Annotated in this window: 32 protein-coding genes and 1 tRNA gene (1 of these 33 cut by a window edge); 2 read left to right on the top strand and 31 right to left on the bottom strand. The window is 40.1% G+C overall.

What is annotated here, in order from left to right; translation table 11 throughout:
* From BACCELL_RS11645 to BACCELL_RS11515, 28 genes are all read right to left on the bottom strand, one after another.
* A protein-coding gene (locus BACCELL_RS11645) for a hypothetical protein (RefSeq protein ID WP_007211995.1) crosses the window boundary here: on the bottom strand, positions 1-1,019 show its beginning. 1,024 nt of this gene lie to the left of the window's left edge; only the first 1,019 of its 2,043 coding nucleotides appear in the window; its start codon is at positions 1,017-1,019; the stop codon falls past the left edge of the window.
* Positions 1,020-1,069: 50 nt separating this feature from the next.
* Entirely contained in the window at positions 1,070-2,752 is a 1,683-nt protein-coding gene (locus BACCELL_RS11640; protein WP_044153619.1) for a RagB/SusD family nutrient uptake outer membrane protein, read from the bottom strand.
* A 21-nt stretch (positions 2,753-2,773) separates the two neighbouring features.
* On the bottom strand, positions 2,774-5,959 hold the full coding sequence (locus BACCELL_RS11635) for a SusC/RagA family TonB-linked outer membrane protein (RefSeq protein WP_007211993.1): 3,186 nt from the start codon (positions 5,957-5,959) through the stop codon (positions 2,774-2,776).
* A 216-nt stretch (positions 5,960-6,175) separates the two neighbouring features.
* Positions 6,176-8,683, bottom strand: coding sequence for an alpha/beta fold hydrolase (locus BACCELL_RS11630; protein ID WP_044153618.1), 2,508 nt, complete (start codon positions 8,681-8,683; stop codon positions 6,176-6,178).
* A gap of 83 nt (positions 8,684-8,766) precedes the next feature.
* Entirely contained in the window at positions 8,767-10,098 is a 1,332-nt protein-coding gene (locus BACCELL_RS11625; protein ID WP_029426628.1) for a sensor histidine kinase, read from the bottom strand.
* Between the two features lie 13 nt (positions 10,099-10,111).
* Positions 10,112-10,789: a response regulator transcription factor gene (locus BACCELL_RS11620; RefSeq protein ID WP_007211990.1), complete on the bottom strand. Its 678-nt coding sequence runs from the start codon at positions 10,787-10,789 to the stop codon at positions 10,112-10,114.
* A gap of 36 nt (positions 10,790-10,825) precedes the next feature.
* The gene (locus BACCELL_RS11615) at positions 10,826-13,951 is read right to left on the bottom strand and encodes an efflux RND transporter permease subunit (RefSeq protein ID WP_007211989.1); all 3,126 of its coding nucleotides are present in this window, start codon (positions 13,949-13,951) and stop codon (positions 10,826-10,828) included.
* Between the two features lie 17 nt (positions 13,952-13,968).
* Entirely contained in the window at positions 13,969-15,066 is a 1,098-nt protein-coding gene (locus BACCELL_RS11610) for an efflux RND transporter periplasmic adaptor subunit (protein WP_007211988.1), read from the bottom strand.
* Positions 15,067-15,069: 3 nt separating this feature from the next.
* Complete coding sequence (locus BACCELL_RS11605; RefSeq protein ID WP_007211987.1) at positions 15,070-16,332, bottom strand: TolC family protein; 1,263 nt, start codon at positions 16,330-16,332, stop codon at positions 15,070-15,072.
* Positions 16,333-16,435: 103 nt separating this feature from the next.
* Positions 16,436-18,670 (bottom strand): ATP-binding protein, encoded by a 2,235-nt coding sequence (locus BACCELL_RS11600; protein ID WP_242577612.1) that lies wholly within the window; start codon positions 18,668-18,670, stop codon positions 16,436-16,438.
* A 301-nt stretch (positions 18,671-18,971) separates the two neighbouring features.
* The gene (locus BACCELL_RS11595) at positions 18,972-20,417 is read right to left on the bottom strand and encodes a hypothetical protein (protein WP_044153616.1); all 1,446 of its coding nucleotides are present in this window, start codon (positions 20,415-20,417) and stop codon (positions 18,972-18,974) included.
* A gap of 976 nt (positions 20,418-21,393) precedes the next feature.
* Positions 21,394-22,947: an ADP-ribosylglycohydrolase family protein gene (locus tag BACCELL_RS11585; protein ID WP_007211982.1), complete on the bottom strand. Its 1,554-nt coding sequence runs from the start codon at positions 22,945-22,947 to the stop codon at positions 21,394-21,396.
* 51 nt (positions 22,948-22,998) lie between these two features.
* Positions 22,999-25,257: a GH92 family glycosyl hydrolase gene (locus tag BACCELL_RS11580; protein WP_044153615.1), complete on the bottom strand. Its 2,259-nt coding sequence runs from the start codon at positions 25,255-25,257 to the stop codon at positions 22,999-23,001.
* 31 nt (positions 25,258-25,288) lie between these two features.
* On the bottom strand, positions 25,289-27,490 hold the full coding sequence (locus BACCELL_RS11575) for a GH92 family glycosyl hydrolase (RefSeq protein ID WP_007211980.1): 2,202 nt from the start codon (positions 27,488-27,490) through the stop codon (positions 25,289-25,291).
* The gene (locus BACCELL_RS11570) at positions 27,487-31,044 is read right to left on the bottom strand and encodes a glycoside hydrolase family 2 TIM barrel-domain containing protein (protein ID WP_345917008.1); all 3,558 of its coding nucleotides are present in this window, start codon (positions 31,042-31,044) and stop codon (positions 27,487-27,489) included. The genes BACCELL_RS11575 and BACCELL_RS11570 overlap by 4 nt, the downstream gene beginning before the upstream one ends.
* 27 nt (positions 31,045-31,071) lie before the next feature.
* A complete protein-coding gene (locus BACCELL_RS26315; protein ID WP_007211978.1) occupies positions 31,072-31,446 on the bottom strand; it encodes a fibronectin type III-like domain-contianing protein in 375 nt (124 codons plus the stop codon).
* A 3-nt stretch (positions 31,447-31,449) separates the two neighbouring features.
* Positions 31,450-33,393, bottom strand: a complete 1,944-nt coding sequence (locus tag BACCELL_RS11565; RefSeq protein WP_169309600.1) for a glycoside hydrolase family 3 protein — start codon at positions 33,391-33,393, stop codon at positions 31,450-31,452.
* Between the two features lie 239 nt (positions 33,394-33,632).
* Positions 33,633-35,450, bottom strand: a complete 1,818-nt coding sequence (locus BACCELL_RS11560; protein WP_157133900.1) for a T9SS type A sorting domain-containing protein — start codon at positions 35,448-35,450, stop codon at positions 33,633-33,635.
* 58 nt (positions 35,451-35,508) lie between these two features.
* Positions 35,509-36,819, bottom strand: coding sequence for a glycoside hydrolase family 16 protein (locus BACCELL_RS11555; RefSeq protein WP_007211975.1), 1,311 nt, complete (start codon positions 36,817-36,819; stop codon positions 35,509-35,511).
* 16 nt (positions 36,820-36,835) lie between these two features.
* Positions 36,836-38,758 carry a sialate O-acetylesterase gene (locus BACCELL_RS11550; protein ID WP_007211974.1) on the bottom strand — a complete coding sequence of 641 codons (1,923 nt, stop codon included), beginning with the start codon at positions 38,756-38,758 and terminating at the stop codon, positions 36,836-36,838.
* Between the two features lie 33 nt (positions 38,759-38,791).
* Complete coding sequence (locus tag BACCELL_RS11545; protein WP_226810542.1) at positions 38,792-41,461, bottom strand: alpha-L-rhamnosidase; 2,670 nt, start codon at positions 41,459-41,461, stop codon at positions 38,792-38,794.
* 120 nt (positions 41,462-41,581) lie between these two features.
* Complete coding sequence (locus BACCELL_RS11540; protein ID WP_007211972.1) at positions 41,582-42,772, bottom strand: DUF4998 domain-containing protein; 1,191 nt, start codon at positions 42,770-42,772, stop codon at positions 41,582-41,584.
* A 23-nt stretch (positions 42,773-42,795) separates the two neighbouring features.
* Positions 42,796-43,983: a DUF5000 domain-containing lipoprotein gene (locus BACCELL_RS11535; protein WP_007211971.1), complete on the bottom strand. Its 1,188-nt coding sequence runs from the start codon at positions 43,981-43,983 to the stop codon at positions 42,796-42,798.
* 36 nt (positions 43,984-44,019) lie between these two features.
* Entirely contained in the window at positions 44,020-45,960 is a 1,941-nt protein-coding gene (locus tag BACCELL_RS11530; RefSeq protein WP_007211970.1) for a RagB/SusD family nutrient uptake outer membrane protein, read from the bottom strand.
* 11 nt (positions 45,961-45,971) lie between these two features.
* Positions 45,972-49,139 carry a SusC/RagA family TonB-linked outer membrane protein gene (locus BACCELL_RS11525; protein WP_007211969.1) on the bottom strand — a complete coding sequence of 1,056 codons (3,168 nt, stop codon included), beginning with the start codon at positions 49,137-49,139 and terminating at the stop codon, positions 45,972-45,974.
* A gap of 383 nt (positions 49,140-49,522) precedes the next feature.
* Positions 49,523-51,535: a Kelch repeat-containing protein gene (locus tag BACCELL_RS11520; protein WP_169309599.1), complete on the bottom strand. Its 2,013-nt coding sequence runs from the start codon at positions 51,533-51,535 to the stop codon at positions 49,523-49,525.
* 55 nt (positions 51,536-51,590) lie between these two features.
* Positions 51,591-52,073 (bottom strand): hypothetical protein, encoded by a 483-nt coding sequence (locus BACCELL_RS25730; RefSeq protein WP_007211967.1) that lies wholly within the window; start codon positions 52,071-52,073, stop codon positions 51,591-51,593.
* A gap of 311 nt (positions 52,074-52,384) precedes the next feature.
* Positions 52,385-52,468 (bottom strand) — tRNA-Leu (locus tag BACCELL_RS11515).
* A 157-nt stretch (positions 52,469-52,625) separates the two neighbouring features.
* On the opposite strand from BACCELL_RS11515, the gene BACCELL_RS11510 reads away from it, so the two are divergent.
* Positions 52,626-53,711, top strand: a complete 1,086-nt coding sequence (locus BACCELL_RS11510) for a mannose-1-phosphate guanylyltransferase (RefSeq protein ID WP_007211966.1) — start codon at positions 52,626-52,628, stop codon at positions 53,709-53,711.
* A 107-nt stretch (positions 53,712-53,818) separates the two neighbouring features.
* On the opposite strand, the gene BACCELL_RS11505 is transcribed toward BACCELL_RS11510, so the two are convergent.
* The 3 genes from BACCELL_RS11505 to BACCELL_RS11495 form a co-directional block, all read right to left on the bottom strand.
* Positions 53,819-54,211: an HIT family protein gene (locus BACCELL_RS11505; protein WP_044153614.1), complete on the bottom strand. Its 393-nt coding sequence runs from the start codon at positions 54,209-54,211 to the stop codon at positions 53,819-53,821.
* A gap of 53 nt (positions 54,212-54,264) precedes the next feature.
* On the bottom strand, positions 54,265-54,729 hold the full coding sequence (greA, locus tag BACCELL_RS11500; RefSeq protein WP_007211964.1) for a transcription elongation factor GreA: 465 nt from the start codon (positions 54,727-54,729) through the stop codon (positions 54,265-54,267).
* A gap of 184 nt (positions 54,730-54,913) precedes the next feature.
* The gene (locus BACCELL_RS11495; protein WP_007219494.1) at positions 54,914-56,065 is read right to left on the bottom strand and encodes a TlpA disulfide reductase family protein; all 1,152 of its coding nucleotides are present in this window, start codon (positions 56,063-56,065) and stop codon (positions 54,914-54,916) included.
* A gap of 204 nt (positions 56,066-56,269) precedes the next feature.
* Between BACCELL_RS11495 and BACCELL_RS11490 the strand changes: the two genes are divergently transcribed.
* On the top strand, positions 56,270-57,671 hold a 1,402-nt coding region (locus BACCELL_RS11490; RefSeq protein WP_007211962.1), incomplete at its 3' end, for a polyribonucleotide nucleotidyltransferase.

The raw sequence follows: 57,671 nt of genomic DNA, 5'->3' as shown, positions 1-57,671 counted from the left end.
TTGGGAATGCATTCACCCTTGGTTTCAATCACTTCTTCAGAAACAAAGTTCCATACAATATACCAGTTACCTTCGGAATTGGTACGTTTAGTTACTAATTGCAATATATACGGAGTAAGTTCTATTATCTGTATATCTTGCGTGTAGTTAGCACACATATCATCGGCATTCACGTTGTGCATGGAGTAGCAATCGGTGAACGAGATGGTAGGTTTAGTCTTTTCAGTAAGGTTCATATTGAACTTGCCTTTCATGTTTGCACCTGTGCTTGAGCCTTTTTCTCCGGATTCACCACGATACATAGTAGCCACACAGCCGTTGACGGCATCCATGCTGAAAGTCATATATGAGTCCATGTAAGGATCTGTTGCAGGGATAAGCCAGCTTTGAAAACCCGGATCCCAGTTGGGTTTCCAATTTCCGGTGCCGAAGACGATGTCTTTGTAAACTCCGTTATCCACATCATCCTGAGTATAGCCGGCACCGTCACCATCAGGATCGTAAGGAGACAAATACATCACAGGTCCCGAACACTGACCGATACCATAGTTTGCATCGCAAGGATACCATTTCTTACTAACCCCTTCAGCCAATGTCTCAGCATCAGGCAGAGCATCACCCGACTTAAAGTTCTTATCGGACAGCAGGAACCATTTCTCATCTTCCAGCAACGAGAAATCGTTTTGTGCTAAACTGAAAGTATAGGGTTCACCATACACGACACCACCGGGCGTCTCTACGCCGAAAGTCAGCTCATACGAACCTGCGAAAGGCAATTCAATGGCAAGTTCACTTTCTTGCGAACGTCCCTGAGGAGTAACCCACAACGGAGTACAACCAGTGATATTTGATTTGAGGCGTACTTGATTTCCTGCGATAGTCACAGTGTAGGCAATACCTTCCGCCAAGTCATCGGATACATAGGTCTTCTTACCCATATCATACTCATCGGGTGAACAGGCCGACAACATCAGCACCAAGCCTGCAATGAGCGAATATATATAATGATTCAATTTCATATCTTATTATTTTTAATGTTTTTCCTTGATAAACCTAAGCCTTCATGGATTTACCAACCGGCATTTTGAGTAAGCACATTACCCGAAAGGGTGATTTGTGTATTAGGAATCTGCATCAAACCTTTCTTCGAAGTGAAGTTACTTTCGGAGAACGAAGTGGTTGCTTCATTTCCGCCATTTGTCACCTTGGCACCATTTTGTGCAGCAGTAATGATACGTGCAGCGTATGCACCATCCTTCTCATAACGCATCAGGTCCCAATAGTGAATACCCTCGAAAGCCAGTTCAATAGCACGTTCTTTACGGATGTTTTCAATACTGTAAGCCAGTGTTTCACCGGGATATACACGCTGGTGAACCTGATTCAATCCGTCGGCATTGCCATTGAGCTCGGAATGCATCAGCAATACATCAGCATAGCGCATGATAGTGTAATCTTGATAGTAAGTAACATTCTGATGCTGTTCACCCAACTTAAATCCTACTTCCTGACGTGTACCATCGGCAAAACACATCGGCGCATACTTGCGGGTATAATAACCGGTATATTCATACGAATCGGTAATGTCAGCATCAAAACCGGCCTCACTACAACTCCATACACAAGCGCTGAAACGGGGATCATTCTTATATTGCTCCACGAAAGTGGGAGTCACCGGACAAGCACCCCAGCCGCTGGCAATGCATACGCTCGTAGCATTCCTGTTACGTGGTCCCAAATAGACCGAGAACGTATTACCATCACCATTACCGTTATAGTCATGAGTAGTATTCATCTTCAAGTTGAGCACTATTTCCCTTGAGAGTTTGCCTTGTCCGGCTTTCCAAGCGGAGCCGTCATACCACTTGCCGGCGTATGTCGTATTCCAGGCATAAGTGTCGCCACTCGAAGCATCAGTAGTACAAGCAGGCATCCAGAAGTCGGCATAGTTTTTCTCCAGTTCATATTTTCCATTCTGCACCACATCGTTGATAGCAGCCACTGCCTCAGCCTTGGTGCATGAAGGATGTTCGGCACCGTAGTAACCGGTATGGTAAAGATAGGCACGAGCCATCAATGCCTCTGCCGCATATTTGGTGATGCGACCATCGTTAGTATCGTTATTATCCAAGGGATAAGCATCGGCAGGAATATGTTCGATGGCATATTTAAAGTCTTCGAAAATGAGCTGATAAACATCACTTGCCGGAGAACGGGGAATATTCTCTTCGGAAGGAGCGGTAAGCAAAGGAACATCTCCAAACATACGTACAAGATCGAAGTAAAGAATACCGCGAATGGCATGTGCTTCTCCCATCACTCGTCCTTGTGCCTTGATGTCCCCTGCCCAGTCGATATTTTCTTCCTGGACAATGAGCTGATTACAACGAAATATAGCTTTATAATAGTTCTGCCAATCCACATTAAAGATATCATTGTATGAAGGAGCGATCCCCAGATTGAACTGGTCAATCACATTGTTGTTTTTAGCATCAGAAAGGCCAAGACCTGCAAAAGCCTGTTCGGAAGCAAACTCCGCCAGCAAATACATACCTACTCCTTCATCTGAAATAGTACGTTGCCATCCATCATAACAACCCACTAAAGCCATTTCTGCGGATTCCAAATTACTGTAAGCCGTTTCAGTGTTCAAATCCTTTTTTGATGAAGTGTCAAAGAAGTCTTCACACGACGTGAAAGCTAAAGCTGACACAACGAGCGCGCTCGTTAATAATATATGTTTTGTATTCATATTACTTTTCTTTTTCATGATTTAAAACGCAAGATTAATACCTACAATGAAGGTACGGGGGTGTGGATAGTAACCCATATCTACTCCCGACACCCATGTCTGGTTGGTCGTACCGTCTGAGTTCTGCTTGTTACCGTCTGTACCGTTGTATGAACCGATTTCAGGATCCATACCATCATACTTAGTCAGTGTGAAGAGATTCTGAGCCTGCACATAGAGGCGCAATTTAGACAGCCCCTTCCAGGAGATGAGACGTTTGAAGTCATAACCCAGAGTAATATTCTGCAAACGGATGTAGTCACCATCCTGCAAATAGAGATCAGAGAATTGCCAGTTACCTACATCACCATAGGTTACACGGGGAATCCGATTACTGGTACCTTCACCCGTCCAGCGATTCAGTATCTGACGACTGTAATTGGACTGTGAGGAGTTTGGGTCACGATAAGATTGAGCTATCTGGAAACCAGCGGCACCGGTAGCGTTCAGACTAAGATCGAAACCTTTATAACCCAAGTTAATATTGAAACCGAATGTGTATTTAGGAAGTCCGTTACCCAAGTCTACTTTATCCTTGGCATCGATGACACCATCATGATTCACATCTACATACTTCACATCGCCGGGTTGTACACTGCTTTGGTACACACCGTTTCCGGCAGCGATCCAATCATTAATTTCCTGTTTGTTCTGAAAAATACCGGCTGTTTTGAAGCCCCAGAAGTAACCTATAGCATGACCATTCTCAGCACGGTAGAACTCTTCCGCATTACTATAGATTTGATTGGTAGCACCATGAATAATACCATCTTCGGTAGGGATACTTCCCACTTCGTTGTGGTTGTATGCAAAGTTGGCACCTACGCTATAAGTGAAATCCTTCCCTATTTGGTCATTCCAGGAGAGCCCCAGTTCGACACCTTGGTTTTTCACATCACCACCGTTGATAATAGGGCCACTGGTACCTGCCGTTGCCAATACGGGAGCTTGTACCAACCAGTCCTTGGTATTCTTGATATAACCATCGGCAGTAAGTGCGAGATGCCCATTCAGGAAACGGGCATCGATACCCACATTATATTGTTCAGAGGTCTCCCATTTCACTTTTTCATTGGCCAAACGGCTGGTATAAGAACCCGTAACCCAGGCATCCTGACCTCCACCGGAACCAAAGTTATAATTGGTATTCGTGGTGGACACAGGAGCAAGATATTGATAGCAGTTGATATTGGCATTACCTACCTGCCCCCAACTGACACGTATCTTTAAGAAATCGAACCAGGATTTCACCGATTCCATGAACTTCTCTTCGGAGATAGTCCATCCGGCAGATACTGAAGGAAAATATCCCCAGCGGTTACCTTTGGCAAACTTCGATGAGCCATCGGCACGCATGGTGGCATTCACCATATAACGTTCTTTCCATGTCCAACCCAAACGAGCGAAATATGACATACCACGGGTAGAGTCGTAAGGAGAACCTTTCACAGTCTTATTTTCCGTACCGTTGGTATTTACCAGATAAGCATGATCCCAATCATCGAATCCGGGGATAAGGCCAGTATTGGAGCCTTCGGTATTACTACCATCATAGGTAGATAATTCACTACCTATCAAGGCATTGATATGATGTTCAGTAGCAATATTGAAATCGTAAGAGAGAGTATTGGTCCACACCATCGACAGACCGTGACCATGACTTTGATTCACTTTGCTCACGGTGTTGGCCGTTTGCGGGGTAAACTGATACTTCGGTGTATAGGCACGGTATTCGGAAGCGCCGTAGCTGATACCGTAGACCGTTTTAAATCTCAAGTTTTTGATGGGTTCAATCTGCACATATACGTTGGCATCGAGTGAACCATTCTTACTGTTGTTATAGCGATTCACCATCATGTTTCCATAAGGATTACCATCGTTTACATTCCAGTCGGAGTTTACCGTAGAATTGTAGTTGCCATCAGCATCATAAACGGGAATAATAGGAGATGCGGAGAAAGCACTGCGCAGGTTGTTATTCCAGATGTTTCCCGTACCCATGCCTCGTGTGTCTTTCCAGACAAAACCCACATGTTCGCCCACAGTCACCAGTCCGTTCCACATCTTATGTTCAGAGTTGACGCGGAAGTTATACCTTTTATAATAAGAGACATCTGAGCCACCAATCAGGCCATCCTGACCAGTGTAGCCACCTGAAATAGCATAAGTAGAAGTTTTGGAACCACCTGTGAACGAGAGGTTGTGGCTGGTAGTTAATCCGCCATCTTCAATAGCTTGGTCAATCCAGTCAGTATCATATATATTCCCCCTGGCATCATGTATGGAGCTAAGCGAAGCCCAATCCACCGGCGACATGCCTGAATTGAGACGGGCTTCATCCATAATACTCATATACTCTGAAGCATTGAGCATACTGTATTTGCGACCTATCGTCTGCCAACCGGCAAAACCATCATAGCTGATTCTGCAAGTACCTTCCTTACCACTTTTAGTAGTAACCAACACTACACCATTGGCAGCCTGCGCACCATAAATAGCAGCCGAAGCTGCATCTTTCAATACATCGATACTTTCAATATCAGCAGGATTCAAAGTAGAAATATCACCACCCACACCATCGATAAGATAGAGAGGCTGAGAATTACCCACCGTACCCAATCCACGAATGGTTACACTCATGCTGGCACCCGGCTGTCCGGAAGTAGAGACAATGTTCACACCGGGTGTTTGTCCCTGCAAAGCAGAGAGAGGGTTCGTCGTGTTCAGTTTAGCAATGTTTTCACCCTTCACCTGAACCGTAGCACCGGTTACCAGCTTCTTCTTCTGAACGCCATAACCTACCACGACTACTTCATCCAGCATTTCGGTATCTTCTTTTAATGAAACATTGATAACCGAAGAATCACCTACTTTAAATTCCTGAGATTTGTAGCCGATATAAGAGAATACCAGCGTTTGCCCGGTTTGGGCTGTTACGGAATATTTACCGTCCATATCGGTTATTCCACCGGTGGAAGTCTCTTTCACCTGGACGCTGACACCAATCAACAGCTCATTGTCCGTGGCAGATGTCACAACTCCCGAAATGGTTTTGCTTTGAGAAGGGATAGCCTGAAGACTACTGATTGCAGGTACCAGAAGTAGTAGTACCAATGCAACACGGCATAAATGCAAATTTATGCACTTTTCAAAGAATGTCTTTCTCATTGTACATTGTTTAATGGTTAATATCAAAGATTTTATTGTGTTCTTTTTCGTTTACAAAAGAAACCACGACAAATGTATGGAATGAAGTTGAAAGACTTTGAAAAGAATGTTATGAAGAGGAGACAAATTGGTTAATCCTCGCTCCTGAAATGTTACTAATAAAGGTACAATTTGTTTTTATCCCCCTCACAGAGGTACTGTGAAGGGGATAATGACTTACAGATTCACCACGAAATTACGTATCTGACACCCGGTTCTCTCACCTTTGGCTATACGCAAACGCAAGGTATGCCGACCGGAAACCAGTTCTGTTTCCAGCATATACACCCATGGAATATATAAGTTCCGGCTCCAATCAGTAAATGTATCCAGCTTCTTGAACGGAGCGCTATCCACACTGTATTCCAGCACACAGGCTTGCGGACCGGCTGCGCAGAAGATACCTACAGCGCGTCCTTCAAAAGAGAATGAAAGACTGGCTCCGGCACGATCAGCCACCAACATGGGAACATGTACGAAACCTTTACGGGTATTCCCTTTCACTGTAGGCGTCCAGTCATCCACCACTTTCCAACCATTCAGTTGCTTGGCAGAACGGATATCCGCAAATACACCTTTATCATAAGAATAGGAAGCTATCGGTTTTTCCGGCACCTCATGTGCCCGGACGGTTTTCTTTACCACGTCGCCACTCCATTCAAGGTCGAAGAGACGGTTAATAGCGGCAGCATAATATGTATGACCATTCCAAGCAGGATGTGTGCCACCAAATTCTTTCCAATCAAACTCACCATCGCGCATACGCTGCGCCACTTCTTCCGCCAGATTGATAGAGGAAACATAATAATGATTGGCTACACTTTCATGATTCATAATAACCTGGGGTTGTATACCCTTGTCCAACAAAGGTATGAATGGATCGTAAATAAAGTGAAGCATGACAATATCCATTTCCGGACTGACAGTACGGGCATGACGAATAATACCCTCCATACCGCGCGTCTGCCGGATATAATCGAATCCGTTTGTATCATCATTTACCGCTGCCTCAACAAATAATAGATCAGGCATTCCTTTCTGCAACACATCATTTTCAAAACGGAAAGCATGAGGAGTGCTTCCGGTAGAAGGTATTCCGGCATCAATGAACGTAAATTCAGTTTCCGGGAAACGCTGTTTCAAATCTTCCTGTATCATATTCCGCCAACCACGCATTTCGGTAATGGAACCACCCAGAAAAGCGACACAACCTTTTTTCTCTTTTGCAAACTTCAGATAAGAGTTAGTAAGGCTACCACGTTGATGGATCACTTGTTTCTTCTGATAATCCGGTTGGTTACGGATTATAAAATCAACAACCGGTTCAGCATTATCTAAACTATGGGGATGATGATCGCAACCGGGTTTCAATATGATTTCGACATTACCTCCCAAAGCACGATAACGTTCAGCAGCAATCTTCATGTGCTTTTCATACGGCACAATCTTGTCACTATCACCACAAACGCCCATCACTGGAATACCGGCAGCCGCTAATGGAGCCAGGTTATCAATCGGATTTCCTTTGAAATCTTTGGCATTTTCTTCAGTCAATCCCCATTCTGCAAAGAAGCCTTTCCAGAAATCACGTTCCCAGTTCTCGGAGAAATAGAGCATATCGCATACAGGAGCGTCCACATAGATACAGGCCACTTTATCAGGATTATTTGCCGCCCAGTTAAATGCGAATAATCCGCCACGACTGAAGCCTTCTAACGTCACTTTGGGAGAAAGACGATAATATCTGCGCATGACTTCATAGAAATCAGTGCCCAGACGTTGCGCACGCGGACTTCCATAAAGATGAGTCAAATCATAATACACCACATGAAAACCTTTTTCCAACAAAGCCTTATCTACCGAAGGGAAAGCTCCGAAAAATGCAGGACGCCATATCCAGGGACGCCCTTCCGCTACCTTGCGGGGGGCAACAACGATAGCGCGGCGTGCATTACAAATAAAATCATAACGATCGAACCCTTCCCATTGCGACTTCTTACCGGGGAAAGGTTGATCAGTGACAATTGCAGGCGCCTCATTACCGGTCAGTGTACGATAAAGTTCACCGGCAATCAATGCAGCTCCTTGTTCATTGGGGTGGATACCATCTGTATAGTAATCAGGATATGGCTTCAGCAGTGCATAAAGATCCACAACGGGCAGATGACGTTTCTTCGCTACACTGCGTATTACAGGAATAATACCGTTTGTAATTACGCTATCGTTAATACCAAAATTCCGTTTTACGGCAGGAACAGGCAGACAAAGATATATCTTAGGTTTGGAAGGCAATTCCTGAAGAATATCCAGCATTTCCGTCAAATCCTTCTTAAAATCTTTTCCATAACGCCAATTCCAGGGTTTACTGTCATTCGTTCCCAATTTAATGGTAACGATATCCGGCTGAAATGCCAAAAGATCACGAAACTTCTGTTCGTGCATATAAGGATGATCTCCCTTATTCAACAATACACGGGCACTAATTCCGAAATTGCGGACATCGTACCCTTCACCCAAAAGCTGGGAAAGCAACCCCGGATAACTGTTCTGAAACTGATTTTTAATTCCTGAGCCATAAGTGATACTGTTTCCAACACAGGCAATCTTTACAGGTTTCTTTTCTTGTGCCACTGCCCACAGACTGAACAAGCACAAAAAAAGTAAAAGAGTGTTTTTCTTTTTCATAATATCTATATTAAATATACTCCATAGCATTTTTGACCGACACAAAGATACATTTTATTTTAAAACCAAAGTCTAATGATTAGTCACTTAAAGGTTATCAACACTCTCGTATACGTATTTAGTTTGGATAAAATCTCCATCCTCGCTCCATAAATAGATAATATCTTCAAAGAAAGTCCCAGCCCAATACCATGACCTGAATATTCCCTTGTATTGGTTGCACGATAGAATGCCTGGAAAATAAGCTGTATTTCATCTTCGGGAATGCCAATACCTTTGTCTTCTATTTCCAAAATAGTGCTCCCTTCCTTAGGATACAGCCGCACAGCTACAGGTTGTTCACCGGAATATTTACAGGCATTGTTCAGTATATTACGGATTGCTATTTTCAGCAAATGCAGATTAGCCCTTACCACTGGCAGGCTCTCTTTCTGAAATGTATTACTGAACTGCATCCGCTCATTCTCGGCACACAGTATGATCAGAAGTTCTGCCAGGTCCACATCTTCCATATTATTCTTCAGAAGTTCTTCATCCTGATGCGAAAGGAAAAGGAGGGATTTTATCAACAAGCTGATTCTTTTGCTTTCATCCGAAATACGGTTCAAAGCCTTGATATATTCTTGTGGCGAACGTTCTTTCAGCAAGCTGATTTCACACTCTCCCTGAATGGCCGTCAGCGGATTATTAAGTTCATGGGAAGCACTGCTTACGAAAGATTTCTCGGACTTGAAAGCCGCGTCTATGCGGTCGAGCATACCATTGATAGAAGTGATCAGATCGTCCAGTTCGTCATGGTTACCGGCTGTCTTAATCCTGATATTCAGATTATTCCCCCGGATGCGCCGCAGCTCTTTCAAAATACGCTTCACCGGTGCCAACATTCGATTGGCATAAAACCTTCCAATGAAATAAACCGATATGGAACTGAAAATGAACAAAAGAAGTATCAGGATAAGCACATGATTCTGTATCTCTGTTCCATAGTTGTTCCGGGCAAGTATCAGAACTATAAAATTACCTTCATTATCCGGGTAATACAATGCCGCACCCACCTCTTTTTTATAACGAAATGAAACCGGCTCTTCCATGAATAGTCGCTTCTGCTGCTCTTTGTTCAGATACTTATCAAGTGTATCTTTCACAGTCTCCATGCTATCGGTATTCAGTAAAATTTCCTTAGCCTGGGGAAGAAGCCCTTCGTATTCCTGACGGATAATTTCATAACTGCTCTCGTCTACTTCATCCTTTTCCCAATGTTTCTGGGCAGTAAGATAGGCTTTATCTGCCAGGTAAGAATCGTACAGCCTATTGATATAGTTATAAATGAAAAAATAGAAAACAACCATGATACAGGTAAGCATACATATCGTGATACCCGTATAGAACAACGCTATTTTACTTCCTATCTTCACTACGATTCTCCGTTTAATGAGATTCCATAATATAGCCCAAACCTACCACCGTATGGATAAGTTTGTTTTCATAATCTTTATCAATCTTAGTACGCAGGTAGTTCACATACACATCTACTACATTGGTATTCGTATCAAAATTCTTATCCCATACATGTTTCAGGAGATTCACCCGAGAGAGCACAACACCCTGGTTATTCATGAAGTGCTCTAAAAGTCGGTATTCTTTTACCGTCAGTTCCATTTCATGGTCACCACGACGGGCACGCCTGGTATTGCAATCGAGGATAAGGTCACCACAAACAAGCTCCGAAGTTCTTTTCTCCTTGCTCCTGCGCAGCAAAGCGGTGATACGCGCTTCCAACTCCTGAAAGCTGAAAGGCTTCACCAAATAATCATCGGCACCTGCGTAGAGTCCTTTTACAATATCATCTGTTGTACCCAAGGCCGTAAGCATAATGACGGGGGAATCGTATCCATAGAGTTGGCGGTACTGCCTGCATAGGTCCAGTCCGTTCATCTTGGGCATGATTATATCCAGAACAAGTAAGTCAAAAGGTTCGTCCTGAGCCAGCTGCCAACCATCCGCACCATTATAAGCTACAGAAACCGTATGCCCGAATTCCTGCAATCCCCGTTCTATGAAAGAGGCTATATTGACTTCATCTTCTACCAACAGTATCTTTGCCATAGTTTTTAAAACTTAAAGAAAGCACAAATATACGTTTTATAGTTTTTTCTGCTTCAATCTACCGTCTTTATCATATAACATTTTACCATAAACGATCTCGACAATCAACGGGAAAACAAACAAAGCGAAGAAAGTAGCCCCGATCAGACCTCCGATAATAACAATGGCCAGCGGTCGCTGCGATTCGGAACCGATTCCATGACTCAGCGCCGCAGGCATCAGGCCGATAGCCGCCATTGCAGCCGTCATCAGCACGGGCCGAACCCTGGAACGCACACTGGTTTTTACAGCATCGGGCAACGCCAACCTCGCCTGCAGATTGTGTTTGATATCGGATATCATAATCACTCCATTTTGGATACAGATACCAAAAAGAGCAATGAACCCGATACCGGCAGAGATCGAAAAATTAAAGCGGGTTATGAGCAAGGCAGCAATACCACCCACAGCGGCAAAAGGTACATTCAGCAATACCAAACCTGCATCCCGTGCATTGGAAAACAGGATGAAAAGAATAATAAAGATGATGATAATGCTGACAGGAACCACCTGCGCCAAACGTTGAGTAGCACGTTGCTGGTTTTCAAAATCTCCGGTCCACTTCAAAGTATATCCCTCGGGCAAATGCACTGCCGCATTCACTTTCTTCTGAGCCTCAGCAACGGCAGTTCCCATATCTCTACCCCGGACCGAGAATTTCACGGCACAGAAACGGGCATGATTATCACGAAAGATAAGTAAGGGGCCGGTGATAGTCTTTATCTCCGACAGTTCCTTAATCGGCACCATCGTACCATCCATAGCGGGTACCAGTATTTTTCCTATCTCATCTTCGTTGCATCTGAATTCCTCTTTATAACGCACCATGATATTGAACTTCTTCTCATCTTCGTAAAGCAAGGAAGCCGACTTACCTCCAATCGCCATTTCGATAATGGACTGTACATCTTCCTTAGCCACTCCATAGCGTGCGAGCTTATTCTCATCCAGTTCTATGCGCAATTCCGGCTGTCCGATATTTCGTATTACCCCCAAATCTTCGATGCCATCCACGGTTCCCAATATTTTATAAATATCTACGGCTTTTTTCTCGGACTCATACAGATCTTTACCGAAGACTTTCACAGCTATAGAACCCTTTACACCGGAAGCTGCTTCTTCCACATTATCCGTAATCGGCTGGGAGAAGTTAAAGTCTATACCCGGGTAAATCTCCAGTTCATGTTGCATTTTGTCAATCAATTCCAGTTTGGTAAAGCCGCTTTCCCAGTCCTTTTCCGGATAAATATCTACGTGAAACTCGATATTATAAAATCCGGTGGCATCGGTTCCGTCATTGGGGCGTCCGGTCTGAGACATCACCTGTTTCACTTCAGAAAAGCTTCTTAACTTCGCCCGCATCTTGTTTGCCAGATTGACGGACTCATCCAAAGCTATACTTTGCGGTAAAGTGGCACGGATATAAATAGAGCCTTCATTCAACTGGGGAAGGAATTCCGTTCCGAGGAAAGAAAATGCATACAACCCCACCACTGCCACAAGCGTAGCAATCGTAATCGTCACCTTGCGATAAGCATAGCAGACATCAAACAAGGCGGATGATTTCTCATTAACAAAGCGGAGGAACCTGTTATTCTTTTCGCGCACATTCTTCTTTAACAGCATGGCTGAAAGTACGGGTACCAGAGTCAAGGTGAACACCAATGCCCCCAACAAAGCAAAGCCCAGCGTAAAAGCAAGCGGTGAAAACATCTTCCCCTCTACTTTCTGGAAAGAGAAAATAGGAATCAGCGCCGTAATGATAATCAGTTTGGAGAAAAAAACCGCTTTCGCCTTATCTTTGGCAGCATTACGGATCAATCCCATCTTTGACATGACATTGAATGCCGGCATTCCCACTTCACGCGCTTTCTTGTCAAGAACTACAAAGATACCCTCGACCATCACCACCGCACCGTCTATAATAATACCGAAATCAATGGCTCCCATGGACAACAAATTGGCGGACATACCCATTATACGCAGGCAAATGAAAGCAAATAATAATGCTAATGGAATGACCACTGCCACCACCACGGTAGTCCGCCAATCCGCCATAAATATCAACACAATGAAAGTCACAAACAGGATGCCTTCTATCAGGTTGCGTGTCACTGTGCTCACAGCCAGATCTACCAAGTTCTCACGATCATAGAAAGGTACGATCTGTACATCCGATGGCAGCACTTCTTTATTGATATAGGCTATTTTTTCTTTCAGGGCTTTAATCACTTCACCGGGATTCTCCCCCTTACGCATCACGACAATGCCTTGCACGACATCATCTTCATCCATTCGGCCTACTTGTCCGAGGCGGGGTAAACAGGACTCGTGCACATCTGCCAGGTGTTTCACCAGAATAGGAGTACCTTTCACATTTTTCACAACGATATTTCCAATTTCCTCCACATCGTTAATCAGTCCGATACCCCGGACAACATAGGCTTGGGAGCTTTTTGTGATCACATCACCACCGACATTGATATTACTTTTCTCTATGGCTTCAAACAACTCCAGAGAGGAAATATCGTAATTCCTCAATTGGTTGGGATTCACACTGACCTCAAAGGTTTTCACCTCTCCACCGAAACTTACAATATCGGCCACACCGGATACGGAACGTAAATTCCGCTCAATCACCCAGTCCTGAATGGTCTTCAGTTCACGAACCGATTTCTTCTCACTTCTCAACGTATAGCGGAAGATTTCTCCCGTAGGACCATACAAAGGCTGTACTTCCGGAGTAACGCCTTCCGGCAAATCAGCATCATTCAATAGATTATAGACCTGTTGACGGGCTGTAAAATCGTCTACATGATCTTCAAACATTACATTCACCACCGATAGTCCGAACAAGGTGGTAGAGCGTATGTCCGTCTTCTTTTGTACGGAGTTCATTGCTATTTCAATAGGGATAGTAATGAACTTCTCCATCTCCTCGGCGCTCCGCCCGGGCCATTGGGTAATAATAGTTACTTTGGTGTTGGTTACATCCGGAAAGGCATCTATCGGAGTATGCTTGAAAGAGACAATTCCTGCAATAACCGCAAGTACCGTAAAAAAGAATATGAAGAATTTATTCTTCAAAGAGAAAGCTATGATGTTGTCTATGAACTTATGCATATCAAATTCTTTATCTGTTAATCAGCATTCAATGCGTTATATACCAGCAATGTGTTTCTATTCAAGATACGGTCGCCCTCCTGCAAGCCGGACTGTATGTAGCACCGGTTCCTTAACTGTTTATACACTTCCACTTCCTTTACTTGCAGCTTGCCGTCTTCGCTTGCCGTCACTACATAATTTTTTCCATTCTCAAAGATCAAGGCATGTAAATCAATGCAGGGCATCGTATCATCCGTTGATTCGCATTGTACATATATATTGGTAAACATGCCGGGTTTCAACAGATAATCTTCATTACGAAGTTTAATTCTCACGCTCATGGTTTTACTTTCTTCATCGAGGATGTGGTAGACCTTATCAATACTCCCTGCAAACTCTCTGCCGGGATAGGCCAATGCCGTGATACGGACAGGAGCACCTTCTTTTACTTTGCGGATATCACTCTCATATACATCGCCCATAATCCAGACATTATCCAGACCGGATACCGTGAATAGTTCTTCACCCTGGTCGGAGCGTATCTGCATATCTTTATTCACATGCTTCTCCACCACAAAGCCCGTTATCGGTGATTTAATCTCATATCTGGATTCATCGGACAGATTATAGATGGAATAGACTTCCTTCAGGCGTCTTTCCTCCGTCACGGCACTCACCAATTCCTGACGGGCCTGCAATGTGTCGCGGGCCGAAGCCATGCCGGCATTGTACATATCTTGCGCAACATCCCAGTTACGGCGGGTTACGGCCACTTGTTGTTCCGCATCCTTCAGCTGTTTCTCATATTCCGCCACTTCACCACTCTTGACCACAGCAAGCACTTCCCCTTTATGTACGTAGTCTCCCACCTCGGCATTCACAGCAATCACCCGCCCACCGAACATTGGAAAAACCTGTACCACTTGCTCCTGATTAAACGTCACACGACCGTTCAGTGTCAACTCGTCGATTAAAATACGTGTATGTACGGTATCTATACTGACAACTTGCATCAAACTATCTGTCAGACACATCTCCGGAGATACTGAAGTTTCATTATTATCTTTTGTCGAGCAACTGCTCAAGAATAGTACTGCACCTATAAAAACCTGTAAAATCCTGTTCATATCCATTGCTTAGTAATTAAATATATTTCGTCCTACTACCGTATTCAAGTTCTCCATGGCCAGAAAAACATCTTTCCGGGTCTCATACAATTGCAAACTCGTTTCCTTATAACTCTCGTAATAATCGACCAATTCCAACATACTGATATTACGCTTACGGAAATTCTCGTTCACCCCTTCAATCAACCGGTTGAAGTTCTTTTCCAAGTCATCGTCTGCTGATTGATAAAGTTCCATAGCCTTTTCCAGACGGGAATACGCCACATACAGTTCCGAGTTTGCCCTGTTCTCTGTGTATTCTTTCTCTTTCAGGCTCTTTTCTATTTCCAGTTTGGCTGACTTGATATTACCCTGATTCCGATTGAAAATAGGAACGGAGAAGCTAAGACCTACTGCAAAATAATTGTTGATGAAGTTTCCTGCACGGTCGTAAATCCCCTGAATAGCAAACTCCGGAGCGGCCAATGAACGCTGTAACTTCAAATTCGCCTTGGAAGCCTCAAGTATAGAGAAGGCCAACCGTTGGTCGGGGCGGGAAGGTAACAAGGAATCCAGATCAGCAAGTGACAGACTGGACAAATCCAACCGGCTCAGCATCGTTTCATCCAGAAGTATTTCTATCTCCTGAGCGACCGGCAAGTTTAATAACATCTTCAGATTCCCCCTCTTCGATACCAATTCATTTACTGCATCATTCTTCTCCTTTTTCAGTGATAACAGTAATGCCTGCATACGGGATAATTCCAACAATGAAATATTCCCTTTCTCTGCCATATTCTTGTAGAATAGCAGCAGTTCCTCTAAAGAAGTGATCTCTTTATCATAAATCTGCACGGACTTGGTCAGGAAATACATTTCGACACAGGTTTCCTTCAACTCACTGTTTAAGGTGCGTGCTACTTCCTCAAATTGCAATAAAGCGGATTGGTGATTAATCTTTTCCAGACGTATTCGTTTGTTGCGTTGTCCGGCCAGATTGATGGCTTGTTCTATCTGCACTCCGGACTCTCCTTCTTTCCCCAAATCAAAATATTTACCGTTCAGGCGGTTATAAATATTCTGCTCCAATGTGATAACGGGGTTATCAAATAATTTGGCCTGCACCACTTGTGCCTGTGCCATGTCTACATTGTAATATTCGACAACCAGTAAAAGATTGTGGGTACGGAAAAGTTCCTCCGCCTCCTTCATCGTCAACTTTAACGGATTCGATTGCGCCCACAGGCTGCATGAAAAAATAAGAAAAAGGGTAAATGTAATCTGCCTCATCATTGTTTTATCAATTTTGAGGCAAAAGTACAACTCCTTAAAAATTAAGGCTTCCGGAACGGATTATAATAAACTTATACGAGATTAGAAAATGATTAGAAATCACTTATGGAAGGATAGAACGGTGTGCACCCATCTTTTCATAAGGCAGCGTAAACCAGAAAGTAGAACCTTTCCCCAACTCAGACAGTACTCCGATCTCGCCTTTGAGTTCCTTCACGATATTCTGTGAAATAGCCAGTCCAAGTCCGGTTCCTTGTTTGAAGGAATCGAGCTTTACAAAACGGTTGAATATATCCGCCACTTTTTCAGGAGGGATACCGGTACCGGTATCTGTCACAAAGAAGCGTATATAACCATCTTTGGGTTCTTCATACCCAAACGTGATACTCCCTGTATTTGTAAACTTCATGGCATTGCTGATGAAATTATTCAGTACCTGAGTAATTCTACGCTGGTCAGTATATAAAAGAAGATCCGGCATAGGCATCACTGCACATATAGCGACATTCGCATTCGGTTGTCTCATTCTGGCAGCCTGCTCTATTTCAGATAACATCTTATTTACGTCTATATTTGCATAGACATATTCCAGTGTACCGGCTTCTATCTTTGATAAATCCAGGATGTCATTGATCAGTTGCAATAATATATCATTGTTCTTACTAATGATACTGAGGTATTCTATCCGTTCTTCTTCCGATACATCTTCAGCCAGTATACTCGAGAAACCAACTATTGCATTGAGCGGAGTACGTATTTCATGGCTCATATTAGCCAGGAAAGCTGATTTTATACGATTGGACTCTTCAGCCTCTTCCTTAGCCAGGCGCAGTTTACGTTCCAGAATCTTCTGGTCTGTAATATCCCAAGCCGTATAGAGAATCCATTTACGTCCATCGGAGAATGAAACTATATTATTATTCTGGAAAGTAAACCGTTCCTCGTTCTTATTCGTAAAGAAACGCCTGGTACCAAATTGGGCAATTCCCGTTCTTACCAATTCTTCATCTTCTTTCCTGATCATCGTTGCAGCCTCAGGCATTATATCGAAATCAGTTCTTCCAATCGCCTCCTTAGCCGGATATTCAAAGAGTTCTTCAGCCTTTTTATTTATAAAAGTATAGCGCATATCATTATCGACATCTTTCACCTTGGCTGCAATAGGAAGGTTATCGAGAATATTTTCAAGCAAATGCAGATGCTCTTGCCACTCCGTTGCTCTCACTTTCTTGATACGCTTGTGCATAAAGTAAAATAGCAGCAGGACAATAGCAGTACCCAATACAATTACAACATAAATAATATTCTTCTGAATAAAACTGGGCGGAACATCACAATAAACCGCATTTTTAGGAAAGTTATCTAATGGAACTCCCTTGTCAAGCAATGTCTGGTAGTTAAGATAGGTATTGGGCGTACCGGCAACAACCGTTTTCGCCTCGTATGTACCATCCTTCTTCAGTGCACTTCTAATTTCACCGATAACAGTACTTTCCACATCGGAACTGCCTATATAATGCCCACCGGCAAATAAAGCATGAACCCTTGTGAACTGGTCAGACAACGAGAATACCGGCTTTTTAACTATACCGGAAATATAAGAATGCATTCTCTCATCAGGATAATATTTCTCAGACAGATTCTGACTGGCTACATTCACCCATGAACAGTAGATAATACCTGTCTCTTTACCACACTCACTAATAATGCGGAGCATTGTTTCTGTATTTGTCTGAGGATAAGTAATAAATTCCATATCTAAATCAGAAAAGTACTGCTGATGTATATCTTCTGCTTTTTTCCGAATTAGAGAACAGATAAATCTGTCATCCGATAACAAGACAACCTTTTTCATTTCAGGAGTAATCTCCTTCATCAATTCTATGGTTTCTTTAATGCAGACAGGAATATTTATGGCAGTCACATTATACCGTTCCAGCATTTCCGGTGTAGCGATAATCTGGTCTTCAGGTATATATTCACCATTATAATACTTATTTATATCAGCCGACGTATGCGGCATCGAGTGGCAAATAATTGTAGGTACCCCTTTCCAGATAGTATCAAAAAGCGGTTTGCAAACGTACCATCCCGGATCGCCTACAAATATGACGGCTTGGGGAGGAACAGAATATTTATCCTTTAGATAATCAACCTTCTGATTTATTTCCTGTTGATTATTGAAATGCCATGTTGTGAGAGTCTCCGAATATACCTTCACCGAATTTTCTTCATTGAATGCCTTTTCTACAGTTTCAAGCAGATCATAAGCCCATTTCTCACGAAAAGTGGAAGAACTGATAAGAACAATATACTCTTGATCTTTCGTATCAGCCATCGCCTTGGGCGCCAGAAATAAACAAGCGAAAATAGCAACCGCAAGTATTCGAAATGTCAAAGGGAGATACAGAAGTGTATTCTGATTTGGCATATTGGGTAAATATTAAAATATAAAATGGCAAAAGCTTCTCAACTATCCTTTGCAAAGTTAGGAAAAAATAAATGCCTAAGAAATATCCAATGACAAATTTGCATATTACGTTCATCTTTTTGCTATTTATATTCTTCTTAAGTAGTAATTTACAGTATAGATAGGATTACAGAACCGATATAATTAACTCAGAAAAAACAAATAACAACTATAATTCTATTGGAATTTCCACAACACGATATGGAAATCTTTCACGTATCACTTTTGCTTCATCCCATTCAAGATTCTCATAGATTCGCTGATAAACTTCAAACGAATAATTATTCCTTAATTCGTGAATTACTTGCATTATAGTACTTACAATAAAAATATATTCCGCATAGGTTGAATTACCATGAATATGATATTTAATGCAATAATCAGGCATAACCAGAATCTTGTGCAGGATAAAATCTTTAAAATCATCAAATTGTACTTTGGTACCATTAAAAAATATCTCACCGGTAGCAGTAGTATACAAATCATGAACATGTTTTGGTATATTTGATGTTTTTTGCAATTTCTGCCATCCCTCTGCTTCAGCGAAATAGCGACTGGTTACCAACGGAAATACCAAATACGTATAATACTTATCATCATACTCTCGTACGGACGGTAACACTGCATATTGTATTCGATAAGCTTGCAATTCTGCAAGACACTTTTTAATTCTGTTTACATAGTTCATTTTTATATCCCGATGAATATAAAGAATACAAGGCTCAGACTTTGTATCTTCCAATGTATTTTGATCCCATCTACGAAAATATTCCTTCAAGCTATCAAATGAAATTTGCTCGCCATTATAAGTCCCACACCTCCCAAAATGTTTAACAAAAACAACAGGGCCCGCATCGACAAGCTTATTCTTATTTTCAGCAATCCATAAAGTAGCCCTACGCCGATTTTCGCTATTCATCCGTTCGAAACATACTGCTTCAGGAAGTTGTAAGAGATGAGTATAGTTTATATTTCTACTGAGGATTATCTCATTTATACATTTATAATCAATCAGATTTATTCGAGACAGCCCTAAAGAGAAAACAGACAGGAATATTGCAGATACTAACATCCACCTGAAACTTATTCCATTAAACAAGCGCCTAATAGTAAGCCAGGTATGTAGGAAAAGTACAAAAATAACAAGAAGCAAAACATACTTATAATCCGAAAAAGTACGTATAACATAAATTCCTCCGCCCATCGTCCCCCCAATAAGTAATGCAAACACATATGCCAAACGCGAAAACCAACTAAGGAAATAAGAATTCATGCTACGTTGATCATTAATAACTGCCCGCATTTGCGATGCATATTTCCCCAGCTTTCGAAGAGGAATCTCAAACCAACAGACAAAACAAAGGGATTGCCCCAATACAGTAGCAATATATGCCAAAATAAAGTTACAGAAATGCACAGTGGCATTCGATAGTACCAAGACATCGTAATCTTCTGTCATGAAAAAAAGGATACGTAAAGCTTCACGACATACATATAGAAAAGCATAGAAACAACAGGCAAACAATAATCCGACAAAAATGCCCATTAAAAGCCTGCCACGCGATATGGCAGGTAAAAAAGAATAAGCATGCAGATATTTGTTCCTCAATGTCATATCACATAAATAACAATCACTATATTCTTTGGTTAGAAATATATGTTCATGACCAAAAAATTAGTAACTTTACAAAGTTAATGATTATCAATCATAATATCAGGATATTGCACTAAAATATTCACTTATAAAAGAAAACACATAAAACGTATCGAGAGATTATTATTCCTTTAGAGTACGATACTAATTCTTACTTAACCTATTTTCAGGAACCAGGGCTTGCTATTTTAATGAAGAATGCCCACAATGTGGTAAAACATATTCAGAACAAACCATCTCATGAGTTTTGATCACTATTTGCCCTATATCATCTATTACGAGGAACCTGTATCTATCATCTTGAACGTCGATCCAGTCGTTGATAAACATTTCGACATTTTGTTGTTCGCCATTCTCTGCAAGTATAGTTATTTGTGTAGGCAATTGTTCAGAATTAAGCAGCCGCTTTGCCTATCTGCTTCGATGGCCTTGCGCACAGCTTCTTTGTCCGAACAGTCTATTATTTGTTGCGTCCTTACCCAAGACGGGGATGTAAACCCTTAATGCCTGCCAACTCGAAACGTTTGATCCAATTGTTGACACTTTGGGCGGTCATGTCTGTCTGTTCCCCTACTACAACAGAACTCAAACTCTCTGATTTGAGTAATATTACACGGCAGCGCATTCGAAAACAATGGCTTTCACCAGTACGGAAGCACAGCAGTTGTTCGCCCTGTTCGGATTCGGTCAATTTGATCTACATTCGCTTCCACTTTTTGTCTAACGCGAAGATAACGCAATATAATTATAAATATCTACTTATAACATGGCAATAGCTTCTCAACTATCCTTTGCAAAGTTAGGAAAAAAAATCTGACCACCTCTCCTAAATGTACGGAGCAAGCGCGGTTCAGATACGGCTTATGTCATAGCATAGCTATCCGAAACAAATACTATATCAGTTCTATTATTCGAACATACAACTTAAAATACCAATTTATTTAATCAACTTATGTTTGTCCGGTTCATCAGAGTAGATTATAGCCTCCCCAAAATGAACTTCTGCATCCTGACGTGGGTTTAACCATTTGAAACTGATTTGATGAAATCCCTTCGGTAATTGATATCTATGAAATAAATCGGGACGACGTGCATTGAAGGATACAGGAAGATAAGCCTTCTCCATCATTTTACCATCCAAATACATTTCTACCTGAGCTACATAATTCACATCCTGGCAGCTTACATAACCTCTTTGTACAAATCCGACACCTTCAAACTGAAATGAAATAGGATCTTTCAGCACTGTATTGATTACTTTCTTCTCAACAGGAAAATGGTTTTCAAAGGATTTCTCATACCGTACAGCTACCGGATTTTGTGTCCGGATAATCACTACATCCTGCTCTATTTTACCTCCTTCCTGCTCTATTATTTTCAGAGCATGTTTTAGGCTCAAATCACACAATTTATTTAAAGAAACATCCGTGTATGCAAAAGGACGGTTTACTACCTCATAAAGGCTTTCACGCCAGATTTCAGGGATGTTGGAATATCCAATCATTGTACCCAAAACTCCTGCCGCAGTCGATGCATTACAATCAGCATCCTGTCCACAACGCGAAGCAATATCAATTGTCTGAAAAAAATCCTTTTTTCCATATAGTAAACCAATCGTTACATAGGCGCTATTAACTTTTGCATCAATATTGAACGGTGTGAACACCCCATCCGGACATCCAACTTCTGAAGTCCATTTCTTTTCACATTCAAACCATGTTTGTTTCCAGTCATCAGGATATTTTTTATGCCATTCTATCACATCCTTTATACATTGGTAAAAATCACTTTTAACAGGAACTGTTTTCAATGCTTTTTCCACGATTTGTTCTATATCATCTGAGACGAAAGCCATGGCAAAGAGAGCACCTACATAAACTCCGCCATACCATCCATCACCATAAGTAAAGATGTGACCTATCTTATCAGAAAATGCCGACGCACTATTAGGCATTCCGGGAGACATTAATCCAGCAAAATCAGCTTCAATCTGATAGTCAATATCATCAGCATGCGGATTATTGATCCAATGTCCTGACATAGGAGGCATAATACCTTGCTGAATATTATAACGGGCAACCTGATTGGCATGCCATAGCGGAAATTCCGCGTTAGCTAAAGTCACAGCAAAGGAATCAGCAGGTGCTTCAAAGCCCAATTGTTCCAAAACTTCTACAAACACGATATCCATATACAAATCATCATATAATCCGGGAAAATTGTCATAGTACCACTTCACCCGGTCCTTTGACCAAAGAATGGGAGTATAATCCTGAATCATTGTACCATTAAATAAGAATTCTATAGGACCTCCATAAGTACAACCAATAGTTTTACCAGCCCAACCACCTTTTATCTTATCTGCTAACTGTTCTTTAGCCAAACTAACTTGTTCAGCACCTCCTTTTTGAGCTTTCGCATAAGTAACAAGAGGCAGAGTTAGCGCAAAAGCAAAAAGTGAGAAGTAACATATTGCTACAATATTTTTCATAATATTAATTTATTATATTCTGAAATGTGAAAATCATCCCGATCTAATCTTTCAATTCTCTAATGAAGGAGGAGAATTTCTCAAAGATGCTCCCCAATTCCTATTAGCTTTTTCTCCCATAACTAAAATCAGTTTTGCACCATTAATGATATCGTTATGGTGAAACCATGGCTTGTTCCATTCTATTCCATTCAAGGATGCAGACTGAATATATTTATTCTTTTCTGAGAAATTCCGGACATCAATTTCAAAGATATTCCCATTGCTCAGTTTCATTTTTATATTTTCAAATAACGGACTTCCTATATTATAAACAGGCAATCCTGGAGTAACCGGATAAAAGCCCATGGCAGAAAAGACAACAAAAGCAGACATTCCGCCTCCATCTTCATCACCTGGCATCCCCATCAAGTCATTTCTGAACCACTGCCTCAGCAATTCACGTATCCTCTTCTGAGTTTTCCATGGTTGACCAGCATAATTATACAAATAAGGAATATGCAAAGCCGGTTCGTTAGCCATAGAAAACTGTCCGACATTACCTGTCTGATCGGGGAGCTGAGAATAAAAAGCATACTTGCTTTTACCCAAAGGTTCACGAAATGTCTGATCCAAATTAGCGACAAATCGATCTGCTCCTCCCATCAATGAAATTAAATCTGCCGGATTATGGGGGACATCCCATCTATAAATCCATGCATTATTCTCATCATAAAACTCTCTTGCTCCCAATCCCCCGGAAAAAGTATAATCAAAAGGATAGATAAAATTTCCATTTATATCTTTAGGATGGAAAAACATTGTCTCAGGATTATACAGATTCCGATAATTATAGGACTGCTTCAAGAAATAAGAATAATCCGCATCTTTTCCTAACTCTTTAGCAATCTGCGACAAGCACCAATCATCAAAACAAGTCCCTAAAGTTACTGCCACAGATTGCCGTTTTTCCCAAGAATCAACTTCTTCCACATATTCTTTTTCTCCGTGGCGCAATGCCGAATAATATCCATTAGTACGATAGAAGAGATCCAGTTCAGTATTAGGCGTCCTCTTCCAAGGTAACAATGATTTTTCCGTCAAAGCCTTTTTGCAAGCGTCATAAGCAACTTCAAGATCAAAACCACATAATCCTTTACAATAAGCATCCCACACAGAAGCAACGATATGATTACCATTCATCCGATGACTGTCTCCCGTTACCTCCGGAAAAGTCGGCATCCACCCTTCTTTAGTCTGTTGGGCCATACGCATATAGGATTGGATCATTTCTATTTCCATATCAGACTCTATCAATACACGCAACGGATGTGTTGCACGATAAGTATCCCACGCCCAATCATCGGTATAAAAAGAAATTCCTTGATCAGCATGAACCGTATTATCCATGGCACTATAATAAAATCCATCCTCCGAAATATTAATCATTCGCTCATAAGTTCTGTATAAAGAGGTATAAAAAAGAATTTTATTATCTTCATCAGGGCTATTTACTTCTATTTTACCTAAAACTTCATTCCATTTGCTTCTCCCAATCTCAGCTATTACATTCACATCATAAGTATCAATCTCTCTTCTAAGATTCCGTTTGGCCTGTTCAGTACTGATAAACGAGACTCCATATCTAAGATTCATTTGTCCGGTTGCAAACTCCAGAACCAAAGCTTGATCGATACCTTCCACCGAGTTTTTACTATAATCCACAGTCCTATCAATCAAAGCACCCAAACTTTTTACAGGAGACTGCGATTCCAAATAAAGATATACTTTAACTTCACTTTCACCAATACATTGATAACCCGATATCGTACTTTCGTCTACTTGTTCCAGTTTTCCTTTCCGGGTGTTCACCACTATATAATTCAGTTCATCATTAGCAGATGTCAAATTATAGATCCCGGACTGATGAGATAAAGAGTAATCAACATTTACATCCTCTTCATCCAGGAATACAGAATAACGATAAGGAGTAATACTTTCATTATCATAAGTATATTTTTTCACAGGAACTGATACTGGAGACTTCCCATTCACCGGACTAATATTAAAAGCTGAATTGCCTCTGTGACTGGTTACAATTACAGGTAATCCTTCTATCTGATCCGAGGTAAAATCATCTCGTTCCGGATATATCCGAAGCATACTGTTGGGTAAATGTACTGTCGGATACGTAGGTACCAGTATATGACTGATATTGCCCAAATACGGATTTACATAATCAACCGGAGTTTTACCAACATCGCTTTTTGTACAAGAGAAGCAAGATAATATGGTGCATAATATCAAACTTATAGTTATATGTAATTTCATGATAGTGCAGATTATTATTTAACAAAAAATTCTACTCCCGATCAGTCATCTCAAAAACTAACATTCCACCATTCATTATCTGCTGATAAGTGATAAAATTTTCATTTACTTCTTTATCATTGAACTTAATGGATTTTACGTACTTATTTTTATCAGATAACTTATCTGCCCGTACTGTAAAAGTCTTATCATCGGACAATTTTATATTGATTTCCAGAACCTGGGGCGCCCCCAAAATATATTCACCACTAACAGGATTTACAGGATAGAAGCCCATAGCACTGAAAATATACCACGCAGACATTTGTCCACAATCATCATTTCCACATAAACCGTCCGGATAAGGTTGATAAAAGCGCTCGAAGACATCTCTCACTAAAGCCTCTGTAGATCCTTTTTTACCAGCAAGCCGATATAAATATATGATGTGGTGGCTGGGTTCATTTCCCTGCGAATATTGTCCGATGAGTCCTGTTACATCTCCAACAAATCCTTTAACCTCGGCTGTGTGATCAAGGAAAAATAAAGAATCCAGTTTAGTCACGAAAGCTTCATTGCCTCCCACCCTATTGATAAGTTCTTCGACGTCATGCTGTACGTGCCAGGTATATTGCCAAGCATTTCCTTCAGTATAGTCTCCTCCTGCCGTACCAGCATGTGATAAGGCGAACCTATCAAAAGGAGTTCTCCATCGACCGTCAGAATCTTTTCCTCTCACCAACTTGTTTTCTTCATCAAAAAGATTTTTCCAATATCCGGAGCGTTTAATAAAAAAATTATAGTCTTCTGTCTTGCCTAATTTGGCAGCCAATTGTGCAGCACAATAATCATCGTAGCAATTTTCCAGAGTTCTCGATACCGATTCTTCGGATATTATATCAAACGGAAAATATCCATACTTATCATAGATATTCCACTCAGACTTATGGTGTGGTATTAATAATGATTTTTTCACTTCTGCATAAGCTTGTTCCTGATCAATACCTGGAAACCCTTTCAGACATGCCTCTACAACAGGAGGAATCCCATGATTACCAATCATACAGTGGTTTTCTTTTCCCCACAGAGCCCATATCGGCAAAAATCCATGAGCATTAGCATGCAATAACATTGTATTAACCATATCACTCACCAATTCCGGAGTCAAGATTGTATAAAGAGGATGGGCAGCCCGATAAGTATCCCAAAGAGAAAAAGTAGAATAGTATTTGCCAAAGGGAGAAATCGAAACACTATCCTCAGAATTTCTATATTGTCCGTCAACATCTGCTATGTTATTCGGTTGAATCATCAAATGATACATAGAGGTATAAAAACTAACTTTCTGATCAGTAGTTCCCTTGATCTGTACACGTGACAAATAATTCTCCCATTTCTTTCCTGCTTCCAACTTTACCTGATCAAAGTTCCAATGATCCAGTTCTGAACGAAGATTTTCCTCTGCTCCCTCGATACTAACTGTAGAGATACCCACTTTCACCAATAATTGACTTTGCTTTTTTCCGTTAGTTTCAAAACGATAAACACACGAAGGTGCCCTATGAGACTCTTTCACCAACTTCCGTTCTTCAGAAATAAAAGGCTTATCAAATTTGATTACGAAAAACAAACGGCGTTCCACCCAGTGTCTAACCTGCATTTCTCCTGTAATCGTATAATGATCCGGTGTTTTAATATCCGCATAAATAACTCTGTTGTCATATTGCTGTTCAGAACTGACACAACCACTCTGAAAGTCAATATATAGCCCGGGATTTTCTTCATTGAATAAGTAACGATGCATTGCTACATGAGGAGTACAGGTCAATTCTACTTTCACCTGATTATCGACCAGATCTACAGCATAATACCCAGGATAAGCCACTTCTGTTTTCTTATCAAAAAAACTTTTATAATTCTCTCTGCATTGTCCGGCAAAAGGCATCATCAATATATCACCGGAATCCGGTATTCCCGTACCATTCAGACGTGTTTGAGAAAATCCCCACATCAGAGAATCTTCATAATTATACCCACTGCAATACTCCCAGGCAAAATTTCCGGTCTGTGGCCCCGGTTGTACCATTCCAAAAGGACAGGTTGCATTGGGAAATGTGTGTCCGGTATATGCCGTACCAATAAAAGGATTTACATACTGTAAATATTCAAATGGATCATCTTCATTTTTACAAGAAAAAATAACCACAACAAGCCCAATAAGAGGTAATAAAAAACTAAAACTATTTCTTTTCATTTGACTGGTTCTATTTTAAATGAATAACTAATTTTTTCATCTTCAGGAATCATGTACTGCTCCAAAGGCATAGGACCGCAAGTAGCATTTCCAAGCCCCTGTTGCATACAATCTATGTTGAGATAAACTTCCGGCTTCCGAACTAATGGCAACCTAAAGTCATGAGTTGCCATCCACAATGTTTGATCCGTGAAATGAAGTGCGCTAAAACTCATTTTATCCAAAGAAATGACCTTTATACCTACCTTTTTCTCATTGGTTATCGTAACCCAACGAACATCTTCTCTGTTTCCCATACTTTGAGAACGTACATAATGCTCTTCCATACCGGTAACTGTGTTCTGATATATTCCGATGTAAGCAGAAGTTTTCCTATCTATATAATTTTCATGAGGCCCCCTGCCATACCATTGTACATATTCCATATCTTCCGGAAGAACCATTTGTAAACCAAGCCGCCGTATAATTTCTCCATCTTTGGGTTTTATAAACGTAGCCTGTACTCCTATTTTTCCATCTGCATAAATCGTGTAATCTATTTGGTAAGGAACTGAAATCTCTTTTTTAGTGGTATGAAGTAGAATTTCATGTCGGCTATGGACGAGAACACAGTTTCTCTTTTTATCAACATCAAATGAAAAAGATAACAACTTATGATCCGGTTCATAATAGTTTTGATCTGTAAACTTATCATTACTAACACTGCGATACCAATTAAAAGTCAGTCCTTGCCCTTTATCTATCAACTCCCGATCCTGATACAGCCAAGAGATCAAGAAACCTTGTTTCATATCAAATGTAACCTGAAAGTTCTGACCTTTTATTGATAAATCTCTCTCACTACTAACAGCCAATTCCGATGTATTTGAAAAAAGAGGCAACTGTTCATTAGGACATACATTCAATACAAATTGCTCAGAAGCTACTCTTTCCCCCTTTTCCGACCAGAGTGTCGCCTTCGATCGTTCAGCATAGATATTTAGAAAGTATTCATATCGAGCATCTATCTGAGTTTTAAACGGTATTCTTATCTGTATAGTCTCATCCGGAAGCAAATCCATTGACGCTATTTCTCCTACCTCTACGACCTGCCCCTCTCTCAAGACTTCCCAAGTAATATCAAATTCATTCAGATTTGTAAAGTCATACCCATTAGAAATTCTTATCTCTCCGGTTTCCGGATTATCGGAAATAAAATGAATATATTGGTAAACCTTTTTTGTCTCTAACAATTTTGGGGTGATCCCCCGATCCGGAGTAACCAAGCCATTACATGAAAAATCGGCATCATTGGGTTTATCCCCAAAATCTCCACCATAAAAATAATGATCCGAGGGATAACCGTATTTATTAATGCCCTGATCTACCCAATCCCAAATGCAGCCACCAATCATTCGTTCCGAATGATTTTCAATATAATCCCAGTATTCAATTAGATTTCCGGGAGCATTGCCCATCGCATGTGCATATTCACATAAAAAATAAGGTCTATCCGATTTATTCCGGTCATGCGCTTTCATCTTCTCAACATCCGGATACATATGAGAATCAATATCGGCATAGGTATTATTTCCTTCATAATGTACGGGGCGGGTTGTATCCAACTCTTTTGCCTTTTGATACATTGCATAAAAATTCTCGCCACTCCCTCCCTCATTACCAAGAGACCAAAAAATCACAGAAGGATGGTTTCTGTCTCGCTGTATTAACCTTTCCAAACGATCCACAAAAGCAGGTTCCCAATCTTTATTTTCACTGAGTCCTTGATTCCCATGATTTTCCATATCAGCCTCATCCATTACATACAACCCATAATAATCATACATTGCATACATTTTAGAGCTATTAGGATAATGACTGGTTCTGACAGTATTAATATTATGCCGCTTCATTAATACAATATCCAAAAGCATCGTTTCCAACGGAACAGCTTTACCATATTGGGGATGAATATCATGGCGATTTACGCCTTTAAAAAAGACTTGCTTATTATTTATGTAAACACGTTTATTACGTACCTCTACCTTGCGAAAACCAAATTTAGTGGACATGGCTTCAGTTACTCTTCCATCTTTATTCCTCAAAGCTATAATTGCTGTGTACAAATCAGGCTTCTCCGCACTCCATAACAGAGGATTTGTAACGCTACTATTCAGATCAATAACAACTTCTTCTCCAGGTTTCAACGGTTTCAATTCTTGAGACATACAAGTAGTTACATTTCCAAATTTATCTAACAATTGAATTTCAAGAATTTGTTTACCAGATTTCCTCCTGTCATAATTCCTGATCATAGCTTTCATCTGAAATTCAGAAGAAGTTAACTCTTCATTCAAAAAACGACATGATAAATGATAATCCCGAACATGTAATCGGGGAGTAGCATACAGATACACATCACGGTGAATGCCACTTAACCGAAACATATCTTGATCTTCCAAATAACTGCCATCTGTCCAACGATAAACTTCAACCGCCAAAACATTTTCTCCGGTACGTATATAGGGGGTGATATTAAACTCTGCATCATTATTAGCACCCTGACTGTATCCCACTTTCTCTCCATTTACCCATATATAAATACCACTATAAGCTCCATCAAAATGAAGAAATATTTCTTTATCTTTCCAATCCACAGGAACCACAAAATTTCTGCGATACGATCCAACCGGATTAACCTCTACTTCATTGGTAAATCCTTTTTGAGGACGGATTACTGAAGGTAAATTCCGAAATGGATAATTCACGTTAGTATATATGGGAGTACCATATCCATACATCTCCCAATTAGACGGAACCGGTAATTCATTCCAATGAGAAACATCATAGTCCACTTTATAAAATTCCAAAGGTCTTTCGGAAGGTTCCTTCACCCAATAAAATTTCCACATTCCATTCAACGACTGATAAAGATCGGAACTTGGTGTTTCCCATGGAAAATCAAATGATTTATCACCCTTCAAACTCTCGATAGAGGAAAATGGTATATATGTTACGTGACCTTTCTCTTTATTCACTGCAAATATCCGTTCATTTTCCCATTCAGATTCTCCCCGCAAATTCTCAGGAGGCACTTCTACATTAGTAACTTCCAGCTTCCATATAGTTGGATTGTTCGATACAACAGATACCGGTGAATCTTCATTTTCTCCCTCACACACTGTTACACATCGCTGAGTAGTACTATGACGAATATAAAAACCACCTTCTGTCGCTGCCATTTGCCAGTGCTGATTACTATTCTTACGATTAAAATCCCATAATTTCAGAAAATTCTTTCCCGGAATAGAATTATAAATATCCAGACTTTTATTGCAGAAAGGACTATAAATCAGAAAACAATTTTCATCAAATGCTACTATCCTCCAAAGCTGTCCTTCACTGCCATTATCGGCAGAAAGTACCACCTGGACGTCATTTTCCAAACTTTCTTTGTTGTCTAACAGTAAACCGGAGGGAGAAATGATTTTATATAAAACATCTCCTCTAATTTCCTGCCCATAGACAGCAATTATGCACCAAAGAAAAGCAATACTGAGTTTAATTCTTTTCATCATAGATGGTATATCAAAGCAATATTACTATTTATGTGTCAATTCCTTAATTTCCCTCTTAAGTGGTAGGACAGTATGACATCTTTCTACAAGAATATCATCTACCAGTTTAAATGTGGCTTTCTTTCTTATATCTAAGGAAGATGCTCCCATCTGAATAGTATACTTACCCTTCTCTGCAATCCATGAAGAAAGTGATGCATCATAAGAAGCCAAAGAAGAAGAATCTAATTCGAACTCCAAAACCTGTGATTCCCCCGATTGCAGGAGTTTTGTTTTAGCAAAACCTTTCAGTTCATTTACAGGTTTCTCAAGTCGGATAGCTGGTGCCTTTAAATAAAGCTGCACCACCTCTTTACCAGGATATTCTCCTTTATTTGTAATAGTAATTTGCACCTTCATTTTTTATTGAAATATATCTGAACTTATTTTCAGATCTGAATAAGCAAAATGAGAATATGATAGTCCATATCCAAATTCATATGCCGGTCTAATACCAAATGTGTTGTAATAACGGTATCCTAAATAAATCCCTTCTTCGTATAAAGAATATTCCGGATTAGAAGCATCCTTAGGAGTTCCAGGAAAGTTATTATATGACGGGACATCTCTATAAGTCATTGGAAAAGATGCTGTCAGTTTTCCTGAAGGATTAACGGCACCACATAAAATATCAGTTATTGAATTTCCCCCTTCTTGTCCCCCTTGCCATGCCAGTAATATAGCATCTGCATAGTTACGCCACGATGCTACCTCCATTACATTAGAAATATTCATCACAATGATTACTTTCTTTTTCATCGCATGAAACTCTCTGCTAACGTTCTCTATAAGTTTAGCTTCTTCAGGTATAAGACCAAAAGCTTTCTCTGAAAGGTCAGATCCTTCGCCAGAATTCCTTCCAATTGTGATAACAGCTACATCCATTTGCTTCGCTAACAGCTTAATCCACGATTCGCTGACTTCCATTTCTGGTATAGAAGGTGATATTTCCATCGGATTATCTATCTTCCATATTTTATTTTGTTCTTTCACATACTCATCATAGACCTTTACAAGTTTAGAATCAACTTCAAACCCCGCAGAAGTAAGCCCTTGGTTTAAAGAAATATTATATGCCTTATGTACTCCTCCACTACCAAAACCACCAGCCATATTATCATAGGATGTACATCCGAATAATGCTATTTTCTGATTCTTATCTAAAGGTAATGTCGACTTCTCATTCTTAAGTAACACCATACTCTCAGCCGCAGCTCTCCTCACAATCTTTCCATTAGCCTCAAAAGGTGGTTGATCTGAATATGCATATTTCTTTAAAGAAGGTGATTTAGCTATTACAGAAAGAATCCGTTCAATATTACGATCCAATATTTTTTCATCCAACCGACCTTCATTGACTGCATCATAAATAGCTTTCGTAAGCTCCCAATTTCCCGGCATTATCAAGTCATTGCCAGCTTTCATTTGTTCCACAGAATTGAGTCCAGCTCCCCAATCGCTCACAACACAACTACCATACCCCCATTCATTCCGCAAAATAGTAGTTAACAGTTCACTACTTTCCGAAGCAAAAATTCCATTAATCAAATTATAGGAACTCATTACAAGCCATGGATTGGATTCTTTGATGGCTATTTCAAAACCACGCAAATAGATTTCCCGTAAAGTTCTTTCCGTCAATTCACTACTATGTCTCAAGCGATTAGTCTCTTCACTATTAACAGCCAAATGTTTGATAGTAGCTCCTACTCCCTCACTTTGGATTCCATTGACCATAGCAGCAGCAATATGACCGGACAGATATGGATCTTCCGAATAATACTCAAAATTCCGTCCTCCGAGAGGATTCCGCTGAATATTCATTCCCGGTGCAAGTATAACATCAACCCCATATTCCAGAATTTCTTTCCCAAAGGCTGTTCCTACTTCTTTCACCAACTCTTTATCCCATGAAGAAGCTAACAAAGTCGCAACCGGGAAAGCTGTTGCATAATATTTCTTCTCACTGTTCTGCCGATGCGGATCGATACGTACTCCAGCCGGGCCATCGGATAGTATAATTGCGGGAATTCCCAAACGAGGAATAGGATAAGTCGTAGCTGCGGCTCCCGGTACCCCATACATCCTGATACCTGATACCTCTTGCGGAGCATCTCCCAATCTCCCCATTCCACCTACCAAATTAACTTTTTCAGCCAAAGTCATTGCCTCTATCACTTCTTTGACCGGATCCTTTCCCAGTTGAGGCAAATTCTTTAAGACCTGAGCCTGGAGACTTCCCCATGACAATGTCAATATAAAGATTTTAAATAATCCCGTTGTAATACACTTCATTCCTGATTTCATAATATTTATTTTTAATATAACAGACTTGTACTTCTCATCCAGTCGGTAAAAAGACATCATAAATAACCCGAACAAGTTCTGTATTCCAATCTTCCCACTCTTAATCTAACAAACCAACAAAATTGGGAAGGGCCCCGAAATACAAGAGAATTTTTGCTAGGCAGAACAGATTCCCACCCAACCCACATATAATATCAATATGATAAATTTCCGTTTCAATTTATTCGCTCTATAAATAGTTATTGTTTTATTACTTTCAAAGTCACTTGTTCTTTGCCATCATTAACACACAGCATATATATTCCGGCATTCAAATCCGAGATATTCATTTGAGTCTCCAAACCATAAGTTACCTTTCGCTGTAAAATCCGGCCATTAAGATCATTAATCGTAATAGTGCGATTCCCCTCGTGTCCCCAATTAACAATCAATAAGCCAGTTGAAGGATTTGGATATAGTTTTATTCCCGCTTTACCAACAGGAGATGTTATCCCAACCACCTCTTCTTTTACAACCAGATACTGAGGTAAAATACTAAGATTCAATACAAGATACCCATTATCAACAGTCAATGGCATTTCACATCCTTGCCAGTCTATTAATCGCAATTTATCCACATCCGTCGGAGCCTTCACACGTATTGTAGTCCCCTCTGCTTTTGTTGTCCAGGCTGTATAGAAAGTAGTCTCCCCATCTTGACCAAAAGCAAGAACTTTATTGACTCCATCAAGGAGTGTCTCTTGAAAAGTATAATTTTTCAATAAGGACGCCACAACAGCTGCTGCCTGATAAGATGGCTTAGGCGAAAAGTCCGAACGAAGCAAACCAAAATTATGCTCTATATTGTCCGGTGTGTCTCCATCATTCTGAAAATCATACCAAAATACTCCGGGAGACATATAATGTCTGCGAGACAACAAATAAGTGCGAGCCAGATATGCCGCCTGTTCTATATCTAAATTAGTAGTACTGTTCCAACCGATTTCCGTAACCCACACCGATAATTCCTTTTTATCCGAACGTAGATTCTCTTCTGATATCTTCTTTAAATAAGGCCATACAGTTGGAATATTCACAGCCGGAATAGGCCCCCCGGTTCCTGCATATCCAAAATCAGGGGTATTAGGGGCCATATAAGGATGAATGCTATATCCATCTTGAAAGTCAACTCCCCCTGCATCCAAAACCGGTATGATAAAAGCTCCTCCAGGACCACCACCTGCTCCGGAACCACCACCGGAAATTAAAGTAATATCAGGATTAACCTTCTTTACAGTCGGATACACGACCTTTAATAATGGCAAATAGTCTTTTACCGGATCGGCATAATTGGGCTCATTCCATAACTCCCATTCAGTAACACGGTTTCCCATTTCTTTTACTGCATAAGCAAGTGCATTGGCACACCCTAACCGAGACTCCTCAGTTGTAGGAAAAGGAATAGTCGGAAAGCCATTCGGATAAGCAATTGCATTAGCATAACCGAAAACAATCAAAGGTTTAATACCTTCCTTCTCTGAAGCACTTACAAACTGATACATATGTTCCGGCATAACATACTTTCCTTTGGCCGGCTCCACATGTTCCCATGCCAAATCCGTACGGATACGCGTAAATCCTGCCATTCTTATCAGCCTGAATGTCTTAGAGTAATCGTTATCTTTAGGAGGATGAACACAAACGCCCATATCCAAAGGACGCTCCTCATCTATTATCTCAGGAACTACAGCATAATTCACTACAGTTGTCTGAATAATATTCTCATTATCAGCTAAAGTGAGTTCCAAAGTATAATACCCCAGTTCCGTCACATCAATAACAAGTTCTTTTCCGGCATTGGCAACTCCTGAAAAAGTCAGATTATCACCATAGCGCACCAGTTTACCTGTCAATCGCATATTGCCTTCTCCCAGATTCTTCGCAACATTCTTCTTCTTGCCAATGTCAGTCGAAACCAACACAGGATTCAATTGAATTTTCCCTGTATTCTCAAAGTCTGTCGGAGCAGCTGACCGGACTTGTGCCATATCAGCGCCCAATAAAAGAAAGCTTATCATTATTATTTTAAAAATACCTTTACCCATAATTCTCTTTTTAAAAGATGATTCAATAATACTATTTATGCGCTTTTGTAGCAGGAGGAGGACTGGAGAAATCTTTCAATTCCTTTTCTGCATATACTCTGATATAGTCTATATACATATCTGAGCCATTACCATAGCGTTCCAGATCTACAGGAAAAGGATTTCCCCCTATTGCCAGATTTGCAAGAAAAATATGTGGATTATTGCGGGTATCGTCAGTAGTCGGATGACGGAAAACCTCAATATTATCAAAATAATAGATTGTTTCTTTATAACCAGCATAAACAGCGTAGGTATGGAAGGTAGTTGACCAATAAGATTTCCCTCCTAAGCCCATAATTGGCACACGAGTTCTGTCTCCGTTTTTCCCTTTTCCATTCTCATCCACCTGTCCCCAATAATGACTAAAAACAGAATATCCTTCATGGTTAGGTCTTCCCTTTCCTCTGCCTCCATATGCCTCTATTATATCCAGTTCATCCCCTCCGGGTACTCCCCAGTCAAGCTGATTCACTGTCCAGAAAGCAGGCCATGTTCCTGGTGCCGACTGAGCAATAAAACGACACTCCATATAAAATGGAACCTTTGCCCAAAAGCCCTCACCATCCATATTAACGGAAGCAATGAGTCCTGTACTGCCCTTTTTCCCTTCCTGTTTGCGAGCCTTTATTCTTAGATATCCATCATACTGTTCAAAAGGATTATCTTCTCCATCTACATCAGCAAAAGCCCAACTGCCAAAATCGCCAAATCGAGGTTTATGTGCGCAATAACGTGCATTCCGTCCATCATTGGAAATAGACATGGTTCCATCAAAATCATCTGCAAATACAAGTTTCAGACCTTTGGCACCAGGAGGATTATTAAGTGGAATGCCCTGCTTCCATTTCACTCCTCCCTTATTATACAATTGCAGTTCAAACTCATCCTTTTGTCCTTTGCCATCACTGGCGCAAATACGTACGGTCATTGGACCCGCAGGAAATTTTTCCGCATCAAATTTAAAACTTCCTGAACCATCTTTTCCCAATTTTATTCCTTTCGGAGTCAAGTTCACATCATGTCCCCAATGACTTGGATTAGCTTGATCCGGCACTCCCCAACAATAAGCTTCTGCATGAAACATTCCAGGAGCTATAAATTTTACATTAACCACCCCTTTGATATTACTACGGCATGCAGGTTCAATTATCCGGATAGCATCTATCCATTCTTCTCCCTTATCTATTCCCCATAAGAAATAGTCATCATCATTATTATTCTGAGCTTGGCATAAGGTATTTCCACCTAAACTCATTAAAAACAAAGCACTTAAGACATATATTGTTTTGTTGTTTTTCATGGCTAACGGATTTTAATTAATATTGTGTTCTTACTTTCCAAGTATCCGTACGGAATGGAGAAGCAGGAAGTCCAACACTATTATACAAATTAGCGTCAATCGGATTATCAGCCCATGCATAACGAACAGCTACAGGATTTTCGATTTCATCACTGCTTACTACGATTGTATTTCCTTTTATAGCAGCCTTAGCATACACAAATTTCTGATCAGCTCCAGCTATAGTAAATCCCTTTAGATATCCATACTTATCTTTTGCAACCAGTCCCTGTGCTATATGGTTAAAAGTGAGAATTATTCTATTCCCATCTATTTTCATACTTTGATATTCAGGTCCTGAAAATTCTACCTCTTTACCGTAAGTTTTGGCCAAAGCATTGAGGGCCAATCTATGGCCGACATCCTGTTTATTACGAGGATGAATATCTTCAGTTTCACCTATGTCAATAGCCAAAGCTTCACCTGTATATGGCAATTCCAAAGTAAGATGTTGCGATTCGCGTAATTCTGCCCAATCGCTCTGCCCCGGTTCTTCTGCCGGTTTCATAAAGTTAGCTAGTTGTACCCAGTAAAAAGGCATCTCAGCATATTTCCACTGCTTACGCCAATCCCTGATCATATTTGGAAATAAAGAACGATAACGATAAGCATCACCCGAATTTGATTCCCCCTGATACCATATGGTTCCCTTTATAGGGAATTTGGTAAGAGGTGCCAGCATGGCATTGTATAGTAATGAAGGATAACTGTTAGGTCCTAAGGTCTCTGTAGTTTCAATAATCTGCGAGACCCTATATTTCCAGTCACCGGCAAGAGGAATACGCTCATTGGCAGTCAGGCAATACATTTGCTTCATTTCACCGGTGAAACCTCCATCACCCGTATGATTGACAGCTTTTACGACTAAAACATTTCTACCAACTTTTAACCGTTCAGGAGAAACTATATATTCACGAGGGGTATTATAAGAATCCATCTTACCGATTTCTTGCCCATTAAGATAAGTAACATCCCAATCGTCAATAGCACCAAGGGATATGACTATCGGCTCTTTGGCCTGTTCAGCCGTTAAATCAAATTCTTTACGAAACCAGATCACTCCATCGCCATAAATTCTCATTCCGCCCCACATACCCGGAAGATGTGTTTCCTTCCATTTAGTTATATTCGTTTCAGGCAGATACCATTTTTCAGATAATCCTTTATCCGATTCTAAAACCTGATAAATATCCGGTTGATCTTTCTTCTCAAACTTATGAAAAAAACCGGGATCACACATCATTTTTACCCTTTCTGCATAACCGGGGATTTTCCCCATCTCTTCCATACTTGTCCATGTTTCTACAACAGTACCTCCCCATGAACTACTAATCAAGCCAATAGGCACATCTATCTCTTTTTGCAATTCACGGGCAAAGAAATATCCTACAGCAGTAAAACGAGGCACTGTCTGCGAAGTACATTCCATCCAACCAGATGTATCCACATCAAGCTCCGGCTTATTGGACATAGCACGATTAATATGCAAAAGTCTTATTGTCGGACAGTTGGCATTTTTGATTTCATAATCTGCATTTCTGACATCCTGCATAAGCCATTCCATATTAGATTGTCCTCCACAAACCCATATATCTCCAATTAAAATGTTTTTCAATACGATAGTATTAGTGTTACCTTGAACAGTCATTTCATAGGGCCCCCCATATGGCATTGCCGGTAATTGCACCTCCCATATTTTATCTTTTCCGGCTTTAGTTTTCATTGTTTGTCCATTCAAGGAGACTGTTACGCGCTCTCCGGAATCAGCCCATCCCCAAACCGATACCGGTTTATCCCTCTGAATCATCATGTTGTCAGAAATAGTATTTGGCAGCTTCACTTTAGCAAAAGCTGTTACTACAAACAACATCAACAGAGTAGAAATATAAATTCTCTTCATTTATCCAATGGTATTAATAGATTAAAATATCAATTACTTCTTCACAAATTCCATACTATAGCATCCTGAAGGTAGATAATAAACATTATCCGCTTTTTTCAACAGTTCAACTGTAGTTTCTCCAGAACCCAATATGACCTTACGTATTTTAAAACCAGTTGGTAAAGACAAAGCCGCAGTTGTATTAGCAGGTACTATAGCCTGATAATGAATTCTTTGTTTATCCCTTTTCCATTTTGAGACAATTGTACCATAACGTGATTGATAAGAAGCAGAAGCATGAGACAAGCCGGAAATAAAACAAGGCTGAAGCAAAATATTCTTATAACCCGGCAAAACGGGGTCCGGTTTAATCCCGCCTAATGCTTTGTAAAACCAGGCACTGATTTCACCAAACATAATATGATTTCGTGACATATCCTCTTTCAGATTCCAGTTTTCATACAAAGTAGTAGCTCCATTTTCAATCCACCATCCCCAAGAAGGAAAAGTTTTCTGACTAGCAACTTCATAAGCTAAATCCGCATATCCATTATCACTTAATGCATTCAAAAGAGCCTTAGCACCAAAGATTCCAACATCAATATGTTTACCGTCCTTTATTACTCTTTCAGCCAAATGAGCCGCTGCTTTACTTTTCAGTTCTTCCGGAATCAATCCCCAATACAGAGGCATAGCCTGTTCAGCTTGTCTTCCTTCACCATATAGTCCATTTGCTCTGTTTAAATATCGTTCATTAAATGCTTCCTTTATTTTATTACTTAATGCCACATATTTTTTCTCATCCTCAATCTTACCTAACAAAGCTGCAGCTTTAGATAAAATTACAGCATCAATATAATAATAAACAGATGCAACAAATTCTGTAGGAATCTTTGATTTATAAACTGCCCAGTCACCTAATCCCCAAGAAGTTAGTCCTGATGGAGTAATATCTGTCACATGATCTACATATCGTTTAATACTTTCATAACAATCAGCAAGTAACCGGCTGTCTCCATAAAACATATATATATTCCACGGAATAATGGCTATTGTAGAAGTACAATCCAGCCCATTTGCCCACTCAAATCCCCAGCCACTGTCAGGAATAATACAAGGTAACACCCCATTCGGCTGCTGAGCATCCCGATGATCAGCCAACCATTTTTCATAAACGGTAATGCCATCGAAATTAAATAATCCAGTTTCTATTGCAATATTAGCATCATTCGTCCAACCATTTTTCTCTCGCTGAGGACAGTCAGTTGCATATCCAAATAAATTGGATAAGTAAGCTGTATTTGTAGCTTCCCAAATTTTATTAATCAAAGGATTTGATGTTTCAATATGTCCAGTTACAGGTACATCATTGTGCATAAACCAAGCCGTCAGGTTATCGACTGTCAAAGTAATTGGCCTATCGGCAGTAACCTCCGCATACTGAAATCCCTTGTAATTGAACAAAGGCATAAATGTTTCCACTTCATCTCCCTTCAATGTATAAATATCCGTTTGAAACGGATCTTTATCATCTTTAGGACGATAGTGAGCTTCTATTTGCCTCATATCCAACCTACCATCTTCGCCAAGCATTTCGCCATGCTTCACACGGATCTCCATTCCTTTCTGTCCCTCTATCTTCAATTCTGTTACACCGGCAATATTCTTTCCAAAATCAAACAGATAAGTCATATCATTAATTTTAGTGACCCGCTTAGGAACTATCCGTTCAACATTACGGATAGGATGCAACTGCTGTGAAACAATATTTTGTGAAGGTGCATCCCGAAAAAGTACATTTTTCCATTTGCTATCGGAAAAATGAATGGTATTCCATCCTGGCTGTTCATAGCGTGCATCGTAATGCTCCGCTGTATATATACTATTGAAAACAATAGGTCCAAAAGAAGTCTTCCAATCTTTTCCTGTACTAATTGTCTCTTTTGATCCATCAGCATAAGTAATGCGCATATCCATACAGAAAGCCGGTCTGTCCCGCCAAGGCGCCCGATCAAAAAACCACACAGCCATTGATTGGTGGTTATACCATCCATTACCTAAAACTACCCCAATAGCGTTATCCCCACTTTGCAAATAAGAAGTCACGTCATAGGTAACATATAAATTACGCCTGTCAAAGCGGGTAAACATTGGATCAAGCCGGTGATCACTGACTTTCTTTCCATTGATATATAATTCATATAATCCAGCCACAGCTATATAAGCACGTGCCTCATCCACAGGCTTAGATAGATTGAAAACTTTGCGAAAATAAGGAGCTTGTTTCACATGTTTACTATGTCCATCGAGTCCATGTCCATCACTAATCCACGCGCCTTTCCAATTTCCAAGACTCATCATCCCAGTCTCAAAAGTTGCCACATCAGAATGAAGTTCTTTATTATTCTTATCCCATACATAAACCTGCCAATAATATTTGGTAAAAGGCTTCAAAGCCTTCCCATTATACACAATCAGCATATCTTCCGAAGGTACTCTGCCCGTATCCCAAATATCAATCTGTCCGGATTTCAATTTTTCTTGCTCCGTAGATATTAAAATACGATATGCAAGCTGCTTTGCTCCATACTCAGTATCATCCAACAACCAAGTTAACCGGGGAAACGGGGTATCAATCCCTAAAGGGTCAGATAAATACTCACAACGTAAATTAGTGGGATGAGAAAATGAAGACAAATTAACTCCCCACAGAAGTAGCATTAGACAAATATATTTTATAAAATTCATCATTTATTATTTTTCATTTTACAATCAGCCGGAAACAAGAAGTGGATATACCCAATAAAAGCACTCTATTTCCGGCTGTTTTACCTTGAAAACCTAATCCTTTTTCAATTCAAACTTATTATATTGGGTTTCTTGAGAAGGTTCTATGTTGGCAACAAGCCCTACCGACACAATACTTGTTTCCTTCAGTTCAAATTCACATTGTAGAACAGTACCTTCGGGAATACCAGGAACCACTTCCTGATAGGAAAGAGCGAAGCGTTCAACATCTTCGATATTATTTACCTCTATTCCCTTAGATACTACCACGTATTCTTTATTAATTGAAGCAGAAAGCCTTCCAACCGTTGCTTCAAAAGTATAAATTCCGGGATTCAAGGAAAGTATCTGGTAAATTTTCGCATTATACAAGCCTTGTACCGGACTATAGTCAGGCCATGACCAAATAGTCATTGCATTATTGAAATTCCGGTCAACATTTCCATTCACCCTTCCTGCTTCATTAGTATTCCATCCCTTAGCAACTCCAAAACGGTCATTCCACCAACCTTGATCCGTAATCTCAAACGGTGCCTGGGCATTGGTTAATTCCGAGGGGAACTCAACAATCCCTTGCTCCTTTGCTGCATAAAATTCATCTATCGCTTCTTTGACAGGCTTATATCTCGTCACATAAGTAAAAGGAGTTGCAACATCACAGTCATCCAAAAGAATCTGATTTATAGAATCAGGCATGAACACTTTTTTTATACTACCTTTGGAATCTGTATACTCTAAGTCAACTCCCACTTCCATTTGTTCAGATTCATACCAATTTATTAAAAGGCCTTCCGGTGTCACCGTTTTTGTCCGGATAACCCTGTTAAAAAGAGAACTTTCATAATTCTTTCCATAGGCTGATCCTTCCGCCTCAACAGTTATAGATGAATTTCCATAGTCATCGTGAGTTATAAGCTTAAATCGATAGCTTGTTTCTTCCAGATCATCTATAATAACTCTAATAGTATCCCTATCATGCGAAGTTAGGTCAATAGGCAAATTGAAAAGCTTCTCAATCCCACCTTGTTCATAATAGATATCACAGGAAGTTACCCTAGGATCGACCATAAGCCATTCAACCTGCACCCTTTCTCTACCAGGAAGAATTCTTACTGAATCAGCCTTTTGAGGGTATATAATCTCTCCACCCGCCAGATATTTTTTGTAATCATCAGAATCTACGCAACTTATGCATATGCCGCAGAAAAAGATGACAAATAAAAATCCGAATATATTCTTTTTCATATTTTCAACATTTTATAATTACTCTATTCTTCTTCAGCTCCCCAGAAAGACAATTCCATAAGATACCATGATCCTCTTGCCCCACTCCACGTTTCCATCACTTTCAATCTCAGGTAACGGATAGCCGGTACTTCTAATGGAAAAGAAAACTCTTCACCATCATTCAATAATTGAGTATCTTCTGAAGATAGTTCACCTAAAGGAAGTCCGGAAGGCTTAACAGAAGTCGCAGTGGTCAGATATACCCAGGAATCATCCCATGATCCATCTGGATTAGGCGCTGTACTGCCCCATATCTCCATCTTCTTCACATTTCTATCCGCAAATCCATATCCCCATGTTTGACGTTGCCAATATCTAAATCGACTCAGTTTGATTTTTTCAGCTCCCAAGTCAATCGTTATCCATTGCGGCCACGTTGTTCCATCTGTGTGGAATCCACTTCCATCAGCCGTACTTCCATCCCACAACATAGGAACCGTCCACCCATAAGCAGATGGTTCATCTGTAGGCAAGTTATATTGTCTGAAAAGAGTCTTATCAAGCTCATGTTCATACATCGGAGTTAATTCACTAACAAGCGTGTCCGTCATGTTATTCCAACGATCTCGAATATACACCCCGAACGTTGTAGGAATAGTATCCATATTACGTATAGATACGGAACCTTCCAACCGCTTTGTATAGAGAGTTTCCCCCGACGACCAATATCCCAAAGAATCAATATACATTAGAGTGATTGCCAAATCTGCTTCCATTGGATTCTCAAATGTCACCGTTGCACCTCCAAAATCTTTCATCAAAGACAAGGTTTTATATACATCTTGGAAAGGTGGGTTCAAAGGTTTGGCACTCAAGGTCACAGGTGAAGGATTAACTACTTCACTGCGATTCACTGAATACAAATTTATCTGATAAGAACAAGTATCCGGAAAGCCCTGTATTATCAGATTATTATTATATGCAGAGGCCTTGACTTCGCGTTTTATACCATTCATCACACATTCTGCCTTCACATAAGCCAATGCCTGGTCATTAGGCAAATCATATTTCAGTTTAATCGCTCCGGGCAAACGCTCAACCTGTACATTAGACACATTACCCGGTATTGTGGAGTCTGAAACCACCGGGCCACGCTCTTCGTCACTGCATGCTGCAAACAAAGAGGTGCAGATTACAGCTATCCATATTATATACTTATATATTTTCATACGATGTTCAAGTATTAAATAGTTTTTAATAAACTTTTACCAACCAGGATTCTGATCTAAATTCGGATTAACAGACAAATCATATTCCTTTATTGGCCAGAAATAGTTTTTAGTTGTGAACTGTGGAGTAAATATGGTCTTCACACGATAATAGGGTTCCGCCTCCGACTGTTCAATATCCCATCCCAATATAGGACGGTTATGCCACATTTCCTTAGCCTTTTTCCAACGACGAATTTCCCAATACCGATGACCTTCATTTGCTAATTCAATCAATCTTTCCCTTTGTATGATCTCGCGTAAACCATCCTGAGTATCAGGTTTAGATTTACGGGAAGGAATCGCATATTTCTTCCATGAATTTTGTACATCTTCCAAGCCAGCACGTTCACGTACAAGATCAATCCACTTATAAACTTCAGAAGAAGGACCATACGCTTCATTCAAAGCTTCAGAGTAAAGTAAGTACAAATCTGCCAATCTTATTACTGGCCATGGATAATCTACAATGATATACCCGGCAGCATTTCCCTCCAGAAGATTATTCTGATAATTAGCCAGTTTTTTACAAAAATATCCAGTAGCAGAATAAAGCGACATTCCTCTCTTCCCGGCAGGTTCACCTACCCTAGCACGGATCACCCATTGGTCTTCCATATCATATTTTCCAATGCCATACCACAAATTTCTGTCAAACGAAAGATTTGCATAAAACCGAACTTCCCTATCAAAATTAAGCGTAGCAGTTTGCTCACCTTCTTTAATATTATATTTATATTCAGAAGTCGCTGTTTTTAATCTATACCTATTGGTATACTTACCCATACTTACCCATTCTTCATCCTCTTCAATGGGTACTCCATGAGAACTATAAAACATTTCTGCAACATTCAGAGGCGGAGCAAGTACAAGCCTATGACCTTCATTAGAAGTAAACTTTGCATCCAGCGTTGGTGTACTAAGCATCTGAATATGACCAGATAAATTATTTGTATTTGCCCAGATAACTTCTTTATTCAAATTAAAATTATTCTCTGCCACACTGTTACGAATACTCATCTGAACAGTCAGTTCATCATTAATCCGATCATTTGAGTTCGGAGAATATTTGTAGAGTTTAAAACCCGCCGAATCGCACATTGCAATAGCTGTTTTACAAGCAGTAGCAGCCTTTTCCCATTTTGCCAAATCTTTCGTAGGATTAAAATAAGGAATCCCGTCATTATCTTTAAAGTTCAAATAATCTTCATTTCCATTAAATAATGGACTGGCAGCTTCTACCAATACTTTTGCTTTAACAGAAAGTGCAATAGGCTGAGTTGCACGTCCCATTTCAGTAGTCAATTTAGGAAGCTTAACCGGCAGATCCGCACATGCCTCATCAAGAAGACTCACAATATAATCAAAACATTCATCCACTGGTTGTCTTTTCACTTGCACTTCCTCAACAGAAGCTGAAACTGGCAAATTAACTTTTATCAAAGGAATGGGACCATACATGCGCAGTAACCAATAATGATAATATGCTTTAAGAAACTTTACTTCTGCAATCCATCTCTTCTTTTCAGACACATCTAAAGCTGGTACATTATCTACTTTCTCAAGAAAAATATTGCAATCACGCAAAGCCTGAAACATAGCTTTCCCTCCTTTGGCTCCATCCCAATAATTTAGAGAAGGATCAACCACATTCTGATTTCCTCTACCTATTATTTCATAAGGATCATTATAAAAGGTATTAGTAGCTTGAGGGTAAGGAACCATAAATTCATCTGCTATAGTAAAAGCCTGTTCATACACACTGGCATGAGAGGGCATATAGGAATAGCAAGTAAAAAGAAATTTTTCTGCCGTATTCCGACTTGTAAAAGCATTGTCTATAGTTGCTATATTATCTGGAACAACTTCCAGATAATCAGTACAAGAAGCGCTAAAAGCCAATGCCAATACAGCTAATATAATTCTATATTTCTTCATAATATTTACAATTAAAATGATACTGTGAGACCCAAATTATAAGACTTCTGAATAGGATAACCTAAGCCATTTCCACCCATTTCCACATCCCAAAGCTTAAATTTACTAAAACATAGCAGGTTCGTTCCATTCACATATATGCGAGCATTACTAAGCCTCATTTTCTTCAATAGGGAAGCTGGTAAAGTATATCCTACTTCAACTGATTTAAGTCTCAGAAAGTTACCATTACGCATAAACCATGTACTCATCTGCGAATTGTTCTTATTTACAGTAGGACTAAGACGGGGCCACAATGCATACAAGTCACGATTATCTTCTGACCAATGACTATCTGCATACGCCTTCAAAAGTTGAGTTTCATTATTGAAAGGCGAAGTATTTTCTGCATCAATCCAGAAACTGGAACGTGCAGATCCCTGAAAGAAACAGGAAAAATCAAAATTCTTATAACCGCTCGAAACTCCAAAACCATAAATAATCTCTGGATCGGTGGGATAGCCAATAGGAACCATATCTTCTTCCGTTATTTTGCCATCTCTGTTGACATCACGATATTTTATATCTCCAGCCTTATATTCACCAAAAGACTGAACTGGAGAGTTTGCCACATCTGCATCGTCTATAAACAGCCGTTCAGCAATCAGTCCCCATTGTTGTGATAATGGATGTCCCACATGTTTTCTATAAGAATCTGCATAATTAGGCTCTTCATATACTAAAAACTCACTGGTGGCAAAAGTGAAGTTAGCACGTGCTTTCAGCCAAACAGACTTTCCAAACGTAGTATTATACACAATTGATCCATCTACTCCCTGCGAACGTGCTTCACCAACATTCGCGCGTTCAGTAGCAGTCAATCCCATAGTAGTGGGAATGGAAGTGCGGTCCATAAGAATATTCGTACGATGCTCGCGGAAATAATCAGCTTCCATCACAAACGCATCATCAAACAATCCTAATTCGAAACCAATATTAGTTTTATAAGCTATTTCCCAAGTGATATCTTCGTTGGCATTACGAGTAACAAGAACTCCATCACGATAATAATAGCTTCCAGGAATACCAAATTGAGCTCCCCTATCCGCACTATTCATATTTACATTAGACAGATAGAAGAAACGATCATAATCACTACCAATAGCATCGTTACCAACCAAGCCATATGTACCTCTCAACTTCAATTTAGAAATAAAAGGCACCTTCCAGAAACTTTCATTGGAGAGTGTCCAAGCAAGCCCTGCTGAAGGGAAAAAGCCAAAACGGCGACTCTTATGGAAACGTTCACTCCCATTATATCCAAAATTAAATTCTGCAAAATACCTGCTCTTGTACGAATAAGTACCACGACCTGATAAACCCAAGTTTCTATGTGGCAAAGATAATTGCAAATCACCTGCATTACCGGTCAATGAATTGCGCATCGTATACACAAGCATACCACTAACCGTATGATCTTTCTTAAAAGTGCGATTATAGTTAGCCATAATCTCTACATACACTGAAGAAATCACATCTTTCTGTCCTTCACTATAACCCAAATATTCGGTACCGGAGGTCTCATTTAGCGACTGTAATCGATATTTATTCGTTGATTTATTATAAGAATCTATCTTGTAATAGAAAGGATTAAAGAAGCGTGATACATCAAAAAATGAATAACGAGATGTGTTGAATAATCCCCTAACAGACAACCCCTCTGTCAGAAAAGAAAGATCTTGTTCCAACTCAAACTGAGCATCTATTTTGCTTTTTGAATAATCCTTATATCCTTTTACCATTTCTGCATACGGATTGATATAAGTAGGACTTCCTTCTCCTGCATTTCCAAATAAAATGTGACTGGTTGCTATATTCGCATCATCCGGTTCATAATAGGGTGGAAAAAGTACAGGATTAGCATGCATTACCTGATTATAGACCTCTGTTCCACCATTTATTGGTCCAGTATAATCATCAAATGTAGCATTGATACGTAAAGCCGCCTTTGTTGTTTTCGTAAGATTAAAATTCAGGTTACTACGGAATGAATAAGTACGCAATCTTATATTATTATTAAAATTATTACGTTTATCCACTTTCAAATTTCCATTATCTTGTACGAAAGACGCAGCGAGATAATAACGAGCAACTTTTCCACCTCCATTAGCATTCAAATTCACTCGATACACAGAGGCATTATCCTTAAACATCTCATTGTACCAATCCGTAGCCGGATATACGTATTTATTTGTACCCGCAATCGTATTGTCTATCTTAGATTGTGAATAAGGAGTTGCTCCATCAGGCCTGCGCGTCAATACAGCCTCATTGCCTAATCTCATATAAGTAATTGGGTCTGCCAACTCTACATTTCGGGTAGACTGTGTTATTGCAGTTTCTACACGAGCAGAAATATTTAACTTCCCTTCAGTACCTTCTTTTGTCGTCACGGCAATTACACCATTTGCACCACGGGCACCATATACGGCAGTGGAAGTAGCATCTTTCATTATTGAGAAATTTGCAATATCATCCGGTTGCAGACGAGCTAAGTCCGTAGCAGTCACTTCAATGCCATCCACTAATATCAGTGGATCTTTTTTATATCCGAAAGTGGTCACACCTCGAATAAAGAAATCTGCATTATCGGCACCAGGCTCTCCACTCCGTTGATAAGAAATCATACCGGCTATATTTCCAGCCATCATAGTTGTTATGTTGCTTGAAGAAACTTTCTTCAATTCTCCCATATTCAGAGATACGACAGAACCGATAACATCGACTTTCTTCTGTTTTCCAAATCCAACAATAACGACTTCATCCAATCCTTCTACATCTTCCGAAAGAGTAACCGGAATTATCCGACGCTTACCAACTACCACCTCTTCGGTTTTATATCCAATAAAACTAAATCGCAGTGTACATGTGTCCGAAGGCACTGTAATAGAATACTCACCGTCAGGATTAGTTATTACTCCCTGAGAAGTTCCTCTAATGCTGATAGTAACTCCCGGCATCACCTCACCATAACTATCAGTGACAAGTCCGGTTACAGTTCTTTTATTCTGTTGCTGAATCCCAGATGTACCGGCATACATTTCCACATAGGCACCTGCAATAAGAAATATGCAGATACAAATAAAAGTCAGTGGATATAAGCTGCTTTTTTGTACTGTTTTAAAGTTTTTGTTCTCCATGTATTTTAGTATTTAATGTTTCAGTATGTTTTCAAGATACCATACATAACTCAGGTAATATGTGTCTATTTTCGCAAAGCTGTGTTTCATAAATTAAATATTTAAAGTTAATGAATAAAAGGGATGCGTGCACTCATCCCGTTTTTGTTTTCGAAATTACGGAAAGGGGATTAATTCTATATTAACAGGATATTAATCAAATCTTTTTGCGAGTATCATTCATTACTAAAACAGTGATAATCAATGAGAAAAAAAATATTATTTTCTTTCATTAATTATCACTGCTATAAAGCAAGTCAATCAGCATTCATACAAAATATGAGGAATAAGTCTCCATATTCTATATATTCTGATAGATCACCTATCGTAAATAAACTTCAAGTTTAATGAATGATATCCTGATATTCAAAAGCCGGTTTTTCATTTAACATATTCATATAAGCCACACTGAATCTTTCAAAAGCTTGTTTTGAAAGTCCCTTTTGTCCTTGCTGATATAAAATACGGCATTTCACTTTAATTGCTTCCTCATTAGTAGTATCGTGCAATAAAATAGCATCTGCTATACATAGAAGTAATTTCTGATCATTCTCTGTATCTTTCAAACTCAACATAGTAGTCAGCAAATCAATCAGATTATCAGAAAAATCAGCTTTATATGCATCCGCCCATTCTACATTCATATTGGGAAGCAAAGAACCGCTGGAAACAATATTAAGTAAACGTTCCAGCATCACCAAACTAAAACCTTTCTCCTTTTTTATGTAGTTTATAGTATTTATTGCATCATAATAATCACATGTGATTTCTTTTCCTATATCCAAATGCCAGTAGCTATTTTCATTAACAAGAGTGATATCCCCTATTTCCTTAAGAATAAGCCTCAGCTTCCGGATATTTACACTTCTATTATTTGTAGCGCTCGCTTTGTCCATTCCAAACCAAAAGACCTCATCTATTTTCTGTGAAGTCGTACCCTTGCCATCTTTTATGGAATGCAATAGTAAGAAAACAAAAAGTTGTCTGGTTATCAGACTGAAGCTACCTGTTATATCTTCTCCTGTGCGATTGAAAACCTGAAAGCCTCCCAACAAACGAATACATGAGATAGGTTTTTCTTTTATAATTTCAGGTATTTCCTCTACTACTGAATTTACCGAAGAAGAATCTGCCGATACTTGCACATCTACAACTTTTCGCTTCTTCTTATAGCCCCACATGCCTATTGCCCCTATTACACTAACCAGTAAAATCAATGATACCCCAAAAAGAAAGTGGTTATCAGACAACACCTCCTTTTGCATAATCTCTGAAATCTTCAAAGGAGGATAGCGTAATGAATAGATATTTATTTTATATTGCTGATTTATTCCTGCATTCAGAACTACCGCATACAACTTTTGTTGTTTCGGATATAAAAAAAGATCAGCGAATGACTCCGTATCCAGAAACCGGTATGGAATCGGCTCGCCTAAAATATCCTGCTGAAATGTATTCATATCCAAAGAAAGCAACCTGATATCCGAATCAAATCTCTCCTTACAAAAAGTTAGTGCGTATATTTTCCCACTTTCTTTATCAATAACCAGAGAATTTCCCAAAGTACGATGTTCTTTCTCTAAAGTAATATCCGCAAGTTTTCTGACCTTTCCCGTTTTATAATCAACCTCATACAAATCATCAAAATTTCTGGGAGATTCTTCCTGCTTACCTGACAAACTTCCAAATCCTCCCATAACAAGAAACTTTCCATTTCCCAGATAACCAGCTGCACTCAGAAAACGAGGAGCAACTTCAGGTGCCAGAGAATGAATATTCCAATCTCCACCCGACAAAGAATGACAAGCTAAATTAGCTTTAAATGCATGATTACCATATCCCCCAAAAACAACCAGCGTATTCGTTTCAGAGTCTATAAATCGATTATGGTGTTGTATAGGAGCAAGCCCTTCAACACCAGGATAAGAAGACCATGAATTCCCCTCCAGATCATAAGTTATCAACTGAGGAAAAAGTACACTATAGGAGACGAGCCGATCCATCACAGGATCATAAATAGTCTGACTGCCTCCACTCGCAAAGGGCGCTCCCCCTTGCGTTTTTACACACTGCAGTTCATTGTTTTCAGTATGATAAATATATAAAGAGTCCGAAGTAGCCACAAATATACGGCCATGTTCAGTATCCGTTGCAATTTGCGGATTCCTCTCATTAACAGATATTTCTATTTTCTTTTCCCAGCTTACATATTCCTCAATATTCCATATACCATTTGATACTTGTGCTTTTATATTATCAATTTCGTCATATACGTGATCCTTTCTATGTTTATCCAAAGTCCACCGGGCAACCGGTTCCTTTTTATTATCAAATAACTTCAAATTACGAATACTCATAGGAGGTACATCAGTTGTAACAAAGGCCGGATGCTCATTACAGCCCATAAAAATCTTAATATGATCCATGTTTTGGAAACCATGAGGCATATGCACAGTCTCGTTGCCCACACTGCATATTATTTCCTGGGGAAAAAAAAGAAATATTAATATTCATCCAAGTATCTCCAAGAACAATATCTTCCCCTTGCAACTCCTGATTTGAAATAATCCCATCAGAACCACATAATATAAAATTCATCTTGGCAATATTCAGATTGGCTACCAAATCCAATGTTTCCACATCATTAGAGACAATACGACACACATAACCATAAGTAAGATTAGCTTTCTGAAGTGAGAGTTCAAAGTTAAAAGAAAAACCGTGTCTAAAATTGAATCCCTGCTCGGAAGCTAAAATCATACCTGTGCGTTCATCCTGATTTACTTCGTGAGAGTGAAAAGACAACCCATAATGGTCTGTCAGTTCTTTACTTGTAGCAATTGCAATACCATATATTAGTACGATAACAAGTATTGCATACCTCTTCAGCACCATAAACTCTTAATATATTCTGTGTAACTAATTGTGAACTTAAGCACATTACTTACACGCAATATTCGCAAAAATAAAAGAGACAACCAAACATTTAACAAGAAAATTAGAAAGAAATCTAATTCTATTTAAAAGATGAAATAATTATTTTATACGATTCCATATAATGGATACCGCCACAGATATTCATAAGTAAATCTTCTGATTTTTACGATAAGTTCAAATTAAAGTTCCTTGAAAGCTCCTTGAAAATCAGCGCATTACAAGAAGAGAAAAGAAAAGCGGAGAGAGTTTTTCAACTTTCTCCGCCTCAGTACCCAGACCCGGGGTCGAACCGGGATGGAAGTGAATCCACTGGTGTTTGAGACCAGCGCGTCTACCGATTCCGCCATCTGGGCATGCTTGATTTCTCAATTGCGGTGCAAAGATACGGCTTTTTTCTAAACCTGCAATACTTTTCCTAAAAAAAGGAGAAAAAAGTCATAAAACATTCTACAAACATTCCGTGTTTCCAAAATATAGTGTACTTTAGCAGAAACTTTTAAAACAAACGATATGACAACAAATAAGGATAATTTCTGTGTTATCATGGGTGGAGGTATCGGCAGTCGCTTCTGGCCGTTTAGTCGAAAAACGCTCCCTAAACAGTTTCTGGACTTCTTTGGCACAGGCAGGTCATTACTGCAACAAACCTTCGACCGCTTCAATAAAGTTATTCCCACAGAGAACATACTTATCGTTACAAACGATTTATACGCAGATCTTGTAAAGGAGCAACTGCCTGAATTGAATCCCGAACAAATCTTGCTGGAACCTACACGCAGAAATACTGCTCCGTGTATCGCATGGGCAGCTTATCACATTCGCGCATTAAACCCGAATGCCAATATCGTGGTAGCCCCATCCGATCATTTGATTCTGAAAGAAGGAGAGTTCCTTGATGCCATCGAAAAAGGCTTGACGTTCGTATCTCAATCAGAAAAGTTGCTGACTCTCGGTATCAAACCGAACCGTCCCGAAACAGGTTATGGTTACATTCAGATAGCCGAACAAGCAGGAGATAATTTCTACAAGGTGAAGACCTTTACCGAAAAACCTGAACTGGAGTTAGCCAAAGTTTTCGTAGAAAGCGGAGAATTTTATTGGAACTCCGGCCTCTTCATGTGGAATGTAAACTCTGTCATCAAGGCCGTGGAAGCACTACTTCCCGAGCTGGCAAGCAAATTGATTCCTGGTAAAGATGTATACGGTACTCCTGCCGAAAAAGCATTCATCGACGAAAATTTCCCTGCATGCCCCAATGTATCCGTCGACTTCGGCATCATGGAGAAAGCAGACAATGTATATGTTTCATTAGGAGATTTCGGCTGGTCCGATTTAGGTACATGGGGTTCATTGTATGACTTGTCCCCAAAGGACAAAGAAGGAAATGTAACCTTGAAGTGTGAGTCTCTAATGTACAACAGTAAAGACAACATCGTGGTGCTCCCACAAAACAAACTCGCCGTTATTGATGGACTGGAAGGCTATCTCATCGCTGAATCGGACAATGTATTACTGATTTGCAAGAAGGATGAAGAACATTCTATCCGTAAATACGTAAACGACGCACAAATAAAATTAGGGGAAGATTACATCTAACCGGATATCGGAATTTGAAAGCATAAACTTTCAAACCAGAATAAAGGAAACGGGGACTGAATCCATTTCAGCCCCCGTTCTTATTATAAAAGGAAGGAGTTTTATTTTTAGAGTGCAGCGCGAATCGCTTCGGCAACTGCTTTAAATTCTTCATCAGAAAGTTTCAGCTTTGGATTAGAGAACAGCATGTCCGACTCTTTCTGCATAGGAATAAGATGAATGTGCGCATGAGGTACTTCCAGACCAATCACTGCTTCACCTACTTTCTTGCAAGGGAAAGCCTTCTCAATGGCACGAGCCACCTTCTTGGCGAAAACATGTATTGCTGCCAGATCTTCATCATCCAGATCAAAGATATAATCCACTTCCTGCTTGGGAACGACCAGCGTGTGCCCTTGCACCAGCGGATTGATGTCCAGAAATGCAAAGAACTTATCATCCTCCGCCACCTTATAGCTTGGTATTTCACCTGCGATAATTCTACTGAATATTGTTGCCATAACTTTTATGATATATAAATTAAGGCAAGCCCGCATGCGGACCTGCCTTTACTTTAAAATGATATGTTCACTACTTCAAGATTAACCATGCCCTGCGGCACTTTGATTTCAGCTACATCACCCACTTTCTTACCAAGCAAACCTTGTGCAATGGGAGTGTTAACAGAAATCTTTCCTTCTTTCAGATTAGCTTCGCTTTCCGAAACAATGGTATAAATCATCTTCATGCCATTCTTTATGTTCTTCAGTTCCACCTTGTTCAAAATCTGCACGGAATCCGTTTTCAGCTTGGACTCATCAATAATCTTGGCATCTGCTATAATCGTCTTCAATTTATTGATTTTCATCTCAAGCATGCCCTGTGCCTCTTTGGCGGCATCATACTCTGCATTCTCCGACAGGTCACCTTTGTCACGTGCTTCGGCGATAGCAGCCGAAATCTTAGGACGTTCTACCGTCTCCAATTCTTTCAGTTCGGCCATCAATTTCTTGTAGCCTTCTTCTGACATATAAGCCATACTTTTTTCCTCCTTTTTAGTTTCTAAATGGTATTATATAACAAAAAAGAATTCCAACATGGTCAGCATGCTGGAACCCTCTTCCGATTTTTCTTTTGCAAAGATAGCCTTTTAATTAATGCGTGTCAAGCAAAAATTGCTGCTATGTAACATATTTAAATAAAAACTTCTAATTTATAACAAGTTACAACAGTGCTTTCACCGCAGCGTCCAAGTCTTTTATAGTCTCTCCACGAGCGCTCAACTCACTATTCCGATTAATCAGGAACAGAGAAGGAACCTCCTTTACGTTGTACATAGCGGCCACATTTGAGTAAATTCCATTTGCATCTCTTACAGAAATCCAAGGCAGATTATCAGCCGTTGTTTTCCAGAAATGCTCGTCAGCATCCAGCGAAACCTGATAGATCACCAGTCCCTGATCTTTATATTTAGTATAAAGGTCATTCAGCAAGAAGTTATGGGGAGCAGAAGCTGCACTTTGGTAAATAGTAAAGTCCAACAAGACTACTTTACCTTTCAGATCGCTCAACTTATGGGTATTCCCCTTCATATCACGAAGGCTGATATCGATGATACCGGTTTCAGAAATAACTTCTTCCGGCAACTCCAGAACTTTCTGTTGCGGTGTACGGGTATTCTTCATTCCCTTAATCACAATATTATAGAGATTCTTGGAGCGATCCGCATGCGGATAATAATTATTCAGACTGGTGGCAACGGCTGCAAAGCACTTAATATCATCCTTGCTATTCAAAGGATCGAAGATAAGGTAATTATTCAGTTTCTGGAACAGAGCAAAATAAGCGGCAGCCGTATTGGGAGCTGCAAAAATATATTTAGTTTTCACCTCATCCTTATAATCTTTCATCAAGGCAGCCAGTTTTTCTTCAAAAACATCGGCACCTATCTGATGAGCCTGCATCTTCTTCACCAACTCATTCACCTCATTCTGCAACTGCACTTGCTTCAACGTCAATTCCTTTATCTTAGTGCTGTTTGCCGAACCTTCTACCGTATAAGCCGTAGCAAAATCAGTATACGGCGCTTTCAGTCCGATAGTTTCCGTAGAATCCACAGAGAAATTGATAACCTTGTCGTCCACACGAAGGCGGTAGAACTCCGGAGATACCGGACGTGTTTGTTTGAAACTGAAAGAACCGTCACCCTTCAACTTTACAGAATCCAAGGGCACGATGCCCTCCAAAGCAGCCGCTTCCAGGTACAGCATTTTGCCGTCGGCACCTGAAACTTCACCTTCAACTTTGAATTTCGGTTCAGAATTACATGCACTTAAAACCAAAGCGGCAAGTGCAACAAAACAGATCTTTTTCATATTTAGCTTCTTAATTTCTATTAGAAAGAACGTGCAAATATAGTTCTTTTCAAGTTTAGTCAAAGCATTTTCATTGCTTCTTCCACATGGAAACCTAAAAAAATAGTCAATTATAAACTTTTTTATCTCATTCCCACCTGATTACATGAATTAATATGTATCTTTGCACGAATTTTGAAAGAAAATATAGATAAAACATTTTTTATGATTAACCCAATTGTTAAGACGATCGAGCTCCCTGATGGCAGAACCATCACACTCGAAACGGGAAAGCTGGCAAAACAGGCAGACGGTTCTGTAATGCTTCGTATGGGTAACACCATGCTTCTTGCTACTGTTTGTGCCGCTAAGGACGCAGTTCCCGGAACAGATTTCATGCCGTTACAGGTAGAGTACAAAGAAAAATTCTCCGCATCTGGACGTTTTCCCGGCGGTTTCACCAAGCGTGAAGGACGCGCTTCAGATTATGAAATCCTGACCTGCCGCCTTGTTGACCGTGCTCTCCGCCCCTTATTCCCCGATAATTATCACGCAGAGGTATATGTAAACATCATCCTCTATTCCGCCGACGGTATTGATATACCGGACGCACTGGCAGGGCTTGCCGCTTCTGCCGCCCTCGCAGTTTCAGATATTCCTTTCAACGGACCTATTTCCGAAGTACGCGTAGCACGCATCGACGGACAGTTCGTTATCAACCCTACTTTCGATCAACTGGAAAAAGCTGACATGGACCTCATGGTGGGTGCTACTTACGAAAACATCATGATGGTAGAAGGTGAAATGAGTGAAGTTTCCGAACTTGACTTGCTGAACGCCATGAAAGCAGCCCACGAAGCAATCAAAGTGCAATGCTTGGCTCAGAAAGAACTGGCAGAGGCTGTTGGTTCTACCGTAAAACGCGAATATTGCCACGAAGTAAACGATGAAGAACTGCGTAAAGCCGTTCACGAAGCTTGCTACGCAAAGGCTTATGCCATCGCCGCTTCCGGCAACAAAAATAAACATGAACGCATGGACGCTTTCGATGCTATCCGTGAAGAGTTCAAAGCACAGTTCAGCGAAGAAGAGCTGGCAGAAAAAGCAGCACTAATCGACCGTTACTACCACGATGTAGAAAAAGAGGCTATGCGCCGCAGCATCCTGGACGAAGGTAAACGCCTTGACGGACGTAAGACTGACGAGATCCGTCCTATCTGGAGTGAAATCAACTGCCTGCCTGGCCCTCATGGCTCTGCTATCTTCACTCGCGGTGAAACTCAATCCTTGTCTACCGTTACCCTCGGTACAAAACTGGATGAGAAGATTATCGACAACGTACTGGAACATGGCAAAGAACGTTTCCTGTTGCACTATAACTTCCCTCCGTTCTCTACCGGAGAAGCCAAGGCACAACGTGGCGTAGGCCGTCGTGAAGTCGGTCACGGACACTTAGCTTGGCGTGCACTGAAAGGGCAAATTCCTGCTGACTACCCGTATGTAGTGCGCGTAGTATCCGATATTCTTGAATCTAACGGTTCTTCTTCTATGGCTACCGTATGTGCCGGAACACTGGCATTGATGGATGCAGGTGTGAAGATCAAACAACCGGTATCAGGTATCGCTA

This window comes from Bacteroides cellulosilyticus DSM 14838 (assembly GCF_000158035.1).
GTDB classification, from domain to species: domain Bacteria; phylum Bacteroidota; class Bacteroidia; order Bacteroidales; family Bacteroidaceae; genus Bacteroides; species Bacteroides cellulosilyticus.
Note: the sequence above shows the minus strand (reverse complement) of the source record. Positions and strands in the feature narration are given on the sequence as shown.

Coding starts and splice junctions, on each gene's coding strand:
- BACCELL_RS11640 (WP_044153619.1), bottom strand. CDS start 2,752: ATGAATACAAAACATATATTATTAACGAGCGCGCTCGTTGTGTCAGCT.
- BACCELL_RS11635 (WP_007211993.1), bottom strand. CDS start 5,959: ATGAGAAAGACATTCTTTGAAAAGTGCATAAATTTGCATTTATGCCGT.
- BACCELL_RS11630 (WP_044153618.1), bottom strand. CDS start 8,683: ATGAAAAAGAAAAACACTCTTTTACTTTTTTTGTGCTTGTTCAGTCTG.
- BACCELL_RS11620 (WP_007211990.1), bottom strand. CDS start 10,789: ATGGCAAAGATACTGTTGGTAGAAGATGAAGTCAATATAGCCTCTTTC.
- BACCELL_RS11615 (WP_007211989.1), bottom strand. CDS start 13,951: ATGCATAAGTTCATAGACAACATCATAGCTTTCTCTTTGAAGAATAAA.
- BACCELL_RS11610 (WP_007211988.1), bottom strand. CDS start 15,066: ATGGATATGAACAGGATTTTACAGGTTTTTATAGGTGCAGTACTATTC.
- BACCELL_RS11605 (WP_007211987.1), bottom strand. CDS start 16,332: ATGATGAGGCAGATTACATTTACCCTTTTTCTTATTTTTTCATGCAGC.
- BACCELL_RS11600 (WP_242577612.1), bottom strand. CDS start 18,670: ATGGCTGATACGAAAGATCAAGAGTATATTGTTCTTATCAGTTCTTCC.
- BACCELL_RS11595 (WP_044153616.1), bottom strand. CDS start 20,417: ATGACATTGAGGAACAAATATCTGCATGCTTATTCTTTTTTACCTGCC.
- BACCELL_RS11585 (WP_007211982.1), bottom strand. CDS start 22,947: ATGAAAAATATTGTAGCAATATGTTACTTCTCACTTTTTGCTTTTGCG.
- BACCELL_RS11580 (WP_044153615.1), bottom strand. CDS start 25,257: ATGAAATTACATATAACTATAAGTTTGATATTATGCACCATATTATCT.
- BACCELL_RS11575 (WP_007211980.1), bottom strand. CDS start 27,490: ATGAAAAGAAATAGTTTTAGTTTTTTATTACCTCTTATTGGGCTTGTT.
- BACCELL_RS11570 (WP_345917008.1), bottom strand. CDS start 31,044: ATGAAAAGAATTAAACTCAGTATTGCTTTTCTTTGGTGCATAATTGCT.
- BACCELL_RS26315 (WP_007211978.1), bottom strand. CDS start 31,446: ATGAAGGTGCAAATTACTATTACAAATAAAGGAGAATATCCTGGTAAA.
- BACCELL_RS11565 (WP_169309600.1), bottom strand. CDS start 33,393: ATGAAATCAGGAATGAAGTGTATTACAACGGGATTATTTAAAATCTTT.
- BACCELL_RS11560 (WP_157133900.1), bottom strand. CDS start 35,450: ATGATAAGCTTTCTTTTATTGGGCGCTGATATGGCACAAGTCCGGTCA.
- BACCELL_RS11555 (WP_007211975.1), bottom strand. CDS start 36,819: ATGAAAAACAACAAAACAATATATGTCTTAAGTGCTTTGTTTTTAATG.
- BACCELL_RS11550 (WP_007211974.1), bottom strand. CDS start 38,758: ATGAAGAGAATTTATATTTCTACTCTGTTGATGTTGTTTGTAGTAACA.
- BACCELL_RS11545 (WP_226810542.1), bottom strand. CDS start 41,461: ATGCTACTTCTGTGGGGAGTTAATTTGTCTTCATTTTCTCATCCCACT.
- BACCELL_RS11540 (WP_007211972.1), bottom strand. CDS start 42,772: ATGAAAAAGAATATATTCGGATTTTTATTTGTCATCTTTTTCTGCGGC.
- BACCELL_RS11535 (WP_007211971.1), bottom strand. CDS start 43,983: ATGAAAATATATAAGTATATAATATGGATAGCTGTAATCTGCACCTCT.
- BACCELL_RS11530 (WP_007211970.1), bottom strand. CDS start 45,960: ATGAAGAAATATAGAATTATATTAGCTGTATTGGCATTGGCTTTTAGC.
- BACCELL_RS11525 (WP_007211969.1), bottom strand. CDS start 49,139: ATGGAGAACAAAAACTTTAAAACAGTACAAAAAAGCAGCTTATATCCA.
- BACCELL_RS11520 (WP_169309599.1), bottom strand. CDS start 51,535: ATGAGTATTCGTAATTTGAAGTTATTTGATAATAAAAAGGAACCGGTT.
- BACCELL_RS25730 (WP_007211967.1), bottom strand. CDS start 52,073: ATGGTGCTGAAGAGGTATGCAATACTTGTTATCGTACTAATATATGGT.
- BACCELL_RS11510 (WP_007211966.1), top strand. CDS start 52,626: ATGACAACAAATAAGGATAATTTCTGTGTTATCATGGGTGGAGGTATC.
- BACCELL_RS11505 (WP_044153614.1), bottom strand. CDS start 54,211: ATGGCAACAATATTCAGTAGAATTATCGCAGGTGAAATACCAAGCTAT.
- greA (WP_007211964.1), bottom strand. CDS start 54,729: ATGGCTTATATGTCAGAAGAAGGCTACAAGAAATTGATGGCCGAACTG.
- BACCELL_RS11495 (WP_007219494.1), bottom strand. CDS start 56,065: ATGAAAAAGATCTGTTTTGTTGCACTTGCCGCTTTGGTTTTAAGTGCA.